Genomic DNA, 57,671 nt, shown 5'->3' with positions numbered 1-57,671 from the left:
GAGATCGATCTCACCCTCATCGTGCCGCGCCGCCCGGCGCCCAAAACTTCGCCTCCAAAGAGCGCGCAATTCGCGTCCCCAGTTCGCCCCGTGATCGGCTATCAGCGAGCGAGATGCTGTTGTTCGCTCTGAGGCTGCTCCTGTTTGACAGCGGCATTTCATCTCAGCCCGCCTTGCACGCCGCAACGGCCGAGCGAGCCTGACATACACCCGCTTGTGACATCTCATCGGGACGCCGAACCGGTGCTTGTGCACCCGCTCGGCCTCACCTTGTGCTCGGATATTGTAAACTCAGTCCGTCATGCTGTCGCGCTCATCCGCGCGAACAACGTTGCCGCATCTGAGGGACTCAATCCAACGACGCCTACGAAGCTCGGAGACGGCATCGGAATGTCTCGATAAATGGGTCTCCACAAATGAAGGCAATATCGGCTGTTATTCACATAACGCGAATGTGGCGGATGCAGTTGCATGACGCACTCTTCTTCATCCCAGAACATGTCTTTGACAAAGCACATCTCCTCCCAGTTTGGACAACGCCGCGGTGTCGAAACAGCGACATGCTCCCACCCAGGACGGACAAATGCACTTATCTTTAGTTCACACCCGCAAGGCCCCTGCACAAAGAAGAGACCGCAAGGGCCTGATCCCGGAGCAGTCGCGAACCGGCCATGCTGCACCCGGCCCGCCTCCAGCTTGTCTACCACCTGCGCTCGCACGCCCGCTCCTTTGCCTCTCGGATAGCCCTGAACTCTACGTAGATGACGTTGTCGCGCAACAAGTCAACCTCCGCGATTCTCGGCCCAGCTTTCCTGAACCACTCTACAACGCACCATCCGCAAAAGCGGTAGACGTCTATCATCACTCACGCTCCTCTAGTTATGCCTCTGGTGCTCGAATTGCGCTCGGTGCCGCCGGTTGCCTGAGGACGGGCGGTGGCACGATCTGTACGTTGAGTTAGGCGACCCGCCGATCGAATCTTCCCGCTACTTATGTAAGTCCGCCATTGAGCCTCTCCGCGGCGAAGCAGTCTTGATCGGTGCCAGGCATTCACTGCTCATCGCCGGCAGAGCGCACATCACGCTTGAGCATGCGAAGTCGGCGGCTCTTGAGGCCTCATCTCGTCTTCAATGAATTGTCCCTCATCATGCCATGCTCTCCTATTGGCGGCGGAATCCAGACTTCATGATGCTCGCAGTTGCCGCACCAGATAGCTCCGGGCGACATTGCTGCTTCTGCGGGAGTGTACTTGATCCCTTGCGGCCTTCTCGCAAAGGCTGAACAGTCCTAATGCGTCAATTATGTGAAAACCATTCAGTTTTATGGCGTCCAAATCGGCTCGTACATAGCCGCAGACGTCTGGAATGCACTTCTTAGCTGGCACATCCAGCGGACCGCTGCGACCTCGATCGTCAGCTAACGGTCAGGAACAATGATTAACCGATCTCATTGGCTGCCACTGCAAATATCGCTCGATTTATAGGCCTCACTAAGATGCGGCCCTTAACGCGTTCGCTACGTGACCTTGCCCCCATATGTGGAACGGCCCGCGAGGCAAGAGCTTTTTCAGTCGATTTCACACATTGGAACGGTGCGGTCATATGTCCGGCCTTTGCGCGCGGCACAATATGGCCGCGGGCCTCGATGAGATCCGCGGAACGAGGAGCTAAATCAAGTTTACGCGCTTGAGCGCATTGGGGGCAGTAGCTTCACTCGTTTCGGGATTTCGTCCCATGGGTTCATCGCCAGTTGTTGCACCTCGCCCTCTGCCGGCCTGCGCCGGTCTCGTTTTGGCGGTCACTGCGTCACCGCGGCAATCGCCAATGGGTCGGGACGCCGATAAATTTCGCCCTTGTTCAGGAGCGCCCAGATGATCCGCGCCGTCTTATTGGCCTGCGCGACGGCGGCAACCTTGAAGGGGCGTCTGGCGAGAAGCGCCTTCAGCCACGGCCGCGCCCGAACGTCGTTTCGGACAAGCCGCAAGACGGCCGTTGCCCCGACAACGAGGAGAGAGCGGAGTTCTGGATTTCCCATCTTCGATATTCGTCCCAACCGCTCTTTGCCTCCGCTTGAATGAGGCCGCGGCGTCAATCCCAGCCAGGCGGCAAAGTGGCGAGCCGACTTGAACCCGCCGGGATCCGGCACAAGCGCTTTGATGGTCGCCGCCGTAATGGCGCCGACGCCAGGGATCGTGGTCAACCGACGCATGTCCTCGTCGTGCTTGGCCTCCGCGACGATTGCGCGCTCGAGCCTCTCGATCTGGTCGGCTGAAGCTTCAATCTCGTCGGCAATAGCCATCAGCGCGAAGCGCGCTGCTGCGGGCAGGCGTGCATCTGTCTCATCCCGTATGATTGCGACCAGCGCCTCAACCTTTGCCAGGCCGGCGGTGGCGATGATCCCCAATTCTGCCAGATGCGCGCGCAACGCGTTGACCGATTGCGTTCGCTGCCGCACTAGAAGAGCGCGGGGTCTTCAGCACCATCGCGGCAGCCTGTTGCTCAGCCGTCTTAATCGGCACGAAGCGCATGGTCTTTCGGGTCACCGCTTCGCTGATGGCCTCAGCGTCCGCCGCATCCGTCTTGCCACGCTTGACGAAGGGTTTGACATAAGCCGGCGGAATGAGCCGGACCTCATGACCGAGAGCTGCGATCTCGCGCGCCCAATAGTGGGTGCGCGTTTCGCGGGATCGTGAGCGCGGATTTCAGGGGATCGTGAGCAGAGATTTCAGACGATCGTGAGCAACGATTTCGCGGGATCGTGAGCAAGGCTTTCGGAGCCTTGCAGCGCTTCGGCCGACAACTCAACCGGCTTAGGGATGACCTCGTGGTTAACGAGGAAGTCCAATGCCTACCCAGAGATTGTCGATGCGCCGGATCAAGGAAGTCCTTCGGTTAAAACATTTTCAAGGCCTGCCAGAGCGGGCCATCGCGCGGAGCGTGGGCGTCAGCAACGGCGTTGTGCACAGCTACCTGAGCCGCGCCCGCTCTGCTGGGTTGAGCTGGCCGCTTCCGGAGGGAATGACCGATGAAGACCTGGAGCTTTTGCTTTTCCCGGCCCCACGACCAGCGTCTCAGAGCCCGCAGCGGCCGGTGCCCGACTGGAGCTACATCGATAAAGAGCTCCGCCGGCGCAACGTAACCCGTCGCCTGCTCTGGGAGGAGTATCGCGCCGTTAATCCCGACGGTTTCGGGTACACGTGGTTCTGCACTACCTACGAGGCCTGGAAGGGGCGGGTCCGACCTTCGATGCGGCAGATTCATCTGGGCGGCGAGAAGGTGTTCGTGGATTTCGCCGGCGACACCATCGACATCGTCGATCCCCTGACCGGGGAAGTGCAGCCGATGAAGCTGTTCGTCGCGGCGATGGGCGCTTCGAACTACACCTACGCCGAGGCCTGCCCCAGCGAGAGCTTGGCCGACTGGATCCGGGCCCACGTCAACTTGTTCACGTTTTTGAGCGGAACGCCGACGTTCGTGGTCTGCGACAACCTCAAAGCCGCCGTCAGCAACCCCGACCGCTACGATCCCGGCCTCAATCGCACTTATGCCGAGATGGCGAGCCATTACGGCACGGCCATTCTCGCCGCACGGCCGCGGCGCCCAAAAGACAAGGCGAAGGTCGAGGTCGCGGTGCAAATCGCCCAGCGCTGGATTCTGGCCCGGCTGCGCAATCAGCGCTTCTTTTCCCGGGCCGAGCTCAACGCCGCCATCAAGACACTCGTCGACGAACTCAATGCTCGTCAAATGCGTGGCTTCGGCTCAAGCCGCGCCGAACTGTTTGCCGAACTCGACAAACCCAAGCTAACCCCGCTGCCAGATCAGCCTTATGCCTTCGCACGCTGGAAGCGCTGCCGCCTCGCTCCCGATTATCATGTCGAGGTCGACGGCCATTGGTACTCCGCGCCGTATCGTCTGATTGGCGAGCTGGTCGATGCCCGTATCGACGATCGGACGGTCGAGATCTTCCACAAGGGCCAGCGGATCGCCAGCCATGCCCGCGCGCCCAACCGACGCGGACACACCACCATCGCCGACCACATGCCCAGCGCCCATCGCCGCTACGGCAAATGGACCCCCGCCGCGGTGATCGCCGCCGGCGAGCGGATCGGTCCTTCGACAGCAGCGTTTTTCCAGGCCGTGATCGACGCCCGCCCCCATCCAGAACAAGGCTTTCGAACCTGCCTTGGCATTCTGGCGCTCGTCAAAAGCTACGGCGCCGAACGCCTCGACGCAGCCTGCCGGAGGGGCATCCTCATCAAGGCGCGCTCCGTCGCCTCGATTAGATCGATCCTCCAGAACGGCCTCGATCGCACGTTCTTCGACGAATCTTTCGAGCACCAGCCCCTGCGCCACGGCAACATCCGCGGACGCGACTACTTCCACTGAAGCAAGGAGAGACCCGGCATGCTTAACCACCCAACCCACGAACGGCTGATCGAGCTTGGCCTGACCGGAATGGCCAAGGCCTTCGAGGAGCAGCGCCGATCGCCCGATCTCGAAGCCCTGCCGTTCGAAGATCGCATCGGCCTGTTGGTCGACCGCGAAGCCGCCGAACGCGACACCAGGCGGCTCACCACGCGCCTCAAGATCGCCGCACTGCGCCAGACTGCTTGCGTCGAGGACGTCGATCTGCGCACCCCGCGGGGCATCGACCGCGCCGTTTTCGCCAAACTCGTCGAAGGTCGCTGGATCGATCGCCACGAGAATTTGCTCGTCACCGGGGCAACCGGCCTGGGCAAAAGTTGGTTAGCCTGCGCGCTCGGCCACAAGGCCTGCCGCGACAACCGATCAGTCCTCTATCATCGCGTTCCAAGGCTGTTCGAGGCGCTCGCGCTCGCGCGCGGAGACGGACGTTACGCCCGGCTCCTCAAAAGCCTCGGCCGCGCTCAGCTTCTGATTTTGGATGATTGGGGACTATCGGTGCTCACCGCCGCGGAACGCCGCGATCTGCTCGAAATCCTCGAGGACCGCCATGGCCGCGCATCCACCATCGTCACAAGTCAGCTCCCCGTGGACACCTGGCATGGAGCCATTGGGGACCCCACGGTCGCCGACGCCATTCTCGATCGCCTCGTCCACAACGCCCACCGCCTCCAGCTCACCGGAGAAAGCATGCGAAAACGCAGCGCCAAAACCATCACCCTTGACGGCCAACCAGAACACTGACTCTATCTCCCATCGGCCGTAGCGGGCTGCTCACGATCGTCTGAATTCAGTGCTCACGATCGCGCGAAATCGATGCTCACGATCCGTGAAATCCGCACCTCGGCCAGCAGGGGGCCGGTCCAGCGCGCAAACCCTTGCGGTGGCGGCTTATCCAGCAGCTTCAGAATCCGCTTGTCGGTCGTCTTCGTATAGATCGGCTGCTTGCCAGGCCGCGGCTTGTCTTGCAGCCCTTCAAGGCCATGGTCGGCATAGCGATGCCGCCAAAGGCTGACAATCCGCGGCTGGACCCCAACTTCCTTGGCGATCGACCGGGTGCTGCGCCCATCCGCCGCCAACAGAACTATCCGCGCCCGCTTCAAATCGCGCTGCAACGTCACCGGTGAGCGACAGCACGCCTCAAGCACCTTGCGATCTTTCCTCGAAAGGTGGACTTCTCTTGCTTCGGGTATCATCCCGACCTTGAATCACGACTCACGTTCCAAGAAAAGTGGGTACTAGTCCACAGCCCCCGACAGCTTTAGACCATCGGTCTTATGAAGAGACTTTGAATCGCATGCATCGTTAGATTGTACGAGTTGGGACAAGTGGGGATCACCACTGAGAGCCAGGGGATTCCTGACATCACGACATTTGCGAATGCTTCAAATATGTACGCTAGCCCAGGACGACCAAATAGAGAGCCTAACACCATCCGGTGCAGGCCTACCCCCGATTCATCGAATGCCATTCCCGGCGGATGGAGCTATGGCTGATTTTGGGTGACGCGGCCTGATCAGGCGGCGTGGCTTTCAGTGTTCGGAATGACTTCGATTCCGTCGATGAACTTTACACCGGCGATGACTTTCGGCAACTGGTTCGTGCTCTTCAATCGCCGCCAGGTCTTCGATGCGGCGTCGATGAGCTTGAACACCATCAGCTTCGCAGTTTGTTGCGACAGCGATCCCTTGGTCCGCACCGTTCGGTGGCGCACCGTGGCGAAGACGCTCTCGATCGGGTTCGAGCTGCGTAGGTGGATCCAGTGCTCAGCAGGGAAGTCGAAGAAGGCGAGCAGCGCATGGCGATCCTTGATCAGGCACTCCACCGCACGTCCGTATTTGACGTGGTATTTCTCGACGAAGACGTCGATCGCGGTTTCAGCTTCGGCCCGGTGTGGGGCCAGATAGATGTTCCGCAGGTCGTTCTTCATGGTGCCCTGCACGGATTTGGCGACCTTGTCGAGTACGTTGCTCACTTTATGGCACCAGCATCGTTGGTGCCGCGTGCCGGGAAAGGCCTCGTCCAGTGCCTTCCAGAAGCCGAGGGCGCCGTCGCCGATGGCGAGTTGCGGGGCAATCCGTAACCCGTGTTGCCGCAGGTCGATCAGGAGTTCGCGCCAGCTCTGCGCGCTCTCGCGCACGCCGACCTGGAAGCCGATCAGCTCCTTCTTGCCTTCCGGCGTGGTGCCAATCAGCACCAGCATGCATTCGCTGTGATCTTCCATGCGGGCCTGCAGGTACACGCCATCGGCCCAGATGTAGACATAGCGACGCGCCGACAGATCGCGTCTCTGCCAGCGTTCGTACTCGACCTGCCAATCGGCCTTCAGGCCGGCGATCACCGAAGGCGACAGGTTCGGCGCATCCTTGCCGAGCAGCGCCGAGAGCGCCTCCTGGAAGTCGCCGGTCGAGATGCCGCGCAAATAGAGGACCGGGATCAAGGCATCCAGGCTCTTCGTCCGCCGCGCCCATAGCGGCAGGATTGCCGAACTGAAGCGGAGGCGGTCGCCTGGCCCGCTCGCTCCGCGGTCGCGGACCTTGGGACGAGCGACCTCCACCGGACCGATGCCGGTCGCAATCTCGCGCACCGGACCGTGCCCATGTCGGACCAGGCGCGCTCGACCGTCGGGCAGCGTCAGATTGGCCGTGCTGGCCAGAAACGCGCCAACCTCGATCTCGATCGCCCTGGCAAGCAGGTCCCGCGCGCCGGCACGAACGATATCGGTCAGTGGATCATCAACCGCGGACGGCTGACGGAAAGCAAGAACATTGGTAGTCTCGGTCATGGCGTATCGCTCTCCTCGAGAGGTTCTGGCAGGCTCGTCACCCGCCTCGATACGCCGCCTTCCTCACACCGTCATCACCCAGATTCCGCCATAGCTCCGGCGGATGACGGGCTCCGTACAATGAGAACCGCAAAGTAGAATAACGAGCTTGCCGACAGCCAGCTAAGCAGATCCGCAGCTTTCCGGTTGGCAGATGATGCGCTCCGCACACAGCAAGAACAAAACGTCACCCCACCCGAATTGAAGGAATGTTATGATTCAGAAACAACGAACTAAGTTGGCTTCGGACCTCGGACTTCGCTACGGCGCCATCGCTCTTGGCCTGGCAATGACAACGGTCATGCTCGCGCCAGCCAACGCGCTTGATCAAGCGCCGACCGCAGAGGAGAAAGAGGCCTGTATGGAAGACGTGTTACGCCTTTGTAGTAGTCACATACCAGATCGCTTTGCTATCACTGTCTGCCTCAGATCCAAGCAAGATCGCCTCAGTCAGCAATGCCGATACGTGATCTCCGGGCGGGACATCGGCAATCAGAGCAGCAGATCGAAGTGAAGGTGCTACGACTTGTCCGTCCGGCTCCTTACCAGAAGTCGTCCCAGCTCACGTGCAGCACATCGCACGAAGGTTAACCGGCGGCCCCCGCCACGGCGGCGCCGGAAGCCAAAAGCCTTGTGACCCTCCTAATATCGCCGGCAAGCAGGCTCGAGACGACGCTATTGTTCTGGTATCAAGCGACTGCAGTCCTCTGACCAGCCGCCGGCGTCCTATCTAGGGCACCATCGAATGGAGAGGGCTTGACCCTCACGTAGCGTCAGGTTGTAGCGTCGCCACAGATGCTCACGTTTCATCTGTCGTCCGCCTGTTGGACAAGTGCGGCATAGCGAGTGCGAATAGACAGGCAGCTGCAACAAGGCACTCGGCTGCAAAGACGTCTGGCTGAACGGTCGGAGCTCAGATTGGACAAGGGACGTGCACAGTTCGATGGAACCGCTCAAGTCGATCATCGCGAAAGTTGCCACGGGCGCCATACTGACGCGCGAGGAGGCTGCGTCAGCGTTCGACAGCATGATGTCGGGTGACGCAACTCCCTCGCAGATCGGTGGCTTGTTGATTGGGATGAGAGTCCGCGGCGAAACAGTCGAAGAAGTCACCGGCGCCGCGTCCGCAATGCGGAATTTAATGCCCAAGGTGGAAATGCAATGCGACCCCATCGATATCACTGGTGCGAGCGACGGGGCGATGCGTCCGCTCAACGTATCGACGTGCGCTTCCTTCATCGTCGCCGGGGCCGGCGTTCCTGTCGCCAAGTATGTTAACCGCGCTGCGACTTTGCGTTCAAGCACCGCAGACGTGTTGGCGAGTCTAGGCGTAAAGGTCGATCTCAAGCCTGATGCGATCGCACGTTGTGTGCACGAAGCCGGCATTGGCTTCATGTTTGCGTCAGCCGGCTATCCTGCGATGCAGCGCATCAGCCAGATCCGAAGCGTGCTTGGAACCCACACAATGTTCAATCTGATCGAGGCTTTGTCTAATCCGGCCGGCGTCAAGCGGCAGATCCTTGGAGTTTTCGCTCGCAAATGGGTGCAGCCATTGGCGTACGTCTTGAAGAACCTGGGTGCCGATTCGGTATGGGTTGTTCATGGCTCGGACGGGCTCGATGAAATATCCCTCGCCGGGACAAGCTTTGTTGCTGCGGTCGAGGCCGGTACAGTCCGCACGTTCGAAGTGACGCCGGAAGAAGCCGGGCTCCCCCGCTACCGCGCCGATGCGCTGGAGAGCTGTGATTGCGAGTCTCATGCCATTGCGTTAGAGAAAGTGCTCGACGGCCTCCCAGGCCCTTTTCGTGATGCCGCACTTTTGAACGCGGCGGCGGCACTGGTGGTGGCCGGTCGTGCCTCGAACCTACAGCAAGGCGTGGCACTTGGCCAAGAATCACTTGATCACGGCGCTGCAGCCGCCCGGCTGACTCGCTTGATTGCGGTTTCAAACGCCTAAAGCTGAGCTGGCTGAGGCTCGACTAATGCGATCAAGAGTGCAGCTTACGTGCGCAAGAATATTGCAGCTGCAAATGCGCGCCACTTCTGCGGAATTTGAGTGAGCGCCGCTGACGAAACAACTCGCGCTGAGCAGGTGTCCGACAGCCACCCCTTTGCCGACTAGAGGCTGTTCTCGGCCCGGTTGCTGAGGTGAGGACCCGCGGCGCAACGTGCGTTACGCGCCAAAGGAGACAATGGATGATGCCCTGGCAGAGGATGGAAACACTGGGAACGATCGCAACAATAGAACACATCATCCGGAAGTTTCGGGAATTGATCGATACAGATAGCTCCATCCCGCCAGAGCTGCGGCGTGCGCTGCACGATACCCTGGATGAGCATCTTTTCGAGGCAAAACGACGTGTTCTGCTGAGAGCGCATTAGGTGCGCCGTTGCCGCCTACATGCCGAGAGACTGGCAGGCCAGCGTGGCGCTTTACGCAAACGCCAAAAACACTTGCCAAGCTTGGCTTCGATATCTCGCCTTCTCAGACTGACCGCCGATGGTGATTCCCGCATACGCCCCCTGAGCAACTCCAAATTTCGCCGGAAGCGAGCGGCGACGTGAGAGCTGGCCCCGGTTGTTTGGACAGCGCCCCGCTGGATTTAAGTGGATTCCTGCCGGGTTATGCTGAACGCGGGGCTTTACGGTTTTGTCGTTGCGTCGGGAGGGCGTAGCCCGACCAGAGCGACGACAAAACCGTCGGCGACGGTCATGCGGCCATCACCATAGCTTGCGTGCCGAAGTAAGCCTCGTCGGGCGTGCGCCCGTCAAGGCTCGAGTGAGGGCGTCCCTGATTGTAGAAGGCCAGATACTTGGCAATTGACGCTCGCGCCTCGGACACGCTGTCGTAGGCGCGGAGATATACTTCTTCGTATTTGACCGTGCGCCAGAGCTGCGGATTTCACGGATCGTGAGCATCGATTTCGCGCGATCGTGAGCACTGAATTCAGACGATCGTGAGCAGCCCGCTACGGCCGATGGGAGATAGAGTCAGTGTTCTGGTTGGCCGTCAAGGGTGATGGTTTTGGCGCTGCGTTTTCGCATGCTTTCTCCGGTGAGCTGGAGGCGGTGGGCGTTGTGGACGAGGCGATCGAGAATGGCGTCGGCGACCGTGGGGTCCCCAATGGCTCCATGCCAGGTGTCCACGGGGAGCTGACTTGTGACGATGGTGGATGCGCGGCCATGGCGGTCCTCGAGGATTTCGAGCAGATCGCGGCGTTCCGCGGCGGTGAGCACCGATAGTCCCCAATCATCCAAAATCAGAAGCTGAGCGCGGCCGAGGCTTTTGAGGAGCCGGGCGTAACGTCCGTCTCCGCGCGCGAGCGCGAGCGCCTCGAACAGCCTTGGAACGCGATGATAGAGGACTGATCGGTTGTCGCGGCAGGCCTTGTGGCCGAGCGCGCAGGCTAACCAACTTTTGCCCAGGCCGGTTGCCCCGGTGACGAGCAAATTCTCGTGGCGATCGATCCAGCGACCTTCGACGAGTTTGGCGAAAACGGCGCGGTCGATGCCCCGCGGGGTGCGCAGATCGACGTCCTCGACGCAAGCAGTCTGGCGCAGTGCGGCGATCTTGAGGCGCGTGGTGAGCCGCCTGGTGTCGCGTTCGGCGGCTTCGCGGTCGACCAACAGGCCGATGCGATCTTCGAACGGCAGGGCTTCGAGATCGGGCGATCGGCGCTGCTCCTCGAAGGCCTTGGCCATTCCGGTCAGGCCAAGCTCGATCAGCCGTTCGTGGGTTGGGTGGTTAAGCATGCCGGGTCTCTCCTTGCTTCAGTGGAAGTAGTCGCGTCCGCGGATGTTGCCGTGGCGCAGGGGCTGGTGCTCGAAAGATTCGTCGAAGAACGTGCGATCGAGGCCGTTCTGGAGGATCGATCTAATCGAGGCGACGGAGCGCGCCTTGATGAGGATGCCCCTCCGGCAGGCTGCGTCGAGGCGTTCGGCGCCGTAGCTTTTGACGAGCGCCAGAATGCCAAGGCAGGTTCGAAAGCCTTGTTCTGGATGGGGGCGGGCGTCGATCACGGCCTGGAAAAACGCTGCTGTCGAAGGACCGATCCGCTCGCCGGCGGCGATCACCGCGGCGGGGGTCCATTTGCCGTAGCGGCGATGGGCGCTGGGCATGTGGTCGGCGATGGTGGTGTGTCCGCGTCGGTTGGGCGCGCGGGCATGGCTGGCGATCCGCTGGCCCTTGTGGAAGATCTCGACCGTCCGATCGTCGATACGGGCATCGACCAGCTCGCCAATCAGACGATACGGCGCGGAGTACCAATGGCCGTCGACCTCGACATGATAATCGGGAGCGAGGCGGCAGCGCTTCCAGCGTGCGAAGGCATAAGGCTGATCTGGCAGCGGGGTTAGCTTGGGTTTGTCGAGTTCGGCAAACAGTTCGGCGCGGCTTGAGCCGAAGCCACGCATTTGACGAGCATTGAGTTCGTCGACGAGTGTCTTGATGGCGGCGTTGAGCTCGGCCCGGGAAAAGAAGCGCTGATTGCGCAGCCGGGCCAGAATCCAGCGCTGGGCGATTTGCACCGCGACCTCGACCTTCGCCTTGTCTTTTGGGCGCCGCGGCCGTGCGGCGAGAATGGCCGTGCCGTAATGGCTCGCCATCTCGGCATAAGTGCGATTGAGGCCGGGATCGTAGCGGTCGGGGTTGCTGACGGCGGCTTTGAGGTTGTCGCAGACCACGAACGTCGGCGTTCCGCTCAAAAACGTGAACAAGTTGACGTGGGCCCGGATCCAGTCGGCCAAGCTCTCGCTGGGGCAGGCCTCGGCGTAGGTGTAGTTCGAAGCGCCCATCGCCGCGACGAACAGCTTCATCGGCTGCACTTCCCCGGTCAGGGGATCGACGATGTCGATGGTGTCGCCGGCGAAATCCACGAACACCTTCTCGCCGCCCAGATGAATCTGCCGCATCGAAGGTCGGACCCGCCCCTTCCAGGCCTCGTAGGTAGTGCAGAACCACGTGTACCCGAAACCGTCGGGATTAACGGCGCGATACTCCTCCCAGAGCAGGCGACGGGTTACGCCGCGCCGGCGGAGCTCTTTATCGATGTAGCTCCAGTCGGGCACCGGCCGCTGCGGGCTCTGAGACGCTGGTCGTGGGGCCGGGAAAAGCAAAAGCTCCAGGTCTTCATCGGTCATTCCCTCCGGAAGCGGCCAGCTCAACCCAGCAGAGCGGGCGCGGCTCAGGTAGCTGTGCACAACGCCGTTGCTGACGCCCACGCTCCGCGCGATGGCCCGCTCTGGCAGGCCTTGAAAATGTTTTAACCGAAGGACTTCCTTGATCCGGCGCATCGACAATCTCTGGGTAGGCATTGGACTTCCTCGTTAACCACGAGGTCATCCCTAAGCCGGTTGAGTTGTCGGCCGAAGCGCTGCAAGGCTCCGAAAGCCTTGCTCACGATCCCGCGAAATCGTTGCTCACGATCGTCTGAAATCTCTGCTCACGATCCCCTGAAATCCGCGCTCACGATCCCGCGAAACGCGCAGCCAGAGCCGCTCGACAAACACGTTGTCGCGCCAGGCGCCCTTGCCGTCCATGCTGATGGCGATCTTCGCGTCCAGCAGCACATCGGTGAACTCGAGGCTGGTGAACTGGCTGCCCTGATCCGTGTTGAAAATCTCGGGCCTGCCGTGCTTCGCCAACGCCTCCTGGACCGCTTCGACGCAGAAGGCCGCCTCCATTGTGATCGAGACGCGATGGGCCAGGACCCGTCGGCTGAACACATCGACGACCGCCGCGAGATAGACGAAGCCACGCCGCATCGGAATGTAGGTGATGTCCATTGCCCACGCATGGTCGGGCCGCTCGATCTTCAATCCGCGCAACAGGTACGGGTAGATCTTGTGACCCGGAGCCGGCTTGCTCGTGTTCGGGCGACGATAGACCGCCTCGATCCCCATGCGCTTCATCAGCGTCGCGATGTGGCGGCGACCGGCGTATACGCCCTCCCGCCGCAGCAACGATCGCAGCATACGCGCTCCCGCGAAGGGATAATCGAGATGCAGCTCATCGAGCCGACGCATCAAGGCAAGGTCCTCGGCCGAAACTGGCCGAGGTTCATAGTAGACCGTGCTGCGAGCCAGCTTCAGGACCTTCGCCTGGCGCACGATAGAAAGATCATGATCGCGGTCGATCATCGCTTTGCGCTCAGCAGGCCCGCCTTGGTGAGCGCGCCGGACAAAAAATCGTTTTCCAACGCCAGCTCGCCGATCTTGGCATGTAACGCCTTCAAATCGACCGGCGTCTCGGCCGATGTCTTGTCATGCCCAAACACGCCGGCGGCGCCTTCCAGGAGCTGGTTTTTCCAGATCGTGATCTGGTTCGGATGAACATCAAACAGTTGCGCCAGCTCCGCCAGTGTCTTGTCGCCTTTGACCGCAGCCAAAGCAACCTTCGCCTTGAATGCCGGAGAATGCGTCCGGCGGCTCTTCTTCGTCATCTTCGCTCCTGATTCGCAGCAAGAATCCTCGCCGCTGTCAGGCAGAAAATCCACTCAAGCTACTGTCCGAATTTGCGGGGCCAGCTCTCTATTGCACTGTCATCCAATTCGGAGCAGCACCATCCGGTCCCAGGATAGAATCGCGAAGACACAGGTGCCACCATCACATGCGCTTCAACGCGATCGGCGGCTATGATCGGCCGGACAATTGTAAAACCCGTGGACCGCGGCAGACTTTCGCTCCTGCCGATCCCGCAACCGAAGGCCACAGGATAGGATGAGCACGACTGGCTCCGAAGGAAGTGCCTATTCGGAAAACCGACTAGACGACCACGACGGTAATATGATCGCCCGCCCAAGGCCAAGTCGCTTTTCGACAAAACGCGGATCCTGCGATACGAGCGAGACTTGCAAGCAGGCGCCAGACAGCCGGTATGGCTTGCCTCGGGGCTGAGCAGCATTCGGCCATGCGCATCTCCGCTCGTTCCGTCTTGCCATTCAGGGAAAAAATCGGGCCATTCGGGCCGGCTGGCACGAGTCTCCGTTGCGGATTGACCGATAGCGGTACGACGACCCCACCTCGTTTAGGTGGACGGGATGAGCGAGACTCGCGCGTGGATTTGACAACGCGAGGGACGCTCGTTCCATGCATCAAGACAGACATCAAGACGGGCATGATGCCGCCTCCTATCAGCGGATCGAGGTGATCACAGGGGAGAGGCGACGGCGCAGTTGGAGCGATGCGGAGAAGGCGCGGATCGTGGCCGAGAGTGCCGATCCGGAGACGAGCATTTCCGAGGTGGCTCGACGCAACGGGGTGAACCGGGGACTGCTCAGTGTGTGGCGGCGCCAGGCGCGGCTCGCGTCGAGCGAAGCGCCGCAGTTCGTGCAAGTCAGGCTCCAGGCCGCCGTCGAGGCGCAGCCGAACGCGATCGATAAGGCGCATGTTCTGACGGATCCGGCCGAGCGGATCGAGGTGATGATCGCGGGCGCGACGGTGCGCGTGCCCGTCGGCGTCGACGCCGCGACGCTGGAGCGCGTGCTGGCGGCGGTGAGATCGACGCGATGATCTCTTTCGGTCCAATGGTCCGTGTGTTCGTCGCGACGCAGCCGATTGACTTTCGTAAAGGCGTTCATGGCCTTGTCGCGCTGGTAGCGGAGGGATTAGGCGGCAAGCCCTACAGCGGTGACGTTTATGTCTTCCGATCGAAGCGATCGGATCGTTTGAAGCTACTGGTTTTTGACGGCTCGGGAATGGTTCTAGCGACGAAGTGGCTGGAGAATGGGGGCTTTGCCTGGCCACCTGTTCGCGAGGGTACGATGCCGGTGACGGGGGCGCAACTGGCGATGCTGATTGAAGGTCTTGCGGAGTGGTCGCGTGTGGTCCCGAAGGTGACGAAGCGGCCGACGAAGGTTGCCTGAAGCGTCTTGTTTTGCTGGCGATTGCGAGTGCGTTCGTGTAGCTCTGCGATATGGCGCTTCGCCCCGAAGATCTCCCCTCTGACCCTGCGGCTCTTGCCGAGATGGTGCTGGCTTTCGAAGGCGAGAACGATGATCTGCGCGCAGAGATCGCCACGTTGAAGAGCCTGATCTTCGGCGCACGATCGGAGCGCGCGGCGATCGTCTGCGCCGAACAGATCGCGTTTGATCTGGAACGGACCGCCGGCTCACAGCTCCCGGCCAATGACGACAAACCGGACGCGCCGCGGCCGGAGCGGCGCAAAGCGAAGCGCAACATCGGCGCGCTGCCGGCGCATCTGCCTCGGGTCGAGCGGGTGATCGAGCCGGCGTCCACGCTGTGCCCGTGCTGCACGGGTCAGATGCATCGGATCGGCGAGGAGAGCAGCGAAGCGCTCGATCGGGTTCCCGCGTGGCTGCGCGTGCTCCGCACGATCCGTCCAAAATACGCCTGCCGCTCCTGTGAGGGCCCGATTGTCCAGGCCCCGGCACCGGCGCGGCTCGTCGAGGGCGGCATGGCAACGACGGCGCTGATCGCGCATATCGCCGCGGCCAAATATGCCTGGCAATCGACGCTCTATCGCCAGACGCAGATCCTGGCGGGTCAGGGTGTCGTCGTCGACCGTCAGACGCTGGCGCGCTGGATGGGGAGCGCGGCGTGGCTGGTCAGGGGCCTCTACGATCTGCAACTGAAGACTATGCACGGCTTCGAGCGGCTGTTCTGCGACGAGACGCCGATGCCAGTGCTCGATCCGGGACGCGGCCGCACGAGGATCTGCCAGTTCTGGGCGCACGCGACGGACGATCGGGCGTGGAAGGGGCCGGCGCCGCCGGCGGTCGCCTACGTGTTCGCAGGTGGTCGCGGCAAAAAGGAGATCGTGGCGCAGTTAGCCGGCTTCGAAGGCGTGCTGCAAGTCGACGGCTATGCCGCCTACGCCTCGCTGGCGGGCGATGCGATGATGTCGGGCCAGATCCAGCTGGCGTATTGTCTCGTTCACGCGCGCCGCAACTTCGTGAGGGTGCACAAGACGACGAACTCACCCTTCGCCGCGGAGGTCATCGAGCGCATTGCGGCCGTCTACGCGATCGAGGAGAGGATCCGCGGTCTCGATGCTGGGGAACGCCGCGCGACGCGACAGGCCGAGACGAAGCCGCTGATGGAGGCGTTGAGGGCCCGTCTGATCGCGGTGAAGGACGGGATCTCCCGCCGCTCGACGCTCATCAAGGCGATCGACTACATGCTCGAACGCTGGCAGGGCCTGACGACGTTCCTGGATGACGGGCGGCTCGAGCCGGACACCAACACGGTCGAACGATCGATCAGGCCAATTGCGATCGGAAAAACCCCGTGGGTCGGTCAAAATCCCCCGGGTATGGTCACTTGAAACTCCCCCACCTGATGATCGCCGTCAGCGCCGCTGAACAGCAGTAGCCGGTCAGGCAGGACGTTTATGTTCGACCCCTTTAGCCAGCAAGGGGCCGGGGAGTTGAACGTCTTGAAGCGACATCTGCAAAGCACCGTACTTACATTACTTGATCGCAACACCAGCCAGCGCGAGATTCACCGGCTGACGGGTGTCGATCGCAAGACGATCCGGCGTTATCAGGCGCTGCGGGCCGGTGCGGAGGCAAATTCCCCCGGGGAAGTGACCACCGGCTCGGTGAGCGCGGACGGCCAAATTCCTCCACCCCGACCACCGGCTTTTGGGACATCGGAAGCGACGGTCACCAGCAGCCTGGCCCGTTCGGCTTGCGAAGCGCATCGGACGTGGATCGAAGAACAGGTCCGGCTGAAGCGGAACGCGCAGGCGATTTACCAGGACCTGGTTGATCAATTTGGCTTTCCGTCCAGCTACCAGAGTGTCAAGCGGTTTGTGCGCCGGTTGCGGCACGCTGATCCTGAGCAGTTTGATCGTCTTGAGTTCCTCCCCGGCGAGGAAGCTCAGGTCGACTATGGCGAGGGCGCGCCGACGGTTGATCCGAAGAGCGGGCGGTACCGTCGTCCCCGCCTGTTCGTGATGACGCTACGCTACTCGCGGCGCAGCTTCCGGCGGGTAGTCTGGAAGTCCAGCCAACAAGTCTGGGCGCAGCTCCACGAAGAGGCGTTCCGGTATTTTGGCGGGGTCCCCAGCTATGTCGTGCTCGACAACCTGAAGGAAGGCGTCCTCAAGCCGGATTTGTACGAGCCCCAGCTCAACCCGATTTACAGCGCGATGCTGGCTCATTACGCCGTGGTCGCCGATCCCGCGCGCGTGGCCGATCCAAATCGGAAAGGATGCGTCGAGAATGCGATTCAACATACCCAGGGCACTGCGCTGGCCGGACGGCGCTTCGAGACGCTGGAGGCGCAAAACGAGTTCTTGAGGCACTGGGAGGAGAACTGGGCTTCCAAACGCATCCACGGCAGCACGCGCCGTCAGGTCGAGGCGATGTTCCAGGAAGAGAAGCCGCACCTGCGGCCGCTGCCTGTCGCTCCCTTCCGCATCTTCACCGAAGTCGTCCGGACTGTCTGCGACGACACCGCCGTACGCGTCGACAACAGCTATTACGCCGCGCGGCCCGCGCCGATCGGCAGCCAGGTCGTCGTGCGCATCTACACCACCACGATCGAGATCCGTGATCGCCACACCCGTGCGCTGCTGCGTGTTCATTCCCGGATGGCGCACCCCGGTTCTGTCGTCCTGCCGACCAGCGAACGGCCGTTCAACCCGTCGCGGCAAACCGCCGTGCTGCTGGCGAGCGCCGAGCGCATCGGACCGCAGACCAGGGCCTTGTGCCAGCAGGTGTTCGACACCGAAGGGCGCCCCGGACAGCGCGCGATGTGGGGCATTGTCGGGCTGGGCCGGAAGTATCCGGCGCGGCTGGTCGAGCAGGCCTGCGCGCACGCCATCGACAACCGCATCTACCGCTACAAGCACGTGCGTGCGACCGTCGAGCGGTTGTTCGAACAGGCGATCGAGCAGGTTGGAGTGACGCCACAGCCGGCATCGCCGCTCACCCAGGATCATCCGCTGATCCGTACCCCCGCGGAATACGGCGACCTCTTCAGCCGCGCTGTGCGGCGCGACGCCGACGACAATGGTCGGCAGGCCGAGGCTCACGACGATCACGCCACGGCAATCCGCGCTCGTGTCGCCTGCGCAACCCCGGCCAACTCCGGCGCCACGAGCGCTCCCGCTGCACCTTCTCACCTTAAACTGGAGACCTAGCCACATGATGACCATGCCGGAAATTGAGCGTTGCCTACGACAGCTGCGCCTGTCGGGTGTCCGCGACACGCTGCAGACGCGCGTGCTCCAGGCGCAGGGCGCCAACCAGCCCTTCCTCGAGACCTTCTCCCTTATCCTGCAGGATGAACTGGACCGTCGTCAGTCCCGTCTTATCGAGCGGCGATACCAGCAATCCGGGCTCGACGAAAAGCTGACGCTCGCCGAGTTCGACTGGTCCTTCAATCCCAAACTGCCACGTCAGACCTGCTTCCAGCTCCACACCCTGGCGTTCATTGCCGCTGGCGAGAACGCTCTGCTTGTTGGCAAACCTGGCACCGGGAAGTCGCACATCGCCAAGGCGATTGCCTATCAGGCGATCCTGCAAAGCCACAAGGTCCAGTATCTTGAGACCGACGACTTCTTCCACCGCTACGCCCTGAACTCTCCGGCACAACGCGAGGTCCGGCTGCGAACCATCATCGACTGCGATCTCCTCGTGCTGGACGATCTATTCCTCGCACGCGCCATCCCCGACGACGCCGGCACTTTGCTGCAGACCCTGATCCATCAGCGTTACAAACTGCGCCGCAGCGTCATCGTCACCTCCAATCGCGTCGTGCAGGATTGGGGGGCATACCTTGGGGACAACACTATGAGCACGACGATCCTCGATCGCCTTATGCATCATTGCCATCTGCTTGAGTTCGACGGACGCAGCTATCGGCTCAAAGAAGCCGCTGAAGCTCTTGCCCGGGAAACAAACTCAAACTAACAGTCCCTTGTCCTGCCTCGCGGGTGGAGGAATTTGACTGACCACACCCGGAGGAATTTGAAGTGACCCGCGGGGAAAAAGAACTCGTTGTTCAGTGGTGACGAAGGCGGGGGCGAGACCTGGGCGATACTCGCTTCGCTTCTTAACACAGCGAAATTGAATGGCCTCGACCCCGAGGCGTATCTCGTCGACGTTCTCGATCGCATGGTGAGCGGCGCCACGAAGACCAACCAGCTTCACGAACTTCTGGCCTGGAACTGGAAGGCCGCACGCGAAGCCGAAAAGCGGGCCGTGGCATGACGAAGCCGAAGCAAGGGCGGGGAACGCGAAAAGCACGCAAGACGACGATGGCGGACTATGCCATGTCGTTCGAACGGCTCGGGCAATGGATCAGCAAGCGCGCCAGGTCGCCGACGCTTCGGCATCCGCGGGCGACGTCGCTCTCCATGCTCGATGGCGCGGTGGCCGCGGTCGTCGCCGGGCCGGTCTCGATGGCGTCCGAGGAATGGGTGTGCCCGCTCCTCGGCGTAGATCCCGACGCCTTCAATCACGACACCGAGGAGTTCTCGGCAATCGCCGCCACGCTGATGCGCCACAACGCTATCAGCGAGACGCTGTCGACGAGACCGGAGAGCTTCGAGCCGCTGTTCGTGCGATCACCGGACGGCGAAGTCGACCCGCAGCCCTGGTGCATGGGCTTCTACGCCGTCATGAAGCTTCGGCTTCTCGTCTGGTCGCGGCTTCTCCCCCCGAATGGAACCGAACACCTTATGCTGCGGCCGATCTTGGTCCATTGCATCGACGACGCCGGTCGACCCTTGCTACCCCCGGCCCGGCGCACGCTGGGAACGCAGCCCATCATCCAAAACGCCTGGCGCAACATTCCAGCAACCGTCGAGGCCCTCCGGCAGTTCTGGATGCCTATACGCTTCAAGCGCGGTGCGTAGGCCGTCCGCACCAAGTCCGTGGCTCCGTGGGCCTCTCGTACCGTTTACGATTGACCTGATCCAGCGGGGCCTCCCTCCACGCGCTGCGGCGAACGGGAGATAGATCCCCTTCGCTCATGCAGCTGCGGCTGGGACGTGGGTCTGGCAGCTGGCCGGGCAAACCCTATCGCACGCACCGCAGCCGATGCAGGCGCCCTGATCGTTCAGAACCATAATCTTTTTTTCGACTTCATCGTCCGCGTCATTGTCAAGGTTGACGAGTTCGCCCTCCTCGTTGATGCCTTTCAAAGTCATGACATCTTGACCGCACACCTTGAAACAGCGGCCACAGCCGATGCACTTCTTGGCATCGATCGAGGCTAGGTATTGTGGCATCCAGTCGCGGCCGTCTCGCGTTGCAAATGACATGCATTGCCCTTCAAGTATTTTCCAGCTCTTTTAGCTCGCGACTCTTGCGCTCCAGTTCGACATAGACATCGTACGCCTTCTGCGCCACCGCCATAATCGACGTCCAGTTGATGGGCAATTCTTCCGAAAGGTCGTGCAGATCCATCTTGGCCTGTATCGCCTTGGCGGACACTTTCTTTAGTTCGGCCTTCAGTATTTCACTGATCGCCCATGAGTGAGTATCCTCAATAGTTAGCCACGTCTGGAAATTTCCGAATCAGGCCAATTCCCTCGCTGACATATCTATCCCCCTCTTGAGCCAGCTTGACGCAATTATCGAATCCGAAGCGATGCACGTCGCGCAGCTGCTTGTTTACGGCGACCAACCGCCCTGCGATGAGCACTATGCGCCCGAAGCCTTCATGATGCAGCTTCAGGATCGGCTGAACCATAATGCCGGTCTCCCTCTCTACTGACAGGCCGACCGCATTGAAGAACAACTCAAGCCGCCATAGTGTATTGGGATCGGGATCACCGATGATCGGCAATGCGCGTCGTCTCTCCCTGTTCAGGATATAGGGTTCGAGCAGATCAAGGTCGCTCTTCCCTTCCCAGGCTTCATTGGTATCCTGGGCGCGCCAAAGCTTGACTAACTCGATTAGAAATGGTGCGTCGACGACGCTGCCCTGCTGCGCTATTTTTGCGGTCATATCATCTCATTCGTCGAACTCAAACGATCGCGGTTGGTCCTTTGCAAGGACCTTGCGCAGCCAGGGAGGTGGCGTGCCCTTCAGCACCGACTCGAGCTTTTCCAGCAACACGTGAATGCTTTCCGGTTTGCTCACCTTGATAGGATGAATTTTGCTGGCCACCACTCGCGCAGCCGCGGCACCACCAATGGCCGCGACGTATAGGATGGCGCAATCCTTGATCGCCTGGATCTTTGGCGCCAACTTGTCACCACTGCCGTCCTCCTCAAGATCGCCCTCAAACTCGATAGCTTTAAGAAAGACATGCCCGCTGGGCGCGACATCGTAGATTGCAATATTCTTTGCCCAGCCAAAATGAGCATCGACGCGTCTCAGATCCTGAGTGGCAAAAGCGACCTTCATGCAATTGACCTTTCAGGCGCGCCAGTGGAGCGGCGATGCCCCACGTGTTGTGGCAGTCCGGGCGTGGTCCGCCACCTATCGGGTGTAGGTCGGTCGTTCTCGTCGCGATGCGCGATCACGAGATTGGCGATTTGGAAGATCACATTGCGGGTACCACGATAGCCGACGGATACTTGGTGGCCCGCGCCAAGCCGATCGAATATCGGAAAACCTACGCGATAGAACGGCACTTTCAGCCGCCCCGCCGCTTGCCTTCCATGCGAATGCGTGATCAGCAGATCGCAATGCTTTTCTTTTGCAAATCCTTCCAGATCTTCGAGGTCACCAATGAGAACCTCCTTGGTCCTGATTCGCTCGATCACCTCAGACTGAGTGGTCGTCACGGCGACGGTCACCTGCGCGCCCATATCGTGCAGCATGCCGGATAAATCGAACAGAAGGTCTGGCTCGGCACCGATCGCGACTTTGCGGCCGCCAATATGGAAGTGCGCGTCCAACATAGCATCGGCGAGCTGACTGCGCTGGCGTCGATATTTCGAGGGTATCGGGCGCCCGCTAATCTCGCTCAAAAACATCATGAAATCGTCGTTTGGATGAAGACCACACAGTCGCTCGAACACACGAAAAGGCACCCCGGTTTTAGTCTGCATGACCTCAGCCGCGCGCTGCATCTGCGCACCGATTGCAATGGTCCACCCTGCGCGCCCCATGCTCGCGATCTCGTCGACGTCAATGCCGCCGATGGTCGTTGACGTAAACTCATCGGGGATATGCCCGTCGAGCGATCCCGCCAAGTCAGGGAGAAAGGAGGGGTACAATCCGAAATCCTCCAGCAAGGCACGGAGTTCATCAAGGTCGCCGGGCGTCAGGTGACACCCCGGTAGAACATTTACCTTCGAGGGATCCCGCAGGCCATTGGCACTTGGCCGGTCCACCAGCACCTCCACCATGCGTCCAACTGCCTTCTCCCACCCATCCTGGAACGCGCCCTTGAAATCAGGCGTTGATACATATACGAGCGGCAACTTTGTGAGTTGCGGATACGCACTCCGGATTAGTTTGAGGTACGCTTCCACATCGTCGCCGTTGGTCTCGGTGACACCGGTCGAGCAGATTCCGATGATCTTCGGCTTAGCGCGCTTGGAGATGTTAAGTATCGCCTGCTCCAAATTTTCATATCCGCCGAGTACGGTCGCGACCTCGCTCATCGCGGTGGTCTGCAGCGGTATTGCTTCTTTGAAGTGCCGGACAAAGAGCGTGAGACCGAAGGATGTGCACCCCTGTGAGCCGTGCAGAAGCGGCATCGCACCGCGCAGCCCCATGAAGGCGTATGCGCCGCCGATCGGCTGGCTCATCTTCAGCGGGTTGACAACGCAGGCTTTTGTCGGCGCCGTGACCAGGGCCATGGCGACTCCCTACTCTGCGGCCTGTCGCATATCAGATGGCTCGGACATCAACATACCTTCGATGCGTCCTTGACAGCAGCCACCGGCCGCATTGGTATGCTCTCGGACCGCTGCGACGCTCCTCAAGCCGTGCACGGAGATTGCGTCCTCAATCGTGCCCAGATCAACCCTGTTACACACGCAGATATTCCTCGCGCGGCGCGCTGTTTCGGCGAGGACCGGATCGCCGGCGATCGCGGCCATGGACGATTGCATCTGCTCCCGCGCTTTGGCCAAAGCCTCCCATGGCGCTGGCCGACGTAGCTGCTCCCACATCGGGCTTGAGAGCGAATTATCGATCTCCTCCACCAGCTTGACTATTCCGGCATAGCCCATATAGGCGTGGCAACGCTCCTGGTTGATATCGACCCATGGCACCGCCGCCTTCAGCGCGACAAATTGCGACTTGCCGCCCGATAGCATGATGTCCGCTTCTGCGTCCTTCAACATCTTGTACATTTCGCGCGCAGTCATGTCGTCGATCATGTGGGCATCCTGCCCCATGAGCTCCTTGATGCGCTCCTTGTCTTCCATGGTCGATTTCTTCACACTGGTTCCGACTAATTCCAGCCCGGCTTCCTGGAGCGCCGAGACGACCGACCATGACTTGACACCGCCGGTCATTAACAAGGCCCTTTTGCCTTCGAGTCGCGGCTTGTACGGCTGGATGGCAGCCCACGCCCGCGCTTCCTCGCGCGCGATCACCGCTTCGGTGCGCCCGAGCAGATCTGCCGGGGCGCCGCGCTCAACCAATAAGCGGGCGATCTGGCGTAGCGATTCGCTTGAATCCTGAATACCGTAGAACGACCCCTCGAAGAATGGGATCCCGTAACGTTGCTCCATCTTGCGTGCCACGTTGATCATGGATTTTGAGCACACCAACATTGCCGCCCGCGCGCGATGAGATGAAGCGACTTCGCGGTATTTGCCATCGCCCGAAATGCAGCAGAGAATTCGCACTCCAAGCTCGTCTAACAATGGCTTCACCTGCCAGAGCTCTCCTGAAAGGTTGTATTCTCCGATCAGATTGATGTCGTACGGCGTGGTGTAGTCCGGTTCTCGCGTGCCGATCACGTAGTCGAGCAAGGCTTCGCCCGCGAGCTTGTTACCGAGGTTTTTCGAACCGGCGAAGCCCGGAGAATTGATCGGGATCACCGGTTTTGAGAATCTTCGCGACGCTGCCTTGCAGACTGCATTGATGTCATCGCCGATCATCGCCGGGATGCAGGTTTGATAGACGAAGATTGCGGGCGGATCGCACTTGTCGATGATCTCCTTGATCGCTTTGCACAGCCGCTTCTCGCCTCCGAATACAATATCGGTTTCGCTCAAATCGGTTGTGAAAGCGGTGCGCCACAAATCCGAGCCGGACGACGCCGCGCCGCGATTGTCCCAGGAATTACCTTCGCACGCGATCGGGCCATGTACCAAGTGAGCGACATCGGTGAACGGCTGCAGCGCAACCTTCGCGCCGTCGAAAGCACAGCCACCCGCAGCGCTACCCGGCTGCAACTGTCTGGTACAGCCGTTCCTGCGTTCCGCCTCAGACTTACTGCCATTCTTGGCGCAGCCCGGCTCGTCGAAGATATCCTGGACCGTGGCCGCCAGTGAACTCATCCTGCTTCCTCTCAGGGCAACAAATTGTAAACTCAACCGTTATGTGCTCGTGCCATCGTCCAGTCCTGGACGATGGCACGTGTAGTTGCTCATCAACGAATGATGTCGAAGCTGTAGTCGGTTTTGCCAAGAATGTTGGTCTTGTTGTCGATCTCGTCGAAGATCTTGTCCAGGATCTTGACCAGCACATTCAGACCGCCCTGATAGCCCCATATGGGGGAGCGGTGATGGTGATGCCGGTCGAAAATCGGAAAGCCGATGCGGATCAGTGGCGTTGCGGTATCACGCTCCAGATACTTCCCATAGGTGTTGCCAATCAGAAAATCGACCGGCTCGGTGAACAAGAGTGAACGCATGTGCCAGAGATCCCGCCCCGGATAGACTTGGCAGCCCTGTCCAAATGGCGAGCTTGCAAGCAGCGCCTGCATTTTCTCCTGCCACGCTTTGTTGCCATTGGTGGACAGCACATGGGTCGGTTCGGCGCCGAGTTCGAGCAGAAACGCAGCCAATCCATAGCAAAGATCCGGATCGCCATAGATCGCGAACTTTTTGCCATGAACATGAGCGCTTGAGTCGGCAATGGCATCAACCAAGCGGCCACGTTCTCGCGCGAGTTGCTCCGGAATCTCCTTGCCGCTGATGCGTGACAGCGCGACGATAAAGTCATCCGTTGCTGATAAGCCTACCGGGTAGTTGAAGGATAGAACGTCCTGGCCATGCTCTGCCGCAAATGACAGCGTTTTTTCCGTGCACCATTGCTGCATGGAGATGGTCGCCTTGGCGTGAATCGCGTTCGCCGCATCCTTCAGCGTCGTACCACCGTCATACATCCGGAATTCGCCGTCTGTCGGAGTGTCGAACACTTCAGAATTGTCGGCGAGAACTGTGTGCTGGACGCCCATCAATTCCAAGATGCGCTTAATCTCGCGAAGGTTCCCGACGGTATATCCATCGAACCCGCCAATGATGTTGATCGCTCCACTCGGTTTGCGCTCCAGCTTCGGCGCTGTTCCGGCCTTGCCGTCCCAAAAATGCTCCAGAATGCCTTTGAGGGCATTGTCGTAGCCGGTGACGTGACTGCCAACGAATGCGGGCGTGTGGGCGAACGGCACGTCGAAGTCTGCCGGAACCGAGCCCTTTTCTTTCGACGTCTTGATGAAGGCGTTCAGGTCATCGCCGATCACTTCGGCCATGCAGGTTGTGGAAACCGCAATCATCTTGGGCTTGTACATCTTGTAGCTGTTCGCGAGCCCGTCGGTCATGTTGCTCAGACCGCCGAATACGGCAGCATCTTCCGTCATTGATGAAGAGACACAGGAGCTAGGCTCCTTGAAGTGCCGCGACAAATGACTGCGGTAATAGGCCACACAGCCTTGGCTGCCGTGGACGAAGGGCAGCGTGCGCTCAAAGCCGACAGAGGCGAATACGGCGCCAAGCGGCTGACACGCCTTCGCCGGATTTACCGCCAGCGCCTCCCGCGCGAAGTTTTTTTCGCGATATTCGGCCGTTTTGGTCCATTCCTTGATACGTTCGACCTCGGCAGGATCGCGCGGATTCTCGAATATCTTCTTCTTCGCCAGCATTTGCTGGTATTCTGGACCGCGGAACAGTTCGACATGATCGAGCACGTGTTCGGCACTCTGCGGCATCGGTGAAATCCTTCACTATCAGATTGGAATCGCCCGGGCTTTCCCGGAGAGCGAGACGAGTTGCGTTATTCTGCAGCCTGGAGCTTGGCGCTCGGCGCTTCCTTCCAGGGAGCTTTCGTTCTTTTCCAAATTGGCGAGTTGACGGCCATGTCCATGTCGCGCGCGAAGATCGCAAAGCCGTCATAACCGTGATATGGACCCGAATAGTCCCACGAATGCATCTGCCGGAACGGCACACTCATCTTTTGGAAAACGTACTTTTCCTTGATGCCTGAGCCGACAAGATCAGGCTGGAGTTTTTCGACGAAGCGCTCGAACTCATAGCCATTGACGTCATCATAGATGAGGGTGCTGTCTTTCACGTAGTGCTGAGCTGTGCGCTGATAGTCGTCGTTGTGACCGAACTCGTAGCCAGTGCCAATGACGTCCATCCCGAGGTCCTCGTACGCGCCAATCACATGACGCGGACGAAGGCCGCCGACGTACAGCATCACCGTCTTGCCCTCGAGGCGCGGGCGATATTTTGCAATCACGGCGTCCACCAGCGGCTGATACTTCTCGATCACTCGCTCGGCGCCTTCCTTGATCTTGTCGTCAAAATAACCCGCAATCCTGCGCAGTGAGTCCGCGATCTTTGAAGGTCCGAAGAAGTTGTACTCGCACCAAGGGATGCCGAACTTCTCTTCCATGTGGCGTGAGATATAGTTCATGGAACGGTAGCAATGCAGAATGTTGAGCTTTGCCTTCGGCGTTGCTTCGAGCTCGGCCAGTGAACCGTCGCCGGACCACTGCGCGATTACCCGCAGTCCCATCTCTTCAAGCAGAATTCGCGATGACCAAGCATCGCCGCCGATATTGTAGTCTCCGATGATCGCAACATCGTATGGTGTCGGCTCGAACTTTGGTTTGCCCTCGGCCTCGATATGCCCGAAAATCCAATCGCGTACCGCATCGTTTGCAATGTGATGGCCTAGTGACTGCGACACACCCCGAAAGCCCTCACAACGGACCGGCACGATGGTCTTGCCTCCATATTCTTTGGATTTCGCCCTTGACACCGCCTCGATATCGTCACCGATCAACCCTACCGGGCACTCTGATTGTATCGTAATGCCGTTGTTGAGTGGAAACAGCTCTTGGATTTCATCAAGGATTTTGTCCAGTTTCTTGTCGCCGCCAAATACGATATCCTTTTCCTGGAAGTCGGAGGTGAACTGCAGAGTCACGAAGCTATCGATGCCCGTGGTGCCAACGTAATAGTTGCGCCGCGAGCCCCATGAATATTGGCCGCAGCCAACCGGGCCATGGCTGATATGAACCATGTCCTTGATTGGTCCCCAGACCACCCCCTTCGACCCTGCATAGGCGCACCCTCTTATCGTCATCACGCCGGGTATGGATTTGATGTTGGACTTCACCCCGCAGTCCGACTTACCTGCTTGGTGCACGTTGAGGTGCTTGGCACGCCTTTTCGCGGTTTTCTCCGGATAGACCTTCAGCACCTCCTCGATCAGCTCTTTGTTGCGAGCCCTGATTTCTGCGACGCTGTTGGTCGTGGCGAGACTCATCTGGTGTCCTTTAAAAGGTTAGCTGTTGGGAGGGCGGCTTCTTGATCCAAGACTTTGCAACCGGCATGCCAGGGTCTCATGAGCACTAAAACTAGAACAACAACAGTTTCTTAGCGCGACTTGTACGGTGACGGGCTGTTGTTGCGAATCCGACATCTCGCCTTTGCGAGGGACTCTTGGTTTGGCGGTGTTCGAAATGGAACAAGGCGGCCGCGCGTGAAATTCACGGCCCCCGCGGGTCACTTCAAATTCCTCCGGGTGTGGTCAGTCAAATTCCTCCACCCGCGAGGCAGGACAAGGGACTGTTAGTTTGAGTTTGTTTCCCGGGCAAGAGCTTCAGCGGCTTCTTTGAGCCGATAGCTGCGTCCGTCGAACTCAAGCAGATGGCAATGATGCATAAGGCGATCGAGGATCGTCGTGCTCATAGTGTTGTCCCCAAGGTATGCCCCCCAATCCTGCACGACGCGATTGGAGGTGACGATGACGCTGCGGCGCAGTTTGTAACGCTGATGGATCAGGGTCTGCAGCAAAGTGCCGGCGTCGTCGGGGATGGCGCGTGCGAGGAATAGATCGTCCAGCACGAGGAGATCGCAGTCGATGATGGTTCGCAGCCGGACCTCGCGTTGTGCCGGAGAGTTCAGGGCGTAGCGGTGGAAGAAGTCGTCGGTCTCAAGATACTGGACCTTGTGGCTTTGCAGGATCGCCTGATAGGCAATAGAGCTGGCCCCGGTTGTTTGGACAGCGCCCCGCTGGATTTAAGTGGATTCCTGCCGGGTTATGCTGAACGCGGGGCTTTACGGTTTTGTCGTTGCGTCGGGAGGGCGTAGCCCGACCAGAGCGACGACAAAACCGTCGGCGACGGTCATGCGGCCATCACCATAGCTTGCGTGCCGAAGTAAGCCTCGTCGGGCGTGCGCCCGTCAAGGCTCGAGTGAGGGCGTCCCTGATTGTAGAAGGCCAGATACTTGGCAATTGACGCTCGCGCCTCGGACACGCTGTCGTAGGCGCGGAGATATACTTCTTCGTATTTGACCGTGCGCCAGAGCCGCTCGACAAACACGTTGTCGCGCCAGGCGCCCTTGCCGTCCATGCTGATGGCGATCTTCGCGTCCAGCAGCACATCGGTGAACTCGAGGCTGGTGAACTGGCTGCCCTGATCCGTGTTGAAAATCTCGGGCCTGCCGTGCTTCGCCAACGCCTCCTGGACCGCTTCGACGCAGAAGGCCGCCTCCATTGTGATCGAGACGCGATGGGCCAGGACCCGTCGGCTGAACACATCGACGACCGCCGCGAGATAGACGAAGCCACGCCGCATCGGAATGTAGGTGATGTCCATTGCCCACGCATGGTCGGGCCGCTCGATCTTCAATCCGCGCAACAGGTACGGGTAGATCTTGTGACCCGGAGCCGGCTTGCTCGTGTTCGGGCGACGATAGACCGCCTCGATCCCCATGCGCTTCATCAGCGTCGCGATGTGGCGGCGACCGGCGTATACGCCCTCCCGCCGCAGCAACGATCGCAGCATACGCGCTCCCGCGAAGGGATAATCGAGATGCAGCTCATCGAGCCGACGCATCAAGGCAAGGTCCTCGGCCGAAACTGGCCGAGGTTCATAGTAGACCGTGCTGCGAGCCAGCTTCAGGACCTTCGCCTGGCGCACGATAGAAAGATCATGATCGCGGTCGATCATCGCTTTGCGCTCAGCAGGCCCGCCTTGGTGAGCGCGCCGGACAAAAAATCGTTTTCCAACGCCAGCTCGCCGATCTTGGCATGTAACGCCTTCAAATCGACCGGCGTCTCGGCCGATGTCTTGTCATGCCCAAACACGCCGGCGGCGCCTTCCAGGAGCTGGTTTTTCCAGATCGTGATCTGGTTCGGATGAACATCAAACAGTTGCGCCAGCTCCGCCAGTGTCTTGTCGCCTTTGACCGCAGCCAAAGCAACCTTCGCCTTGAATGCCGGAGAATGCGTCCGGCGGCTCTTCTTCGTCATCTTCGCTCCTGATTCGCAGCAAGAATCCTCGCCGCTGTCAGGCAGAAAATCCACTCAAGCTACTGTCCGAATTTGCGGGGCCAGCTCTCTATGAGCTGCATGTTGCAGGAAGCTTGAAAGTGGCAACGGCGACGGTCGAGCGGATGGCGAAGCTCTGGCAGGTCGAGAAGACCATACGCGGTCAAAGCCCCGACGTAGGCGTTGCCGCGCGCCAGCAAGCCTCCACAGCGGTCGTCGCAGATCTCTTCGATCTCTGGCAGCAGACATTGCGGCGGATTTCCGGAAAATCAAAACTGGCTGAGGCAATCCGCTATGCCGTCTCGCGCCGTGCCATCTTCGAACGCTTCCAGACTGATGGTTCGCATCGAGCTCGACTCCAACATCGTTGAACGCGCCATCTGACCACAAACAATTACGAGAAAGAATAGCCTCTTTGCCGGTAGCGACGGCGGCGGACGAACCTGGGCGAACCATCGCAACACTGCTGCAGACAGCAAAGATGAATAACGTCGATCCGTGCGCCTGGCTCAGCCTAACGCCTCAGCGTATCGCCAACGGCTGGCCGAGCGGCGAAATCGACGCGCTTATGCCATGGAACCACGCCGCCTGACGGCCGCAGCTTGCCGCTTACCCTTCGACCGAGTACGTGGCAACGAAGAGTGGCAGGCGCTCCGAACGCGTAAGCGCTGGCGGTGCCCATGCCAAGGCAATGGGGGCCAAGCTGGTCTTTGCGAAGCTTGACCGGTTCAACCTCAAACCGGGCTTGCTTCGGTCACCGCTGGCAACCGGCGACCCGGGGTTTTGCAGCGACATTCGTCAGCTTATCGACAGGTAGGCCTGCTAAGGGCAGAACGCTGCCACGTTGACGGCCCTCCGGGACTTATCTGGTCAACGAAATGGCAGGAAGCCTCGCAGCAGTATCGATCCATTTGCGCGTTTGGGCTCGTGTGAACAATGATCATGACACCCGGCCTGCTTCGCGACCTTGAGGAGCGGGGGTATTCTTGTTTTGGCGATGGAGATATTGATGAACACAGGACAGGCTCAGTGGAGTGCAGGTTCTTCCTCGGCCGCTTCTGAAGAGGGGGAGCAGGAAAGTTACCTCAGCGGCTTCAGCCGAGCCGTGGCGGATTTGCTCGAAGCCATGACAGGATATCGGACCCCGGCCTCCGCGCGCGCGCAGTTGCTGGACAACTGGGCGGCCGAAGAGGGGCAGGGCGAAGCCGAGAATCGGCGACAGGGACGCGCACGAATTAGGGGGGCGGACAACACTGGCTCGCACTCGCTGGATTTGTCCTCCCTCTCCCTGACCGCTTTGCCCGCCGCCCTGCCGCCAAGATTGCTGGAACTGCGCGCCAGGCACAACGAGCTAAGCAGCCTGCCCGCTAGCTTCCCACCCGGTCTTCAGCATCTTCTCATTAGCCATAACCGGTTGATCAGTTTGCCGGACGCTCTTCCGGCGACCCTCTCTCGGCTGGAGGTGGCCGATAACAGCTTGACCAGTCTGCCGGCCAACCTTCCGGCTGGGCTCGAGATCCTGAACGCAAGCGACAACCGACTAACTAGCCTGCCGGACGCTCTCCCGAGCAGGCTCACCTCGCTCGCGGTTAGTGGCAATCAGCTGACCGACCTCCCCGACTACCTCCCATCGGGGCTCATTGAACTCGATGTCAGCAGCAATCAATTGGCCGACCTCCCCGCCCCCCTTCCGAGCACCCTCCAATCGCTCAATCTCAGCGGTAACCGGCTGACCAGCCTGCCTGAGGATCTTCTTGAGGGGCGTGTACCGAATCTTAGTCTCAGCTACCCGCATTTGGAGAACCTCGAGTTCGGGGATAACCCGCTGCCGGACGACGTCCTCGCTAATCTGGCGACGGCTGAAGCGCCACCGCAGCTTGCGCAGCAATCTCTATATGAGGCTGCCGCGCAATGGCTCGCAGACGACCCGGCGACGCTGGCCAAATGGCAGCACTTTGCGGATGAGCCAGGCGCCCAGGACTACGCGCAGTTCCTGGAGAGGCTACGAGAGACCGTGAACTACGGCAATGACGAGTTTCGGCAGGCAGTGGCTGATGATCTGCAGCAGGCGGCCGCCAATCCGACATTGCGCGAGCAGTTCTTTGCGCAGGCGTCCGAGGCCAACGCGAGCTGCGAGGATCGTGTCACCTTGCACTGGAATGGTATGCAGACCGCGCGCCTCAACGCTGACGTCGAGGACGGGGTATATGACGATCGGCTTGGCGATCTGATCCAGCGCGGCCGTGTTGCGTTCCGCTTGGAGGCGTTGGACGAGATCGCGCGCGACAGGATCAACTCGCTCGCCAGCGGCAACCCGAACGTAGACGACATCGAAGTCTACCTGGCCTATCAACATCGGCTGCGCGAGCCGCTGGAGCTCAGTCACGTCGCCCCTGACATGCGCTTCCTGGCGGTCTCTCACGTAAGCGAGGATGATGCGACGGAGGCGCTCGACCTGGTCCGGGAGCGGGAAGCAAGCCAGTTCACCGACTTCATGGCAAGCCGCTGGCAACCCTGGGAGACGGTGCTGAGGCGCATCGCTCCAGACGAACATGCAGCGATGCAAGACCGGCTCGTCGAAGCCATGGGCGAAGAGTTCCAAAGCCGTCTGGATCAGCGACTGGCCGAACATGGTCTGGTGGGCGACGTCGATGCCGAGCGGGTGCTCGGAGCCCAAGTCCGAAACCAAATCGCAGGCGAGATCAAAGGCGAGGTCATGCACCGGCTGCTCGCAGAGCGCGGCCTAGAACAATAAGACTTCCCAACAGTCCCGCGGGGATATTCTTCGTTGCTCTGTGGCGCTGCCTCAAGATGGATCCTGCAATCGACATCATCTTTGAGCTGACGATTGCCGATTGGCGCTCGAGCGAGGAGGCTGAGGCGCGGCCCGTTGAGGCAGCACGCATCTACCGCCGTGAAGATCGCACGGTGTGCGGCAGCATGAAATGGTCGGCGCGCAGCCTCATTGCCGATTCCTTGTAAGACGGGATGCCCGGGCCTTCTACCGGGCTGCGGAATGCTCCGCCGGAATTCTGTCGTGACCGCGCGCCGCCTTTGCTTCGTACTCGTCCTCGGGCGAGCGAAATCGACGCGTCAACAACCGGCTTTGATCATCGCGATTGTCGCGGTCGGTCAAGTGCATGCTTGTCAATCGGCGTTTGACTGGGACCCCCTATCGGCCTCCAAAAGGGACCCCTTTGATCGGCGTGCTCTGCTGGTAGCGCTCGGGTCGTCGGAGCTGGTCGGGGTTGCGGAGACGGCGCGAGCGCGGGTTGTTTGAACATCGTCGCGGCTTTTGAATCGCCAGCTGTCGTTGCCGGTCTCGACGATGTCGCAGTGATGGGTCAATCGGTCGAGTAGCGCGGTGGTCATTTTGGCATCGCCGAACACGCTCGGCCATTCGCCGAACGCAAGATTTGTGGTGACAATGACTGAGGTGCGCTCGTAGAGCCGACTGATGAGATGGAACAAGAGCTGACCGCCGGATTGCGCGAACGGCAGATAGCCCAGCTCGTCGAGGACGATGAAGTCCATGCGGGTCAGATGCTCGGCGAGCCGTCCCTGCCGACCGTTGCGGGTTTCGGTCTCGAGCCGGTTGACGAGGTCGACGACGTTGTAGAAGCGTCCTCTAGCGCCATTGCGGATGCAACTTCTGGCGACGGCAATGGCCAGGTGTGTTTTGCCTGTACCGGTGCCGCCAACCAGCACGACGTTGCGTTGTTGGGCGATGAAGCCGCCGTCAGCGAGATCATTGACGAGAGTCTGATTGATCGGCGTGCCGTCGAACTGGAAGTCGGCGATGTCCTTGGCGAGCGGCAGCTTGGCAATGGTGAGCTGGTATTTGATCGACCTGGCTTGCTTCTCGTTGATCTCGGCGTTGAGCAGGTCGCCGACAATGCGCTGAGGTTCGTGCTGGCGCTTAACGGCAGTTGCCATGATCTCGTCGAAGGCAGCCTTCATGCCGTAGAGCTTGAGTTCGCCCATGAGGTCGAAGATTTGGGTTCGTTCCATCAGATGGTCCTCCGGAGGTTGTCGTAGCGGGCACAATCGGCGATCGGTGCATGACGGAGCGTCAGTGCGGCCGGCGTCATGATGTTGGCCGGTGGGGCGGGTTCACGTTGACGGGCCAGGATATTGAGAACGACATCGGCGGAATGAACGCCATGAGCGACCGCCTCGGCGCAGGCGGCTTCCACCGCGGGCAATCCGTCTGTCAGCACCGCATTGAGGATGTCGACCATCTGTCGATTGCCATCGTCGGCACCGGCGAGTTTGCGCCGTACACGCTCAATCGCTGCGGGCAGCACCCAGTCCTTGAAGGGAGCGCCATTACGCAAGGCACCGGGCTTGCGCACCAGCACGGGCACATAGTGCCAAGGGTCGTAGACCGTCTCGCCGCGACCGAATGATCGCGGGTGCTCGGCAACGATACGTCCATCCTGACGGATCACGATGCGATCGGCATAGGCTTGAACCTCGACCGGTCGTCCGACTGCGCTGGCTGCGACCGAGTACTTGTTGTTGTCGAAGCGCACCAGGCAGGTCTTCGAGACCGATGCCGTCACCGCATGGAAGCCGTCGAAGCGGCCGGCATAGGGAACGAGTTTGGGGCGTTCGGCTTCGAACACGTCCCAGATCGTCTGATCGGTCAGCTCCGGATGGCGATGAGCCTTGGCGTAGGCGATGCATTTGTCGAGCAGCCAGGCGTTTAACTCGTCGAGGGTTTTGAACCGCAGCCGCGGCGTGAAGAAGCGTTCCCGGACCAGCCCGACCTGGTTCTCGACTTGCCCCTTCTCCCAGCCCGACGCTGGCGTACAGGCGACCGGATCGACCAGATAGTGGCTGCACATCTGCAGGAAGCGGCGATTGTAGAGACGGCCTTTACCGACAAAGATCGTCTCCACCGCGGTCTTCATGTTGTCGTAGATGCCGCGGGTGCAGGTGCCTTTGAACAAGGCGAATGCCCGGTCGTGGGCGTCGAACACCATCTCCTGCGTCTCCCGCGGATAGGCCCGCACGAACAGCATGCGGCTGTGACAGAGCCGGACATGAGCAGCCTTCACCATCACCGTGGTGCCGCTCAGCAGGACGACCTCGTGGCTCCAGTCGAACTGGTAAGCTTCGCCGGGTGCAAAGCTCAGCGGCACATAAGCCGACGCTGTCGAGGTGCCGCGTTCCTTGCTCCACCGTCGTGCGTATCGACGAACCGCATCATAGCCGCCGGCATAACCCAGGCCGCGAAGCTCCTCGAATAGCCGGATCAGCGTCAGCCGTTCCCGCGCCGCCTTGCTCTCATTCCCTGCCAGCAACCGATCAAGCTCGGCACTCCAGGCACCCATCTTCGGGAGCGGCTGCGTCTCGCGCTCGTACCGGAACTCCGTCGCTTGAGAACGAATGACCTTGCGAACCACCTTCCGCGATACGCCAAGTTCTCGGCAGATCGCCTTGATCGGACGACCATCAACAAAGTAGGCGCGACGGATCTTACCAATCGTCTCCACCACCAGCATCCCAACCTCGGCTTCCATGACTCGATGGAAGCCACTGTGGACCCTTATCCCGGGGTCCCGATTGGATGCCGATCACCCCGAAAACGGGGTCCTTATTCCATGCCGAAACACATGCATGCTCTCAGTCGTTTGAACGAGCGGGAGCGCGCGAGCGGATCCATCGGAGAACGCATTGCCGAAGTTTTCGTCCTACTGGCGCACGATTTCATAGGTCACGCCAATGCCACGCGCCGCCAGCACTTCAGCACGTCCTCGACCATGCGCAAGCTTGAGAGGAAGCCGGAAATACAACCAAGCGGCATAGCTGATTACTTCCGGTGGGAAGCGATGGCGGCGATAAAGAGGGGTCCGGGCGGTCGGCGTGCTGGTCGTCACCACCCCCTCGGCGGCTCCAATTCGTTAACTTAACGCCATCCAGAGTCTTCCGAAGCCATCGACCAGATGTGTCTCGATCAGTCTGCTGTCTTCCTCATTTAGACGGCCCGGCTTGTCGAACAGCGTCAGCGGAATGGTAGCTTCCCGACATCATGGAGCATCGCCGCGAGCCCGAGTCGCCCCAATACTTGCTGGCGAAATAATCAGCGCCGCCGCAGACAACACGTAAGCAGTGCTGAAAGGTGGCCCTCGTGAGCCAATGCGAACACAGGCTTTGAATTTCGCTTTATTTGGCTGCTCGCAACATTGGCGTGAGCGGCGGCGAAGAACCATGTTGTATTTTGCCAATGACCTCGAAGCCGTGGCTTTGATAAAAGGGGATGTGATCGGGATTCGAGCTTTCCAGATAGGCGGTAATGCCCTGCTCATCGCATCGTTGAAGAGCGTATTTCATCAACAATGTGCCAAGTCCTTGTCCGACCCAGTTCGGATCGGCCGCGATGAGAGGCAGGTACCAATGCGGCTCGGACGGATGATGTTCGGCCATTTCCTGCCGCAGGAGCGCCATATCTTCGGTGATCGCCGGGTTCAGGGACAGCGCCATTATTTCGTCTAACGCGGACTCGTCTTGCTGCACGCCAGGCGGCAGCCACAGGGCTGCGGCGCGGATCCCTTCCGTGACGTATGCTGTGCCATGCTCGAATGCTGGTCCACCAGAGGCGTTAACGAACCGAGGCATGCTCCGAAGATATTGGCTTGCGTCAGGCCAACTCCACCGCATCAATGGATCGGCGGCAAAGCCGAGCACAATTGTCCAGACGGTGCTTGTTCGAATGTTTGCATTCGCACATTTGATATCCGACTCCGCCGGCATAATGTGGGTTCCAAATTTTCTGTCTACCTGTCAGAGTTACGTGGCACGACATAAAGAAGACGTGGCCGATCAACAGATTCCTGATATCGACCGGCTGCACCTGGGTTCTGCCCGCTGATGGTCATGTTCCGTAACGACTCAGAATAGATCCATAGCCCGGCACCGGCTCGCCGTGCTCAGCTTCCGGAGCGCTTTTGTTTTCATCACTGCAATCCCTGTGCCATACCGAATGTCGAGCGACGGCATCGTCAACTTAACCGACCGCTGAGCTGAAGGAGGCGCTTCTCAAAGGTTCGAGATTCGGCGATAGCGCTTGTCATGGAGATCTCGCGCCAAGTCGCAAAGGCTCGCTCGTGCCAAGCACGACGGAAGTCGGCAGTCAGGGCTCCGGGATAGGGGATGTGGAAAAGGTTCGAGACCTGATCGTGAACTGACAGAAATCGGTGGGCCTGGAGGAGTTGAAACGCATCATGATCCGCTCGCGTCGTCGCGTCGGCTGATGAGAATTCTCGGCCCGATTGTTGAGAACTTTGTGCTGGCGATGTTCGCCCCAAAGGCCCGTCTTTGCCCTCGCAGCGCCGTACGAACGAAGCTTGTCCGTGATCATCACGCGCGGCGGCGTGCCGGCGGATTTCAAGAGCTTCTTCCTGAGCCGCTGCGCAGCGCGCGAGTCTCTTCCGCGCTGGATCAAGACGTCGAGAACGAAGCCATTCTGGTCGACAGCGCGCCAGAGCTAATGTTGTTCGCCCGCGATCGAGATAACGATCTCGTCCAGATGCCATTTGTCACCGCGAGCGGGAGCGCGCTCGCGGACCGATCGGAGAACGCCTTGCCGAATTTCGGTCCCCACTGGCGCACGGCTTCATAGGTCAACGGTGCCACGCGCCTCCAGCATTTCCTCGACTATGCGCAAGCTTAAGGGAAACGGGAACTACAACCAAACGGCATATTGACGCCGCCCCGGTGGGCTGCGCCGACAGACTTTCAGCGGTTGCGCAAAAGTACGGTGCACTGCGTGAGCGGGCTGGTGAGCTCGAAATGACGCTGCAACGGAGCCGGACGGCGCGGTCGCGGCCATCTCGTTTGAGCATTCACGGTCGCAAATCGACGCAGAGCGCGGCCCAACCCAAACAACGTCGACTGGTAGAGAAGCGTTCGCCTGAGCTGAACTTCTTGACGGTGGGGCGACCGCGAGTCACCGGACCCGGATTAACGAAGGTCGTCGAACGGCCCACGAGACCCTCGCCAAGGCGTGGAGGCGAAATCCGCTGCTGCTGGCGCGTTCCAGTCGGCGAGCGCTCGCTGCGAGGAAGCTGCCGCGGGAATGGAGGCCGCGAAGAATCGCCGCGCATTAGCCGAAGGGGCCTTCAATATGGCCTGTCAGGATATCGCCCGGTCGCAGGGTCAGGTGTTCCCGCTGATTGCCACCGACCCGGCTGTGTCCAGAGCGCTACGAACACGAACTCAAGAGCTCGACCGAACCGTAAATGATACGGACGCCGCCGTCCTGATGCGTCGGGACGACCTGGAGAGATCGCTGGAAGGGCTGACGCGGAGGCATCGACTGACGCCGTTGCAACCCTGACAACGGAAATCGATGCTCAACGAGCTGCCGATTGGCGTGATGCATGTCCCGGGCGCGGGAATTCAGGACAATCTGGGCGACAAGGCGAAGAAGCTCGGCATCCCGGTCTGAAAATTCGGCGGCGCGTGAGCGCCGCAAATTTCTACTACCCGACTTGAGCGACGAAATCGCGCAACTTTCGCTCCGCTTCCTCCGCCGCCTTCTCTACGGCAGGAAAGATCGTGGCCCACACCTCAGCCAACTCCGGAAACTCCATTCGCGCCTCGGCCGGGTTTCAGCGGTAGGGAAATTTGTCGTACCACGTCACTCTTTCGACGCTTGAGGGTCAGAAGCGCTACGCTTCCGCTTTTCAGTTCAACAGCAGCAGCTGTGAGCGCCAGAACCTCTGAGACACGGCCGCCACTTTGCAATAGCACCGTATAGGAAAGTCGGCGTGCAGGATCGAGCCCTTGTGCCGCGCGACGGAAGCGACGGCGCTCCGGTAGTGTCAGGTATTGTCGAATACCCGATGTCGAAAAATAGAGCGAGCTCTCCGCACAAGGGAGCCGGGGGGCTCGCGGTCGAGCGGACGATTGATTTCACAGATGGTAGATGGACTGCCGCTGTCCTTAAATGAGGAGGGGAAATGTCGCGTCCCGTATTCGTCGTAGGATTGATTGCAGTCTGCTCCCCGCGGGTCACTTCAAATTCCTCCGGGTGTGGTCAGTCAAATTCCTCCACCCGCGAGGCAGGACAAGGGACTGTTAGTTTGAGTTTGTTTCCCGGGCAAGAGCTTCAGCGGCTTCTTTGAGCCGATAGCTGCGTCCGTCGAACTCAAGCAGATGGCAATGATGCATAAGGCGATCGAGGATCGTCGTGCTCATAGTGTTGTCCCCAAGGTATGCCCCCCAATCCTGCACGACGCGATTGGAGGTGACGATGACGCTGCGGCGCAGTTTGTAACGCTGATGGATCAGGGTCTGCAGCAAAGTGCCGGCGTCGTCGGGGATGGCGCGTGCGAGGAATAGATCGTCCAGCACGAGGAGATCGCAGTCGATGATGGTTCGCAGCCGGACCTCGCGTTGTGCCGGAGAGTTCAGGGCGTAGCGGTGGAAGAAGTCGTCGGTCTCAAGATACTGGACCTTGTGGCTTTGCAGGATCGCCTGATAGGCAATCGCCTTGGCGATGTGCGACTTCCCGGTGCCAGGTTTGCCAACAAGCAGAGCGTTCTCGCCAGCGGCAATGAACGCCAGGGTGTGGAGCTGGAAGCAGGTCTGACGTGGCAGTTTGGGATTGAAGGACCAGTCGAACTCGGCGAGCGTCAGCTTTTCGTCGAGCCCGGATTGCTGGTATCGCCGCTCGATAAGACGGGACTGACGACGGTCCAGTTCATCCTGCAGGATAAGGGAGAAGGTCTCGAGGAAGGGCTGGTTGGCGCCCTGCGCCTGGAGCACGCGCGTCTGCAGCGTGTCGCGGACACCCGACAGGCGCAGCTGTCGTAGGCAACGCTCAATTTCCGGCATGGTCATCATGTGGCTAGGTCTCCAGTTTAAGGTGAGAAGGTGCAGCGGGAGCGCTCGTGGCGCCGGAGTTGGCCGGGGTTGCGCAGGCGACACGAGCGCGGATTGCCGTGGCGTGATCGTCGTGAGCCTCGGCCTGCCGACCATTGTCGTCGGCGTCGCGCCGCACAGCGCGGCTGAAGAGGTCGCCGTATTCCGCGGGGGTACGGATCAGCGGATGATCCTGGGTGAGCGGCGATGCCGGCTGTGGCGTCACTCCAACCTGCTCGATCGCCTGTTCGAACAACCGCTCGACGGTCGCACGCACGTGCTTGTAGCGGTAGATGCGGTTGTCGATGGCGTGCGCGCAGGCCTGCTCGACCAGCCGCGCCGGATACTTCCGGCCCAGCCCGACAATGCCCCACATCGCGCGCTGTCCGGGGCGCCCTTCGGTGTCGAACACCTGCTGGCACAAGGCCCTGGTCTGCGGTCCGATGCGCTCGGCGCTCGCCAGCAGCACGGCGGTTTGCCGCGACGGGTTGAACGGCCGTTCGCTGGTCGGCAGGACGACAGAACCGGGGTGCGCCATCCGGGAATGAACACGCAGCAGCGCACGGGTGTGGCGATCACGGATCTCGATCGTGGTGGTGTAGATGCGCACGACGACCTGGCTGCCGATCGGCGCGGGCCGCGCGGCGTAATAGCTGTTGTCGACGCGTACGGTGGTGTCGTCGCAGACAGTCCGGACGACTTCGGTGAAGATGCGGAAGGGAGCGACAGGCAGCGGCCGCAGGTGCGGCTTCTCTTCCTGGAACATCGCCTCGACCTGACGGCGCGTGCTGCCGTGGATGCGTTTGGAAGCCCAGTTCTCCTCCCAGTGCCTCAAGAACTCGTTTTGCGCCTCCAGCGTCTCGAAGCGCCGTCCGGCCAGCGCAGTGCCCTGGGTATGTTGAATCGCATTCTCGACGCATCCTTTCCGATTTGGATCGGCCACGCGCGCGGGATCGGCGACCACGGCGTAATGAGCCAGCATCGCGCTGTAAATCGGGTTGAGCTGGGGCTCGTACAAATCCGGCTTGAGGACGCCTTCCTTCAGGTTGTCGAGCACGACATAGCTGGGGACCCCGCCAAAATACCGGAACGCCTCTTCGTGGAGCTGCGCCCAGACTTGTTGGCTGGACTTCCAGACTACCCGCCGGAAGCTGCGCCGCGAGTAGCGTAGCGTCATCACGAACAGGCGGGGACGACGGTACCGCCCGCTCTTCGGATCAACCGTCGGCGCGCCCTCGCCATAGTCGACCTGAGCTTCCTCGCCGGGGAGGAACTCAAGACGATCAAACTGCTCAGGATCAGCGTGCCGCAACCGGCGCACAAACCGCTTGACACTCTGGTAGCTGGACGGAAAGCCAAATTGATCAACCAGGTCCTGGTAAATCGCCTGCGCGTTCCGCTTCAGCCGGACCTGTTCTTCGATCCACGTCCGATGCGCTTCGCAAGCCGAACGGGCCAGGCTGCTGGTGACCGTCGCTTCCGATGTCCCAAAAGCCGGTGGTCGGGGTGGAGGAATTTGGCCGTCCGCGCTCACCGAGCCGGTGGTCACTTCCCCGGGGGAATTTGCCTCCGCACCGGCCCGCAGCGCCTGATAACGCCGGATCGTCTTGCGATCGACACCCGTCAGCCGGTGAATCTCGCGCTGGCTGGTGTTGCGATCAAGTAATGTAAGTACGGTGCTTTGCAGATGTCGCTTCAAGACGTTCAACTCCCCGGCCCCTTGCTGGCTAAAGGGGTCGAACATAAACGTCCTGCCTGACCGGCTACTGCTGTTCAGCGGCGCTGACGGCGATCATCAGGTGGGGGAGTTTCAAGTGACCATACCCGGGGGATTTTGACCGACCGGTCTGCTCCTTCTTTCTTTGCCACCATAGAACGCAGCACAGGGACAGCTGTGCGATCCGTGCCTACGCTCAGGTGAGAAATGCTGCGGTCTGCAGCCGTCTGGTTCGGCGCGCGTTCAATGTAGCGTCGGTTATGGATACGAGCGCACCGGCGACGAACGTCGCTGTCGCCAGAACCAGCGGAAGTGTTCTCGCCACTGACAGAGCGACAATACACTCCTGACGTGGTGCCTTGGAAAAAGATGCCCCATGAAAATGGGAGCGCAGTCCCCTGCGCTCCGGTCGTTCTTACCATATACGGAAACGGTCACGCTGCCCGTTGCATCACAGCTGTAGCTCTGATCATCGCTAAAGTTCTGATGACAATATATGGACTATGGACCGGGATGCCACCCCTTCTTGCGCAGCGTGTTGTCAGAACTTTAACAGAGTCGATTGTCAGCTCTGAAACAATGTCTGACTTCCGACGCTACAAACATTCGTAGAAGACGCAGAGCAGCTGCGATTTTCATCGACACGTCCCTTGCTTGGCTCGCGGACGAATATCTCGGATCGCTTTTACAGGGGGGGTGCTGAAGGTTGCCATCTCGCGTGTCGCCACGAGCGCCGTGGTCGTCAGCTTACTCTGAGGCAACATGAAACTAGGCTTCAAGCAATAAGGTCGCGTTGGCTTGGCGTCTCCGCCCTCAGCGGTCGGACTTATCAGACGTGATGCCGACGGCCATTTGTTCTTAGGACATCGAGATTGTCGATCTGCTCAGCAAGGGGTTTATACCCGGACGTCGTTTGGCGAACGCAAGTGACAAGCGTCCGCAAACAGCAGGGGCCTTTGGCATGAATGTGGCATCAGGGCTCAGTGCAGGGCGGACATCGGTTAGCACGTGATGCCCCATAACATCGGGGTGAAGGAACTTCTGATGAGGGCCGTATCGATTGAGTTCACTAGCCCGTCCTATTCGTGAGAGTGCGGCTTTTGGGCCCGATTGATGCGGCCGCACATCTTGTCTGACGAGGCGCACAGGATTGCCTTCGGCTTTTCGCCGCCTGACGACCGGTACTTTGCAACGCGCTTGAGGGATGGGTTGGGCGAACGGGGGCGGACGCCCCGCCGGTCAAGGACCGAGCGGCAGCAGCGCGCCGGGCAAGCCGCAGATCAGGTCGGCTTCGGGACATGCCGCGGCAAACGCAAGGCGAATGCGGCTCGTGGTCTCAGAGCTGGCCCCGCAAATTCGGACAGTAGCTTGAGTGGATTTTCTGCCTGACAGCGGCGAGGATTCTTGCTGCGAATCAGGAGCGAAGATGACGAAGAAGAGCCGCCGGACGCATTCTCCGGCATTCAAGGCGAAGGTTGCTTTGGCTGCGGTCAAAGGCGACAAGACACTGGCGGAGCTGGCGCAACTGTTTGATGTTCATCCGAACCAGATCACGATCTGGAAAAACCAGCTCCTGGAAGGCGCCGCCGGCGTGTTTGGGCATGACAAGACATCGGCCGAGACGCCGGTCGATTTGAAGGCGTTACATGCCAAGATCGGCGAGCTGGCGTTGGAAAACGATTTTTTGTCCGGCGCGCTCACCAAGGCGGGCCTGCTGAGCGCAAAGCGATGATCGACCGCGATCATGATCTTTCTATCGTGCGCCAGGCGAAGGTCCTGAAGCTGGCTCGCAGCACGGTCTACTATGAACCTCGGCCAGTTTCGGCCGAGGACCTTGCCTTGATGCGTCGGCTCGATGAGCTGCATCTCGATTATCCCTTCGCGGGAGCGCGTATGCTGCGATCGTTGCTGCGGCGGGAGGGCGTATACGCCGGTCGCCGCCACATCGCGACGCTGATGAAGCGCATGGGGATCGAGGCGGTCTATCGTCGCCCGAACACGAGCAAGCCGGCTCCGGGTCACAAGATCTACCCGTACCTGTTGCGCGGATTGAAGATCGAGCGGCCCGACCATGCGTGGGCAATGGACATCACCTACATTCCGATGCGGCGTGGCTTCGTCTATCTCGCGGCGGTCGTCGATGTGTTCAGCCGACGGGTCCTGGCGAGCTATGCGGGATTTTGGGTGACGAGGCGATCAGGCGGCGTGGTTTTCCGGCACTTGGATGACCTCGATGCCGTTTTCGAATCTGACACCTGCGACGACCTTCGGCAACTGATTTGTGCCTTTCAGCCGCCGCCAGGTCTTTGATGCGGCGCAGAGCAGCTTGAACACCATCAACTTGGCAGTCGTTGACGATAACGAACCTTTCGTGCGCACCGTTCTGTGCCGGACCGTCGCGAACACGCTTTCGATGGGATTCGTCGTCCGCAAGTGGTCCCAATGCTCGGCGGGGAATTCGTAGAACGCAAGCATTGCGTCGCGATCTTTCGTCAGGCACTCGACCGCCTTGTCGTACTTCGCTCCGTATTTCTCGGCAAAGACATCGATCGCCACTTCGGCCGAAGCTCGGTTGGACGCCAAATAGACCTCGCGCAGGTCCTTCTTCATGCTGGCCTGTACCGACACTGCGACTTTGTTCAAGATATTCGCGGTTTTGTGCACCCAGCACCGCTGATGTCGCGTGGCGGGAAAGACCTCGTCGAGCGCCTTCCAGAAGCCGAGCGCGCCGTCACCGACGGCGATTTCCGGGGCGATCTTCAGCCCTCGGGTTTTCGCCTCGACGAGCAGTTCGTGCCAGCTCTGCGTGCTCTCGCGCACGCCGACCTGGAAGCCGATGAGTTCCTTCTTGCCTTCCGGCGTCGCGCCGATCAGCACCAGCATGCATTCGCTGTGGTCTTCCATGCGAGCCTGCAGGAAGACGCCGTCCGCCCACACGTATACGTACCGGCGCGCCGACAGATCGCGCTTCTGCCAACGCTCGTACTCGAGCTGCCACTCCGTCGTCAGTCTGGAAACCACCGCCGGAGAAAGATTCGGCGCATCCTTGCCCAAGAGCGCCGCCAGCGCCTCCTGGAAGTCGCCCGTCGAGATGCCTCGCAGGTACAGAACCGGCAAAAGTGCATCCAAGCTCTTCGTGCGCCGTGCCCACAACGGCAGGATCGCCGAGGTGAAGCGGATCCGCTCGCCATCGCTGGTCACCGCGCGATCGCGAATCTTTACCCGGGCGACTTCGACGGCGCCGATCCCCGTCTGGATCGTCCGCACTGGACCATGGCCGTGTCGCACGAGGCGGTCGCGGCCATCGGGAAGCTTCAAGCCCTTCATCGCGGCGAGAAACGCCTCGGCTTCCATCTCGACAGCCTGCGCAAGCAGCTGCCGAGCTCCAGATCGCAAAATATTCGTCAGTGGATCGTCGATCTCATCGGGCTGACGCAGTGGGACAATGTTGCTATGCTCGTTCATGGCGTATCGCTCTCCTTGAGGTTCTGGCAGGCTCGACACCCGCCTCGATACGCCGCCTATCTCATTCCGTCATCACCCAGTTTCCCGCATAGCTCGGTCCTGGCCCATCGCGTCTCGATCACAATGGAGGCGGCCTTCTGCGTCGAAGCGGTCCAGGAGGCGTTGGCGAAGCACGGCAGGCCCGAGATTTTCAACACGGATCAGGGCAGCCAGTTCACCAGCCTCGAGTTCACCGATGTGCTGCTGGACGCGAAGATCGCCATCAGCATGGACGGCAAGGGCGCCTGGCGCGACAACGTGTTTGTCGAGCGGCTCTGGCGCACGGTCAAATACGAAGAAGTATATCTCCGCGCCTACGACAGCGTGTCCGAGGCGCGAGCGTCAATTGCCAAGTATCTGGCCTTCTACAATCAGGGACGCCCTCACTCGAGCCTTGACGGGCGCACGCCCGACGAGGCTTACTTCGGCACGCAAGCTATGGTGATGGCCGCATGACCGTCGCCGACGGTTTTGTCGTCGCTCTGGTCGGGCTACGCCCTCCCGACGCAACGACAAAACCGTAAAGCCCCGCGTTCAGCATAACCCGGCAGGAATCCACTTAAATCCAGCGGGGCGCTGTCCAAACAACCGGGGCCAGCTCTCTCGACGACACGGGCGGCGATTTTCAAGAGCCGAAGACGCAGCGTCGCGAACTCGGCAGCGGCCAATTCCCGGGCTTTGGGAATGGCGTCGCGCACGGTCAGCATCAGCCAATAAGCGGCCGTATGGAGCACGAGACGGACCTGGTTGGCGAGCGCCGAACGGCAGCTGGTGCGATCGGAGGCGAGCTGCGTCTTATGCAGCTTGATCAGATTCTCGGCTTGGCCGCGCGCGCAATACAGGCTGTCGTAGATCCACTCGGCCGAGCCGACATCGAGGCTGGTGACGACGAAACGGATGTCGAGGCCGAGCATCGTCGCCTCAATACGGGCGACGGTGCGCCGTTCGCGATCCCAGGACTTTGCCTTGTGGCGCGTCTCGGTATAGCCACGCAGAACCGGCAGGTTCTCGATGGCGCGTCGCGTGCGGATGTCGTCGGCGACCTCGTCGACTTTTCTGGCGAGAGGCTTGGTGCCGGACAGACCGAAGATGTAGTCGATGCCGTTGGTCTCGCACCACGCCATTGCCTCCGGCCGGGCATAGTGCCCGTCGCCACGGAACGTAATTTGCGTGTTGTGCCATCGCGTCCGGATATGCCGTACCAGGCGGCGCAGATGGGCACGCACCTCGACGCCGCCCGGCGTCTTGCCGGGCCGCAGCACGACGGCCACGGGCCGGCTCTTCTCCGTGTCGTAGACGTGGATCGGCAGGAAGCAGCGTTCGTCATAATGAGCGTTGAACAGCGAGAGCTGCTGATGGCCGTGGACGACGTCGCAGGTATCATCGATGTCGAGCGTGACGGATGCCGGCTCGCGCGGGTAGCTATCCATCCATGCGTCGACCAAAGTGTAGGTCAGCCGGATCACGTCGCGCAGGCGCGGAGCATTCTCCAGCCGCGACAGCGTCGGCTGGGAACACAAATCCCGGCCCGTGTCCGGTAGGCGACCGCAGGCCAGTTTGAATGCCGGATCGGACCTCAGATGATCGAGGTCGTCGGCGTCCTCGTAGCCGCAGCAGATCGCGAACATGCGAGCGCGGAACATATCGACCAGGCTGTGCACGACCCGCGTCGGATCGCGCCGATCCGGGAACACCCGGGCCAGATTGTTGGCCAAACCGAGACGCCGCTCGGCCATCGCCAGAAGCATCACGCCCCCGTTCGAGGTTAGGCGCCCACCATCGAAGGCAGCTGTGACTTTCTTGGCGTGAACGGCTGGAAACGAGAAGGGCGGAATCGTATCGTCGGTCATGGCGGGCGTGGCGTTCGCGGTTGGAGGTGATGGGGTTGGCTTCGCAACCGAATCCTACGCCGCATCAGCGCTTTACCCCTCAGGCGCACTCTTACGAATAAGACGGGTTAAGTTGAAGAAAGATTGAGTGACTCCCGATCATTTCTGTGCCGAAACGTGGAGTCGCGGTCGTGCCGCGTCCAAAGAAACCGGCGCGAGCGGCCTATTAGACGCGGTAGGTGCTCAGCCTCCGAAACGAGACTATCAAGCATGAAGAGATCGAGCGCGAGGCAGAGGTTTTATTTGTGTTGAATTCTTGCTTCTCGATAGTGGTCTGAAATCGTATCATCGGTCATGGCGGGCGTGGCGTTCGCGGTTGAAGGTGATGGGGTGGCTTCGCAACCGAATCCTACGCCGCATCAGCGCTTTACACCACGCTCGCCAGCCTCTCAGGCGCCCTCTCGCGAATAAGACGGGCTAGGCTGGTGTTTTTGTACTTCGTGAGCGTGCTTGCGGCCTTGCTTTTGCTGGTGGTGAGCAACCGCGGAGCCATGGCAAAACGCTCCGGCTATCGGAGTGATTGTGCCGGGATGCTGATTGTTTCTTCCATCCTACTTGTTGATAATTTTCAGTCGGAATGCCAAGCCCTCCATCTTTTCAGTGACAACCAGCCCATACGAGGGGAGCGCCGGCTCGGCCGACTTTGGGCCAGCAGTGAAGCTGTGTCTGATCCTCTGGCACCAATCCGCAAACGGCGGAGCAGAACACAACATTGGCCTCTGGCCCCGACGGTTGCGTTATTCGCGGCTTCGGCCTGAGCCTTCCCATTCTGCACATCAACGGTTTCACCCGCTCGCGCTTCACCGCATGGCTCCCGGCCCGCATAATGGCCGTCATGCGCCGGGGGGCGTGAAACGGCCGATTAGCAAGCAGCTGGCATATTCGCCGCAACAACAACAGATCAGCATCCTTCGGAGTAGGTCGCAGCTGACAGATATCGGAACGACCCACGCGAACCAAGTGGCATGGTCGGCGGACCGACAGAGAGCTGGCCCCGGTTGTTTGGACAGCGCCCCGCTGGATTTAAGTGGATTCCTGCCGGGTTATGCTGAACGCGGGGCTTTACGGTTTTGTCGTTGCGTCGGGAGGGCGTAGCCCGACCAGAGCGACGACAAAACCGTCGGCGACGGTCATGCGGCCATCACCATAGCTTGCGTGCCGAAGTAAGCCTCGTCGGGCGTGCGCCCGTCAAGGCTCGAGTGAGGGCGTCCCTGATTGTAGAAGGCCAGATACTTGGCAATTGACGCTCGCGCCTCGGACACGCTGTCGTAGGCGCGGAGATATACTTCTTCGTATTTGACCGTGCGCCAGAGCCGCTCGACAAACACGTTGTCGCGCCAGGCGCCCTTGCCGTCCATGCTGATGGCGATCTTCGCGTCCAGCAGCACATCGGTGAACTCGAGGCTGGTGAACTGGCTGCCCTGATCCGTGTTGAAAATCTCGGGCCTGCCGTGCTTCGCCAACGCCTCCTGGACCGCTTCGACGCAGAAGGCCGCCTCCATTGTGATCGAGACGCGATGGGCCAGGACCCGTCGGCTGAACATATCGACGACCGCCGCGAGATAGACGAAGCCACGCCGCATCGGAATGTAGGTGATGTCCATTGCCCACGCATGGTCGGGCCGCTCGATCTTCAATCCGCGCAACAGGTACGGGTAGATCTTGTGACCCGGAGCCGGCTTGCTCGTGTTCGGGCGACGATAGACCGCCTCGATCCCCATGCGCTTCATCAGCGTCGCGATGTGGCGGCGACCGGCGTATACGCCCTCCCGCCGCAGCAACGATCGCAGCATACGCGCTCCCGCGAAGGGATAATCGAGATGCAGCTCATCGAGCCGACGCATCAAGGCAAGGTCCTCGGCCGAAACTGGCCGAGGTTCATAGTAGACCGTGCTGCGAGCCAGCTTCAGGACCTTCGCCTGGCGCACGATAGAAAGATCATGATCGCGGTCGATCATCGCTTTGCGCTCAGCAGGCCCGCCTTGGTGAGCGCGCCGGACAAAAAATCGTTTTCCAACGCCAGCTCGCCGATCTTGGCATGTAACGCCTTCAAATCGACCGGCGTCTCGGCCGATGTCTTGTCATGCCCAAACACGCCGGCGGCGCCTTCCAGGAGCTGGTTTTTCCAGATCGTGATCTGGTTCGGATGAACATCAAACAGTTGCGCCAGCTCCGCCAGTGTCTTGTCGCCTTTGACCGCAGCCAAAGCAACCTTCGCCTTGAATGCCGGAGAATGCGTCCGGCGGCTCTTCTTCGTCATCTTCGCTCCTGATTCGCAGCAAGAATCCTCGCCGCTGTCAGGCAGAAAATCCACTCAAGCTACTGTCCGAATTTGCGGGGCCAGCTCTGGGCCAGCTCTTTCAGCACGAATTCCCTGGGCCGAAGCGAGGCCGACTTGAAGAGATTTCAGCGTAGCGGTTCGCGTCGATTGCCGAGGGTTTCTGCGCAACCGCAAGAGGGCTGGAGCCAGTGCTACGGCTCGATGCCGAGAATTTAAGGTAACGTGTTCACCATTTTCCTGCTCGCTGTTGTGGCTAGTTGTATCAGGACGTCAAGTAAGTGTGAGTTCATGCAACTGGAGACTTCGGTCTGGCCGCCAGTCTGCGTTGGCCGCTTCATCAGATTGTTGGCCTTGCTGACCCGACGGAAAGGTTAGTGGCTGTGGCTGCGCATCGTCACAAACTGACTGCGGTTGCGCCAGGGCACGATCCGTGGCTCTTTACGTCGCTAGTCTGCGACTGCTTGCTTGCCATAGCCGTTGTCATCGCGACTGGTTTCGGCCCCGTCGTAAAGGCATCGGCGCAGAACGTCTCCTACAATACGCAGCCGCCGCGTCCGAAGCCGCCGAAGGCCGCCAACGACAACCAGATGCTGGTTCAGGCGACCGAGGTCGTCTACGACTACAATAATTCGCGGATCTCGGCGGTCGGTAACGTCCAGCTGTTCTACAACGGCACCAGCGTCGAGGCTAACAAGGTCGCCTACGACCAGAAGACCAAGCGGCTCCATGCCGAAGGCAACATCCGCATGACGGATGCCGAGGGCAAGATCACCTATGCCGAGACGATCGATCTGTCCGACGACTATCGCGACGGATTCGTCGGTTCGCTCCGGGTCGATACCGCCGACCGGACACGGATGGCCGCAACGCGCGCCGACCGGACACGGATGGCCGCAACGCGCGCCGACCGTTCCAGCGGCAACTACACCGTGTTCGAGAACGGCGTCTACACGGCCTGCGCTCCGTGCAAGGACGATCCGAAGAAGCCACCGCTCTGGCAGGTCAAGGGTGCCCGCATCATCCACGACCAGCAGGAGAAGATGCTGTACTTCGAGACGGCGCAGCTCGAGTTCTTCGGCGTGCCGCTCGCTTACATGCCCTACTTCTCGACGCCCGACCCGACCGTGAAGCGCAAGTCCGGCTTCCTGATGCCGGGCTTCACCTCGAACACGGGCTACGGCTACGGCGTGGAGGTCCCGTTCTACTGGGCGATCGCGCCCGATATGGACGTGACCTTCAACCCGCGCATCACCTCCAGGCAGGGCGTGCTGTTACAGGCGGAGTTCCGCCAGCGCCTGATGGGCGGCGCCTACCAGATCCGTGCTTACGGCATCGACCAGCTCGATCGCGGCGCCTTCGCCGGGCAGCCCGGCGACCGCCAGTGGCGCGGCGCCGTCGAGACCAAGGGTCAGTTCGCGCTGAACGACAAATGGGTCTGGGGTTGGGACGGCGTCGTGATGTCCGACTACTATTTCTTCTCGGACTACCGCCTGTCGCAGTACCGTGACCCGCTCGGTTCGTTCCTGAACCTGCCGACCGACGCGGTCTCGCAGCTCTATCTGACCGGCGCCGGCAATCGCAGCTTCTTCGACGCACGCACGATGTACTGGCGGAGCTTCTCGGGCAACCAGGACAAGGTCCCGATCGTCTACCCCGTGATCGACTACTCGAACGTGCTCAACTATCCGGTGTTCGGCGGCGAGTTCAGCTACAAGACCAACTCCGTCAACCTGTCGCGTGACAGCGCCGTGTTCGATCCGATCACCACGCTCGCCAACACCAACAGCCTGTGCACGACGGCGTCGGCCGATCCGCTCGCGCGCACGCCATCGCAGTGCCTGCTGCGCGGCTTCCCCGGCACCTATACCCGCCTGTCGGCGGAAGCGCAGTGGCGCAAATCCTTCACCGACCCGCTCGGCCAGATCTGGACGCCGTTCGCCGGCCTGCGCGCCGATGCAATCAACTCCTCGGTCTCGAACCAGCCGGGCGTGTCGAACTACCTACCGGTCGGCGACACCCGAGCTATGCGGGATTTTGGGTGACGAGGCGATCAGGCGGCGTGGTTTTCCGGCACTTGGATGACCTCGATGCCGTTTTCGAATCTGACACCTGCGACGACCTTCGGCAACTGATTTGTGCCTTTCAGCCGCCGCCAGGTCTTTGATGCGGCGCAGAGCAGCTTGAACACCATCAACTTGGCAGTCGTTGACGATAACGAACCTTTCGTGCGCACCGTTCTGTGCCGGACCGTCGCGAACACGCTTTCGATGGGATTCGTCGTCCGCAAGTGGTCCCAATGCTCGGCGGGGAATTCGTAGAACGCAAGCATTGCGTCGCGATCTTTCGTCAGGCACTCGACCGCCTTGTCGTACTTCGCTCCGTATTTCTCGGCAAAGACATCGATCGCCACTTCGGCCGAAGCTCGGTTGGACGCCAAATAGACCTCGCGCAGATCCTTCTTCATGCTGGCCTGTACCGACACTGCGACTTTGTTCAAGATATTCGCGGTTTTGTGCACCCAGCACCGCTGATGTCGCGTGGCGGGAAAGACCTCGTCGAGCGCCTTCCAGAAGCCGAGCGCGCCGTCACCGACGGCGATTTCCGGGGCGATCTTCAGCCCTCGGGTTTTCGCCTCGACGAGCAGTTCGTGCCAGCTCTGCGTGCTCTCGCGCACGCCGACCTGGAAGCCGATGAGTTCCTTCTTGCCTTCCGGCGTCGCGCCGATCAGCACCAGCATGCATTCGCTGTGGTCTTCCATGCGAGCCTGCAGGAAGACGCCGTCCGCCCACACGTATACGTACCGGCGCGCCGACAGATCGCGCTTCTGCCAACGCTCGTACTCGAGCTGCCACTCCGTCGTCAGTCTGGAAACCACCGCCGGAGAAAGATTCGGCGCATCCTTGCCCAAGAGCGCCGCCAGCGCCTCCTGGAAGTCGCCCGTCGAGATGCCTCGCAGGTACAGAACCGGCAAAAGTGCATCCAAGCTCTTCGTGCGCCGTGCCCACAACGGCAGGATCGCCGAGGTGAAGCGGATCCGCTCGCCATCGCTGGTCACCGCGCGATCGCGAATCTTTACCCGGGCGACTTCGACGGCGCCGATCCCCGTCTGGATCGTCCGCACTGGACCATGGCCGTGTCGCACGAGGCGGTCGCGGCCATCGGGAAGCTTCAAGCCCTTCATCGCGGCGAGAAACGCCTCGGCTTCCATCTCGACAGCCTGCGCAAGCAGCTGCCGAGCTCCAGATCGCAAAATATTCGTCAGTGGATCGTCGATCTCATCGGGCTGACGCAGTGGGACAATGTTGCTATGCTCGTTCATGGCGTATCGCTCTCCTTGAGGTTCTGGCAGGCTCGACACCCGCCTCGATACGCCGCCTATCTCATTCCGTCATCACCCAGTTTCCCGCATAGCTCCGACACCCAGGCATTCCGCCTGATGCCGACGGTCGGCCTCGAATACCGCTACCCCTTCATCAACGTTCAGCCCTGGGGCTCGACCACCGTCGAGCCGATCGCGCAGATCATCATCCGCCCGAACGAGACTTATGCCGGCAAGTTTCCCAACGAGGATGCGCAGAGTTTTGTATTCGAAACGTCGAACCTGTTCAGCGTCGACAAGTTCTCCGGTTACGACCGCGTCGAGGGCGGCGGCCGCGCCAATGTCGGCGTGCAGGCCACCACGCAGTTCGACAAGGGCGGCGCGGCCAAGGTGCTGTTCGGCCAGTCCTACCAGCTGTTCGGCATGAACTCCTACGCGGTCCGGGACTCCATCAACACGGGCCTCGATTCCGGTCTCGACAAGCCCCGCTCCGACTACGTGGCGAGTATCGACTACTCGCCCAACCGCACCTACACCTTCAGCGTCCGCTCCCGCATGGACGAGCAGACCTGGAACGTCCAGCGTTTCGAGGCCGAAGGCCGCGCCAACTTCGATCGCTGGTCGATCAGCGTGATGTACGGCAACTACGCGGCACAGCCGGAGCTCGGCTATCTGACCCGCCGCGAAGGCATCCTCACCACCGGCTCGCTGAAGGTCGCGACCAACTGGGTGGTCACGGGCTCGGCGCGCTGGGACCTCGAGGCCAACGAGATCAACCAGTATGTGGTCGGTGCCGGCTATGTCGACGATTGCTTGGTGCTGGGATTGAACTATCTGAAATCCTACAATTATACGGTAGGCGGCGTGCCCCCCGTCTTGAATGAGACCTACATGCTAAGTATAGTTCTACGAACATTCGGGACGATCGCAATCGGCTTCTGAGGCACGGATAGCGGCGCATGCGGGTCACGTCGGGGGACGTCACCACCACGACCGAGGCGCGCAATAGCGGGCAGGCGGTCACGGCTGTGCTGGGAAAGCTCGAGTTCGACGAACGCGCAGAACTGTTCCACTTCAGCCATGTCGGTTTTGGGCGCGCGAGATCGCGGCTTTGGGTCATGACGTCAAACTGCTGCTACCTCAATATGTGAAGCCATTCGTCAAGCGCGGGAAGACTGATGCTGCCGACGCAGAGGCGATCAGCGAAGCTGTCGCGCGCAATACCATGCGCTTCGTCCCGGTTCGTCGAACACTGCAATCACGTCCGCTATCATGAGAGCATCGACAACCTCACTCCTGTCGATGTCTACTTCGGCAGGGCTGAGGCGATCCTTGCAAGCCCGCAGCAATTGGCTCTTCCATTCGGTCGTCCCCCATCGCGGGTGTCAAGCCGCGCACGCGGGACCGCGATTTTAATCGACCCGAAGCTACCGGTCAGCGACCGCGGCTGGCTGCCGTGTCGATGCCCGTAACGGGGCGTTCCCTCATGGCCGGCCTTCATGCCGCGTCCGTAGCGCGGCCGCGCAAGGGCCGCATCGAGCTCGCTGCGGAGCAATTCCTCTAATGAGTTCCCGCGTTGGTTTCCGCACCGCCGTTTCAACCGGATCGAACCAATTTCGAAAAGCTGCGGAGCCGTCTCTCTTTCACACGGCGGGGAAATGCATCTTTGTGACATTGCTGGTCATGGCATGGTCTCCGATCCGGCGCTCCAAACGGCGGATGATTCGAGGTTGATCACCTCAGAGACTACGCCGCTTTCAATTCCAACCAATCCTGCGGCGGGACCCTGTCTGAAATCCGCCAGCCTGTCGGGAACGCAACCCGGAGCGCGAGAAAAATAGCACGTCTGGCTCTGCGCATAATGGCCCAACTCTTGCGAGGGGCGAGCGGGCAAAGGTCAGGTTGGAGATTGAGAATGGCGAGCGTGTCAAAGCTAAAGGTGTTTGCGGCCCTGAGTGCGGCCAGTGTTGCGCTTGTGCCAATATCGGCAAAAGCTCCGATATGGAGTTCGAGCGCTCAATACGGGAGCTTTTCAATCGATGGCTACAGTTGGAACAACGACGTATGGGGCAGGGGCGCAGGACCCCAGACTATCTCGGTGAGTGCTGTCAACCAGTGGGGGGTGTGGTCGAACCAGCCTGATACTGGTGGCATCAAGAGCTATCCCCACGAGGGTTTCAATGTCGGCAAACCGCTCAGTTCGATCAACACTCTGATCTCGAACTTCAATCAGGAAGTTCCGACTAGCGGCGCCTGGGACGTCGCCTACGATATCTGGGATAGCTCAAATCAGTATGAGATAATGCTCTGGACGAATTACACCGGCAATCCCGATGGTGGCGGCAACGTCAAGCCCATTTCTTACAAGTACGCTTCTTCCGGGGCGGCGATACCGATCTACACAAATGTCGATGTAGGCGGAGCGACTTGGAACGTGTTTCAAGGAGAAAATCACCATAAGGTCATCTCATTCCTGCGCACTTCGAAGACCAACAGTGGGACGGTGGATATCAAGAGTGTCCTGCAGTGGATCAAGTCTAAAGGGTACTTTGGGGAGATAAACGTCGGCAACGTCCAATACGGCGTTGAGATCACCTCCTCTCCAGGTGGGATGAACTTCAACTTCAATAATTGGACCCTGACATCGAGGTGAGTACCCACGGTCGGTGAGGTGAAGTGGCCTCGGATTTTGGACCGGCGGCTCAGATGGTGCGGATGCCGTTTTGTTTTGATAAACGGAGACCATGAAGAAGAACGAGACGGAAAATCGAAGCAGCGCTGAAGGCAAAGATCGCCTTGGAGCCGCTGCGAGAACAATCAAAGGTGACGGATCTGGCGCTACCAGCGGTGGAGAGAAAATTACGTGAGGCAACAACTCAGTTCAGGAACATTTTCGGCCAGGCAATGCGACAGCTCCCTAGCAAACATGTGGAGCTGATCGCACCGGACGAAAATCGATTCGCACAATGCTCACGCTGCGTGGGCAGCCCGTCGGGGGCTGGGTGGTTTGTTGCGGGGGCGACGTCGAGAAGTGGACTCTTCGCCTAGTCGCCCTCGATCTTCGTTCGCAATCCCCCGAGGAGAGAAACATGTCGTGGGACGACCAGCAATTCTAACGGACGAAAGCTGTGCCGCTGCTCCTACCTTGCAGTGCGCCCGTTTTTCACAAGCTCAAAGAAATAGCGAGCGAAATACGCAATTTTGGATTTTCGCATCACCACCGAACTTTCGGCACTGTTCTTGAAACGGGCCATTCCGCACCTCGCCGAGTTGGGTGAGAACGATCAATGCCCGCTGCGCGGCCTTTCGTGAGCGAAGGTAGCGGGAGATGTCCCGATCGCTGTTGAGCGCCGCGCTCGTGACGTGGGCAACGGGCTTGATCGTCATGCGATCGTGGTGAGCTTGAAGGGCCGCACGCAGAACCGACGATTTCTTATGCGCCTTCAATCATCGGAAACCCTTGTTGGCCTCGATCATGCCGGCCGCGACCCATCGCAAGGTCATACCGGCATCCCGCCGGCGTTTGACGTTGCGCGTGACCCGGCGAATGGTGCCCTGAAATGGACACCGGTTTTGGGACGAGAGGCCAGGTTGGAAAAGGGCCGCTCCGTTTGATCGTAAACGGTACGAGAGGCCCACGGAGCCACGGACTTGGTGCGGACGGCCTACGCACCGCGCTTGAAGCGTATAGGCATCCAGAACTGCCGGAGGGCCTCGACGGTTGCTGGAATGTTGCGCCAGGCGTTTTGGATGATGGGCTGCGTTCCCAGCGTGCGCCGGGCCGGGGGTAGCAAGGGTCGACCGGCGTCGTCGATGCAATGGACCAAGATCGGCCGCAGCATAAGGTGTTCGGTTCCATTCGGGGGGAGAAGCCGCGACCAGACGAGAAGCCGAAGCTTCATGACGGCGTAGAAGCCCATGCACCAGGGCTGCGGGTCGACTTCGCCGTCCGGTGATCGCACGAACAGCGGCTCGAAGCTCTCCGGTCTCGTCGACAGCGTCTCGCTGATAGCGTTGTGGCGCATCAGCGTGGCGGCGATTGCCGAGAACTCCTCGGTGTCGTGATTGAAGGCGTCGGGATCTACGCCGAGGAGCGGGCACACCCATTCCTCGGACGCCATCGAGACCGGCCCGGCGACGACCGCGGCCACCGCGCCATCGAGCATGGAGAGCGACGTCGCCCGCGGATGCCGAAGCGTCGGCGACCTGGCGCGCTTGCTGATCCATTGCCCGAGCCGTTCGAACGACATGGCATAGTCCGCCATCGTCGTCTTGCGTGCTTTTCGCGTTCCCCGCCCTTGCTTCGGCTTCGTCATGCCACGGCCCGCTTTTCGGCTTCGCGTGCGGCCTTCCAGTTCCAGGCCAGAAGTTCGTGAAGCTGGTTGGTCTTCGTGGCGCCGCTCACCATGCGATCGAGAACGTCGACGAGATACGCCTCGGGGTCGAGGCCATTCAATTTCGCTGTGTTAAGAAGCGAAGCGAGTATCGCCCAGGTCTCGCCCCCGCCTTCGTCACCACTGAACAACGAGTTCTTTTTTCCGATCGCAATTGGCCTGATCGATCGTTCGACCGTGTTGGTGTCCGGCTCGAGCCGCCCGTCATCCAGGAACGTCGTCAGGCCCTGCCAGCGTTCGAGCATGTAGTCGATCGCCTTGATGAGCGTCGAGCGGCGGGAGATCCCGTCCTTCACCGCGATCAGACGGGCCCTCAACGCCTCCATCAGCGGCTTCGTCTCGGCCTGTCGCGTCGCGCGGCGTTCCCCAGCATCGAGACCGCGGATCCTCTCCTCGATCGCGTAGACGGCCGCAATGCGCTCGATGACCTCCGCGGCGAAGGGTGAGTTCGTCGTCTTGTGCACCCTCACGAAGTTGCGGCGCGCGTGAACGAGACAATACGCCAGCTGGATCTGGCCCGACATCATCGCATCGCCCGCCAGCGAGGCGTAGGCGGCATAGCCGTCGACTTGCAGCACGCCTTCGAAGCCGGCTAACTGCGCCACGATCTCCTTTTTGCCGCGACCACCTGCGAACACGTAGGCGACCGCCGGCGGCGCCGGCCCCTTCCACGCCCGATCGTCCGTCGCGTGCGCCCAGAACTGGCAGATCCTCGTGCGGCCGCGTCCCGGATCGAGCACTGGCATCGGCGTCTCGTCGCAGAACAGCCGCTCGAAGCCGTGCATAGTCTTCAGTTGCAGATCGTAGAGGCCCCTGACCAGCCACGCCGCGCTCC

At 60.5% G+C, this 57,671-nt stretch carries 40 protein-coding genes and 17 pseudogenes; 23 read left to right on the top strand and 34 right to left on the bottom strand.

Features of this window, described 5'->3' with window-relative positions; translation table 11 throughout:
• Positions 1-299: 299 nt before the first annotated feature.
• Positions 300-623, bottom strand: a complete 324-nt coding sequence (locus ABIF91_RS09595) for a DUF7694 domain-containing protein (protein ID WP_418224650.1) — start codon at positions 621-623, stop codon at positions 300-302.
• A gap of 1,174 nt (positions 624-1,797) precedes the next feature.
• Positions 1,798-2,668, bottom strand: a pseudogene (locus ABIF91_RS09590) (IS110 family transposase); the annotation flags it as partial.
• Positions 2,669-2,843: 175 nt separating this feature from the next.
• Between ABIF91_RS09590 and istA (ABIF91_RS09585) the strand changes: the two are divergent.
• Positions 2,844-4,385, top strand: coding sequence for an IS21-like element ISFK1 family transposase (istA, locus tag ABIF91_RS09585; protein ID WP_060907903.1), 1,542 nt, complete (start codon positions 2,844-2,846; stop codon positions 4,383-4,385).
• A gap of 18 nt (positions 4,386-4,403) precedes the next feature.
• Positions 4,404-5,165 (top strand): IS21-like element ISFK1 family helper ATPase IstB, encoded by a 762-nt coding sequence (gene istB, locus ABIF91_RS09580; protein WP_011090937.1) that lies wholly within the window; start codon positions 4,404-4,406, stop codon positions 5,163-5,165.
• A gap of 98 nt (positions 5,166-5,263) precedes the next feature.
• On the opposite strand, the pseudogene ABIF91_RS09575 reads toward istB (ABIF91_RS09580), so the two are convergent.
• Positions 5,264-5,617: pseudogene (locus ABIF91_RS09575) on the bottom strand (helix-turn-helix domain-containing protein); the annotation flags it as partial.
• 320 nt (positions 5,618-5,937) lie between these two features.
• Positions 5,938-7,206: an IS256 family transposase gene (locus tag ABIF91_RS09570; RefSeq protein ID WP_424579109.1), complete on the bottom strand. Its 1,269-nt coding sequence runs from the start codon at positions 7,204-7,206 to the stop codon at positions 5,938-5,940.
• A gap of 982 nt (positions 7,207-8,188) precedes the next feature.
• Here ABIF91_RS09570 and trpD point away from each other — a divergent pair.
• Both trpD and ABIF91_RS09560 read left to right on the top strand, forming a co-directional pair.
• Positions 8,189-9,202, top strand: a complete 1,014-nt coding sequence (trpD, locus tag ABIF91_RS09565; protein WP_014497800.1) for an anthranilate phosphoribosyltransferase — start codon at positions 8,189-8,191, stop codon at positions 9,200-9,202.
• Positions 9,203-9,441: 239 nt separating this feature from the next.
• Positions 9,442-9,627: a hypothetical protein gene (locus tag ABIF91_RS09560; protein ID WP_014497801.1), complete on the top strand. Its 186-nt coding sequence runs from the start codon at positions 9,442-9,444 to the stop codon at positions 9,625-9,627.
• A gap of 328 nt (positions 9,628-9,955) precedes the next feature.
• On the opposite strand, the pseudogene ABIF91_RS09555 reads toward ABIF91_RS09560, so the two are convergent.
• The 4 genes and pseudogenes from ABIF91_RS09555 to ABIF91_RS09540 form a co-directional block, all read right to left on the bottom strand.
• Positions 9,956-10,141, bottom strand: a pseudogene (locus ABIF91_RS09555) (integrase core domain-containing protein); the annotation flags it as partial.
• Between the two features lie 95 nt (positions 10,142-10,236).
• Positions 10,237-10,998: an IS21-like element ISFK1 family helper ATPase IstB gene (gene istB / locus ABIF91_RS09550; protein WP_011090937.1), complete on the bottom strand. Its 762-nt coding sequence runs from the start codon at positions 10,996-10,998 to the stop codon at positions 10,237-10,239.
• A gap of 18 nt (positions 10,999-11,016) precedes the next feature.
• The gene (gene istA / locus ABIF91_RS09545) at positions 11,017-12,558 is read right to left on the bottom strand and encodes an IS21-like element ISFK1 family transposase (RefSeq protein WP_304495197.1); all 1,542 of its coding nucleotides are present in this window, start codon (positions 12,556-12,558) and stop codon (positions 11,017-11,019) included.
• 165 nt (positions 12,559-12,723) lie between these two features.
• Positions 12,724-13,685: pseudogene (locus tag ABIF91_RS09540) on the bottom strand (IS3-like element ISRj2 family transposase); the annotation flags it as partial.
• A gap of 646 nt (positions 13,686-14,331) precedes the next feature.
• Between ABIF91_RS09540 and tnpA the strand changes: the two are divergent.
• The 7 genes and pseudogenes from tnpA (at position 14,332) to ABIF91_RS09505 (ending at position 20,071) form a co-directional block, all read left to right on the top strand.
• Positions 14,332-14,754: an IS66-like element accessory protein TnpA gene (tnpA, locus tag ABIF91_RS09535; RefSeq protein WP_424578819.1), complete on the top strand. Its 423-nt coding sequence runs from the start codon at positions 14,332-14,334 to the stop codon at positions 14,752-14,754.
• Positions 14,751-15,107 (top strand): IS66 family insertion sequence element accessory protein TnpB, encoded by a 357-nt coding sequence (gene tnpB, locus ABIF91_RS09530; RefSeq protein WP_018273742.1) that lies wholly within the window; start codon positions 14,751-14,753, stop codon positions 15,105-15,107. Before tnpA ends, tnpB begins: the two co-directional genes overlap by 4 nt.
• Positions 15,108-15,157: 50 nt before the next feature.
• Positions 15,158-16,528, top strand: coding sequence for an IS66 family transposase (tnpC, locus tag ABIF91_RS09525; protein ID WP_424579106.1), 1,371 nt, complete (start codon positions 15,158-15,160; stop codon positions 16,526-16,528).
• A 66-nt stretch (positions 16,529-16,594) separates the two neighbouring features.
• Positions 16,595-18,352 carry an IS21-like element IS1631 family transposase gene (gene istA / locus ABIF91_RS09520; protein WP_424579105.1) on the top strand — a complete coding sequence of 586 codons (1,758 nt, stop codon included), beginning with the start codon at positions 16,595-16,597 and terminating at the stop codon, positions 18,350-18,352.
• Between the two features lie 4 nt (positions 18,353-18,356).
• Positions 18,357-19,124: an IS21-like element IS1631 family helper ATPase IstB gene (gene istB / locus ABIF91_RS09515; protein ID WP_038952109.1), complete on the top strand. Its 768-nt coding sequence runs from the start codon at positions 18,357-18,359 to the stop codon at positions 19,122-19,124.
• A 75-nt stretch (positions 19,125-19,199) separates the two neighbouring features.
• Positions 19,200-19,424 (top strand): annotated as a pseudogene (locus tag ABIF91_RS09510) (transposase domain-containing protein); the annotation flags it as partial.
• Positions 19,421-20,071, top strand: a complete 651-nt coding sequence (locus tag ABIF91_RS09505; protein ID WP_063712394.1) for a UPF0149 family protein — start codon at positions 19,421-19,423, stop codon at positions 20,069-20,071. The pseudogene ABIF91_RS09510 and the gene ABIF91_RS09505, both read left to right, overlap by 4 nt.
• Positions 20,072-20,185: 114 nt before the next feature.
• Here the strand turns inward: ABIF91_RS09505 and fdxB are convergent, their stop codons facing one another.
• The 10 genes from fdxB to ABIF91_RS09455 all read right to left on the bottom strand — a co-directional run bounded on the left by fdxB (position 20,186) and on the right by ABIF91_RS09455 (position 29,841).
• Positions 20,186-20,479: a ferredoxin III, nif-specific gene (gene fdxB, locus ABIF91_RS09500; protein WP_011084559.1), complete on the bottom strand. Its 294-nt coding sequence runs from the start codon at positions 20,477-20,479 to the stop codon at positions 20,186-20,188.
• A 10-nt stretch (positions 20,480-20,489) separates the two neighbouring features.
• Positions 20,490-20,684: a CCE_0567 family metalloprotein gene (locus ABIF91_RS09495; RefSeq protein WP_026312876.1), complete on the bottom strand. Its 195-nt coding sequence runs from the start codon at positions 20,682-20,684 to the stop codon at positions 20,490-20,492.
• Between the two features lie 19 nt (positions 20,685-20,703).
• Positions 20,704-21,168 carry a NifX-associated nitrogen fixation protein gene (locus ABIF91_RS09490; RefSeq protein ID WP_050995284.1) on the bottom strand — a complete coding sequence of 155 codons (465 nt, stop codon included), beginning with the start codon at positions 21,166-21,168 and terminating at the stop codon, positions 20,704-20,706.
• A gap of 6 nt (positions 21,169-21,174) precedes the next feature.
• Positions 21,175-21,570, bottom strand: a complete 396-nt coding sequence (gene nifX, locus ABIF91_RS09485; protein WP_011084556.1) for a nitrogen fixation protein NifX — start codon at positions 21,568-21,570, stop codon at positions 21,175-21,177.
• Entirely contained in the window at positions 21,567-22,976 is a 1,410-nt protein-coding gene (gene nifN, locus ABIF91_RS09480; RefSeq protein ID WP_028181779.1) for a nitrogenase iron-molybdenum cofactor biosynthesis protein NifN, read from the bottom strand. Before nifN ends, nifX begins: the two co-directional genes overlap by 4 nt.
• A 9-nt stretch (positions 22,977-22,985) precedes the next feature.
• Complete coding sequence (gene nifE, locus ABIF91_RS09475) at positions 22,986-24,632, bottom strand: nitrogenase iron-molybdenum cofactor biosynthesis protein NifE (RefSeq protein ID WP_028181780.1); 1,647 nt, start codon at positions 24,630-24,632, stop codon at positions 22,986-22,988.
• Between the two features lie 92 nt (positions 24,633-24,724).
• The gene (gene nifK, locus ABIF91_RS09470) at positions 24,725-26,281 is read right to left on the bottom strand and encodes a nitrogenase molybdenum-iron protein subunit beta (protein ID WP_424579104.1); all 1,557 of its coding nucleotides are present in this window, start codon (positions 26,279-26,281) and stop codon (positions 24,725-24,727) included.
• A gap of 65 nt (positions 26,282-26,346) precedes the next feature.
• Positions 26,347-27,849, bottom strand: a complete 1,503-nt coding sequence (gene nifD, locus ABIF91_RS09465) for a nitrogenase molybdenum-iron protein alpha chain (RefSeq protein WP_011084552.1) — start codon at positions 27,847-27,849, stop codon at positions 26,347-26,349.
• Positions 27,850-28,154: 305 nt separating this feature from the next.
• Complete coding sequence (locus tag ABIF91_RS09460) at positions 28,155-28,604, bottom strand: ATP-binding protein (protein ID WP_424579112.1); 450 nt, start codon at positions 28,602-28,604, stop codon at positions 28,155-28,157.
• Between the two features lie 107 nt (positions 28,605-28,711).
• Positions 28,712-29,841, bottom strand: a protein-coding gene (locus ABIF91_RS09455) for an IS3-like element ISRj2 family transposase (protein ID WP_129557670.1) whose coding sequence is annotated in 2 segments (ribosomal slippage) — positions 28,712-29,589 and positions 29,589-29,841 — 1,131 coding nt in all. Because the reading frame shifts where the segments join, the coding sequence is not laid out codon by codon here.
• Between the two features lie 89 nt (positions 29,842-29,930).
• Between ABIF91_RS09455 and ABIF91_RS09450 the strand changes: the two are divergent.
• From ABIF91_RS09450 to ABIF91_RS09440, 3 genes and pseudogenes are all read left to right on the top strand, one after another.
• Positions 29,931-30,451 (top strand): annotated as a pseudogene (locus ABIF91_RS09450) (IS66 family transposase); the annotation flags it as partial.
• Positions 30,452-30,868: 417 nt separating this feature from the next.
• Positions 30,869-32,614, top strand: coding sequence for a T3SS effector NEL-type E3 ubiquitin ligase NopM (gene nopM, locus ABIF91_RS09445; RefSeq protein ID WP_026312873.1), 1,746 nt, complete (start codon positions 30,869-30,871; stop codon positions 32,612-32,614).
• Between the two features lie 56 nt (positions 32,615-32,670).
• Positions 32,671-32,841 (top strand): hypothetical protein, encoded by a 171-nt coding sequence (locus tag ABIF91_RS09440; RefSeq protein ID WP_018648285.1) that lies wholly within the window; start codon positions 32,671-32,673, stop codon positions 32,839-32,841.
• 19 nt (positions 32,842-32,860) lie between these two features.
• Here ABIF91_RS09440 and ABIF91_RS09435 read toward each other — a convergent pair whose 3' ends face one another.
• The 6 genes and pseudogenes from ABIF91_RS09435 to ABIF91_RS09410 form a co-directional block, all read right to left on the bottom strand.
• Positions 32,861-32,995, bottom strand: a complete 135-nt coding sequence (locus tag ABIF91_RS09435) for a hypothetical protein (protein WP_256461376.1) — start codon at positions 32,993-32,995, stop codon at positions 32,861-32,863.
• 11 nt (positions 32,996-33,006) lie between these two features.
• Entirely contained in the window at positions 33,007-33,870 is an 864-nt protein-coding gene (gene istB / locus ABIF91_RS09430) for an IS21-like element helper ATPase IstB (RefSeq protein ID WP_038952122.1), read from the bottom strand.
• Positions 33,779-35,369, bottom strand: a pseudogene (istA, locus tag ABIF91_RS09425) (IS21 family transposase). The gene istB (ABIF91_RS09430) and the pseudogene istA (ABIF91_RS09425) overlap by 92 nt, the downstream one beginning before the upstream one ends.
• Positions 35,370-35,496: 127 nt before the next feature.
• Positions 35,497-35,744: pseudogene (locus tag ABIF91_RS09420) on the bottom strand (IS6 family transposase); the annotation flags it as partial.
• Between the two features lie 286 nt (positions 35,745-36,030).
• On the bottom strand, positions 36,031-36,618 hold the full coding sequence (locus ABIF91_RS09415) for a GNAT family N-acetyltransferase (protein ID WP_063629895.1): 588 nt from the start codon (positions 36,616-36,618) through the stop codon (positions 36,031-36,033).
• Positions 36,619-36,871: 253 nt separating this feature from the next.
• Positions 36,872-37,696, bottom strand: a pseudogene (locus ABIF91_RS09410) (IS6 family transposase).
• Between the two features lie 246 nt (positions 37,697-37,942).
• Between ABIF91_RS09410 and ABIF91_RS09405 the strand changes: the two are divergent.
• On the top strand, positions 37,943-38,203 hold the full coding sequence (locus tag ABIF91_RS09405) for a hypothetical protein (protein WP_424579103.1): 261 nt from the start codon (positions 37,943-37,945) through the stop codon (positions 38,201-38,203).
• A gap of 743 nt (positions 38,204-38,946) precedes the next feature.
• Here ABIF91_RS09405 and istB (ABIF91_RS09400) read toward each other — a convergent pair.
• Together istB (ABIF91_RS09400) and istA (ABIF91_RS09395) are read right to left on the bottom strand one after the other, a co-directional pair.
• Positions 38,947-39,714 (bottom strand): IS21-like element IS1631 family helper ATPase IstB, encoded by a 768-nt coding sequence (istB, locus tag ABIF91_RS09400; RefSeq protein WP_038952109.1) that lies wholly within the window; start codon positions 39,712-39,714, stop codon positions 38,947-38,949.
• A gap of 4 nt (positions 39,715-39,718) precedes the next feature.
• Positions 39,719-41,476, bottom strand: coding sequence for an IS21-like element IS1631 family transposase (gene istA / locus ABIF91_RS09395; protein WP_100214066.1), 1,758 nt, complete (start codon positions 41,474-41,476; stop codon positions 39,719-39,721).
• A 1,399-nt stretch (positions 41,477-42,875) separates the two neighbouring features.
• Here istA (ABIF91_RS09395) and ABIF91_RS09390 point away from each other — a divergent pair.
• Positions 42,876-43,615, top strand: a pseudogene (locus tag ABIF91_RS09390) (IS3-like element ISRj2 family transposase); the annotation flags it as partial.
• Positions 43,616-43,645: 30 nt separating this feature from the next.
• Here the strand turns inward: ABIF91_RS09390 and ABIF91_RS09385 are convergent.
• The gene (locus tag ABIF91_RS09385; RefSeq protein ID WP_424578651.1) at positions 43,646-44,914 is read right to left on the bottom strand and encodes an IS256 family transposase; all 1,269 of its coding nucleotides are present in this window, start codon (positions 44,912-44,914) and stop codon (positions 43,646-43,648) included.
• A 96-nt stretch (positions 44,915-45,010) separates the two neighbouring features.
• On the opposite strand from ABIF91_RS09385, the pseudogene ABIF91_RS09380 reads away from it, so the two are divergent.
• Positions 45,011-45,409 (top strand): annotated as a pseudogene (locus ABIF91_RS09380) (transposase); the annotation flags it as partial.
• A 146-nt stretch (positions 45,410-45,555) separates the two neighbouring features.
• Here the strand turns inward: ABIF91_RS09380 and ABIF91_RS09375 are convergent.
• Both ABIF91_RS09375 and ABIF91_RS09370 read right to left on the bottom strand, forming a co-directional pair.
• Positions 45,556-46,803, bottom strand: a pseudogene (locus tag ABIF91_RS09375) (IS1380-like element ISBdi2 family transposase); the annotation flags it as partial.
• 1,169 nt (positions 46,804-47,972) lie between these two features.
• Positions 47,973-49,102, bottom strand: a protein-coding gene (locus tag ABIF91_RS09370; RefSeq protein WP_424579111.1) for an IS3-like element ISRj2 family transposase whose coding sequence is annotated in 2 segments (ribosomal slippage) — positions 47,973-48,850 and positions 48,850-49,102 — 1,131 coding nt in all. Because the reading frame shifts where the segments join, the coding sequence is not laid out codon by codon here.
• Positions 49,103-49,584: 482 nt separating this feature from the next.
• Between ABIF91_RS09370 and ABIF91_RS09365 the strand changes: the two are divergent.
• A pseudogene (locus tag ABIF91_RS09365) lies at positions 49,585-51,153 on the top strand (LPS-assembly protein LptD); the annotation flags it as partial.
• A gap of 20 nt (positions 51,154-51,173) precedes the next feature.
• Here ABIF91_RS09365 and ABIF91_RS09360 read toward each other — a convergent pair.
• Positions 51,174-52,442, bottom strand: a complete 1,269-nt coding sequence (locus tag ABIF91_RS09360; RefSeq protein WP_424578651.1) for an IS256 family transposase — start codon at positions 52,440-52,442, stop codon at positions 51,174-51,176.
• A 93-nt stretch (positions 52,443-52,535) separates the two neighbouring features.
• Here ABIF91_RS09360 and ABIF91_RS09355 point away from each other — a divergent pair.
• The 3 genes and pseudogenes from ABIF91_RS09355 to ABIF91_RS09345 all read left to right on the top strand — a co-directional run.
• Positions 52,536-53,384 (top strand): annotated as a pseudogene (locus tag ABIF91_RS09355) (LPS-assembly protein LptD); the annotation flags it as partial.
• Between the two features lie 17 nt (positions 53,385-53,401).
• Positions 53,402-53,593, top strand: coding sequence for a hypothetical protein (locus tag ABIF91_RS09350; protein WP_014497849.1), 192 nt, complete (start codon positions 53,402-53,404; stop codon positions 53,591-53,593).
• Positions 53,533-53,700: pseudogene (locus tag ABIF91_RS09345) on the top strand (IS110 family transposase); the annotation flags it as partial. The gene ABIF91_RS09350 and the pseudogene ABIF91_RS09345, both read left to right, overlap by 61 nt.
• 34 nt (positions 53,701-53,734) lie before the next feature.
• On the opposite strand, the pseudogene ABIF91_RS09340 reads toward ABIF91_RS09345, so the two are convergent.
• Positions 53,735-54,064, bottom strand: a pseudogene (locus ABIF91_RS09340) (IS256 family transposase); the annotation flags it as partial.
• A 293-nt stretch (positions 54,065-54,357) separates the two neighbouring features.
• Between ABIF91_RS09340 and ABIF91_RS09335 the strand changes: the two are divergent.
• Together ABIF91_RS09335 and ABIF91_RS09330 are read left to right on the top strand one after the other, a co-directional pair.
• The gene (locus ABIF91_RS09335; RefSeq protein WP_014497847.1) at positions 54,358-55,095 is read left to right on the top strand and encodes a glycoside hydrolase family 12 protein; all 738 of its coding nucleotides are present in this window, start codon (positions 54,358-54,360) and stop codon (positions 55,093-55,095) included.
• Positions 55,096-55,186: 91 nt separating this feature from the next.
• Entirely contained in the window at positions 55,187-55,309 is a 123-nt protein-coding gene (locus ABIF91_RS09330) for a hypothetical protein (protein WP_256461606.1), read from the top strand.
• Between the two features lie 481 nt (positions 55,310-55,790).
• On the opposite strand, the pseudogene ABIF91_RS09325 reads toward ABIF91_RS09330, so the two are convergent.
• The 3 genes and pseudogenes from ABIF91_RS09325 to tnpC (ABIF91_RS09315) all read right to left on the bottom strand — a co-directional run.
• Positions 55,791-55,997 (bottom strand): annotated as a pseudogene (locus ABIF91_RS09325) (IS256 family transposase); the annotation flags it as partial.
• Between the two features lie 110 nt (positions 55,998-56,107).
• Positions 56,108-56,758 (bottom strand): UPF0149 family protein, encoded by a 651-nt coding sequence (locus tag ABIF91_RS09320; protein WP_063712394.1) that lies wholly within the window; start codon positions 56,756-56,758, stop codon positions 56,108-56,110.
• Positions 56,755-57,671 (bottom strand): IS66 family transposase (tnpC, locus tag ABIF91_RS09315; RefSeq protein ID WP_424579102.1); only part of this gene is annotated, 917 nt, incomplete at its 5' end. The genes tnpC (ABIF91_RS09315) and ABIF91_RS09320, both read right to left, overlap by 4 nt.

It is taken from the genome of Bradyrhizobium sp. USDA 241, from assembly GCF_049739505.1.
Taxonomy (GTDB): Bacteria; Pseudomonadota; Alphaproteobacteria; order Rhizobiales; family Xanthobacteraceae; genus Bradyrhizobium; species Bradyrhizobium liaoningense.
The sequence above is the reverse complement of the archived record's forward strand: the minus strand, read 5'-3'. Positions and strand labels throughout refer to the sequence as shown.

Coding starts and splice junctions, on each gene's coding strand:
- nopM (WP_026312873.1), top strand. CDS start 30,869: ATGAACACAGGACAGGCTCAGTGGAGTGCAGGTTCTTCCTCGGCCGCT.
- ABIF91_RS09320 (WP_063712394.1), bottom strand. CDS start 56,758: ATGACGAAGCCGAAGCAAGGGCGGGGAACGCGAAAAGCACGCAAGACG.
- nifK (WP_424579104.1), bottom strand. CDS start 26,281: ATGCCGCAGAGTGCCGAACACGTGCTCGATCATGTCGAACTGTTCCGC.
- istA (WP_100214066.1), bottom strand. CDS start 41,476: ATGTTCGACCCCTTTAGCCAGCAAGGGGCCGGGGAGTTGAACGTCTTG.
- ABIF91_RS09505 (WP_063712394.1), top strand. CDS start 19,421: ATGACGAAGCCGAAGCAAGGGCGGGGAACGCGAAAAGCACGCAAGACG.
- ABIF91_RS09415 (WP_063629895.1), bottom strand. CDS start 36,618: ATGCCGGCGGAGTCGGATATCAAATGTGCGAATGCAAACATTCGAACA.
- istB (WP_011090937.1), top strand. CDS start 4,404: ATGCTTAACCACCCAACCCACGAACGGCTGATCGAGCTTGGCCTGACC.
- tnpA (WP_424578819.1), top strand. CDS start 14,332: ATGCATCAAGACAGACATCAAGACGGGCATGATGCCGCCTCCTATCAG.
- ABIF91_RS09360 (WP_424578651.1), bottom strand. CDS start 52,442: ATGAACGAGCATAGCAACATTGTCCCACTGCGTCAGCCCGATGAGATC.
- ABIF91_RS09560 (WP_014497801.1), top strand. CDS start 9,442: ATGATGCCCTGGCAGAGGATGGAAACACTGGGAACGATCGCAACAATA.
- istB (WP_038952109.1), top strand. CDS start 18,357: ATGATGACCATGCCGGAAATTGAGCGTTGCCTACGACAGCTGCGCCTG.
- trpD (WP_014497800.1), top strand. CDS start 8,189: ATGGAACCGCTCAAGTCGATCATCGCGAAAGTTGCCACGGGCGCCATA.
- istA (WP_424579105.1), top strand. CDS start 16,595: ATGTTCGACCCCTTTAGCCAGCAAGGGGCCGGGGAGTTGAACGTCTTG.
- ABIF91_RS09405 (WP_424579103.1), top strand. CDS start 37,943: ATGGAGGCCGCGAAGAATCGCCGCGCATTAGCCGAAGGGGCCTTCAAT.
- ABIF91_RS09570 (WP_424579109.1), bottom strand. CDS start 7,206: ATGACCGAGACTACCAATGTTCTTGCTTTCCGTCAGCCGTCCGCGGTT.
- ABIF91_RS09350 (WP_014497849.1), top strand. CDS start 53,402: ATGCGGGTCACGTCGGGGGACGTCACCACCACGACCGAGGCGCGCAAT.
- istA (WP_304495197.1), bottom strand. CDS start 12,558: ATGCCTACCCAGAGATTGTCGATGCGCCGGATCAAGGAAGTCCTTCGG.
- nifE (WP_028181780.1), bottom strand. CDS start 24,632: ATGAGTTCACTGGCGGCCACGGTCCAGGATATCTTCGACGAGCCGGGC.
- ABIF91_RS09440 (WP_018648285.1), top strand. CDS start 32,671: ATGGATCCTGCAATCGACATCATCTTTGAGCTGACGATTGCCGATTGG.
- istB (WP_011090937.1), bottom strand. CDS start 10,998: ATGCTTAACCACCCAACCCACGAACGGCTGATCGAGCTTGGCCTGACC.
- istA (WP_060907903.1), top strand. CDS start 2,844: ATGCCTACCCAGAGATTGTCGATGCGCCGGATCAAGGAAGTCCTTCGG.
- tnpB (WP_018273742.1), top strand. CDS start 14,751: ATGATCTCTTTCGGTCCAATGGTCCGTGTGTTCGTCGCGACGCAGCCG.
- ABIF91_RS09330 (WP_256461606.1), top strand. CDS start 55,187: ATGAAGAAGAACGAGACGGAAAATCGAAGCAGCGCTGAAGGCAAAGAT.
- istB (WP_038952109.1), bottom strand. CDS start 39,714: ATGATGACCATGCCGGAAATTGAGCGTTGCCTACGACAGCTGCGCCTG.
- ABIF91_RS09335 (WP_014497847.1), top strand. CDS start 54,358: ATGGCGAGCGTGTCAAAGCTAAAGGTGTTTGCGGCCCTGAGTGCGGCC.
- nifN (WP_028181779.1), bottom strand. CDS start 22,976: ATGGCCCTGGTCACGGCGCCGACAAAAGCCTGCGTTGTCAACCCGCTG.
- nifX (WP_011084556.1), bottom strand. CDS start 21,570: ATGAAGGTCGCTTTTGCCACTCAGGATCTGAGACGCGTCGATGCTCAT.
- tnpC (WP_424579106.1), top strand. CDS start 15,158: ATGGCGCTTCGCCCCGAAGATCTCCCCTCTGACCCTGCGGCTCTTGCC.
- ABIF91_RS09490 (WP_050995284.1), bottom strand. CDS start 21,168: ATGACCGCAAAAATAGCGCAGCAGGGCAGCGTCGTCGACGCACCATTT.
- fdxB (WP_011084559.1), bottom strand. CDS start 20,479: ATGTCATTTGCAACGCGAGACGGCCGCGACTGGATGCCACAATACCTA.
- istB (WP_038952122.1), bottom strand. CDS start 33,870: ATGGAACGAACCCAAATCTTCGACCTCATGGGCGAACTCAAGCTCTAC.
- nifD (WP_011084552.1), bottom strand. CDS start 27,849: ATGAGTCTCGCCACGACCAACAGCGTCGCAGAAATCAGGGCTCGCAAC.
- ABIF91_RS09385 (WP_424578651.1), bottom strand. CDS start 44,914: ATGAACGAGCATAGCAACATTGTCCCACTGCGTCAGCCCGATGAGATC.